The organism is Chthoniobacterales bacterium, assembly GCA_035274845.1.
In the GTDB taxonomy this organism is placed as follows: Bacteria; Verrucomicrobiota; Verrucomicrobiia; order Chthoniobacterales; family UBA10450; genus AV80.
Window position 1 is genome coordinate 56798 of the sequence record DATENU010000024.1, and the last position, 57671, is coordinate 114468.

At 59.1% G+C, this 57671-nt stretch carries 54 protein-coding genes (2 of these 54 running past the window's edge); 27 read left to right on the plus strand and 27 right to left on the minus strand.

Annotated features, from left to right (window positions below; all coding sequences use genetic code 11):
- On the plus strand, positions 1-1273 hold the 3' portion of the coding sequence (locus tag VJU77_18230) for an AarF/ABC1/UbiB kinase family protein (protein HKP05292.1). It extends 392 nt beyond the left edge of the window; 1273 of the gene's 1665 nt are visible here — the last part of the coding sequence; its start codon lies off the left edge, out of view; it ends in the stop codon at positions 1271-1273.
- Positions 1274-1395: 122 nt separating this feature from the next.
- Complete coding sequence (locus VJU77_18235; protein HKP05293.1) at positions 1396-1875, plus strand: VOC family protein; 480 nt, start codon at positions 1396-1398, stop codon at positions 1873-1875.
- A 56-nt stretch (positions 1876-1931) separates the two neighbouring features.
- Here VJU77_18235 and VJU77_18240 read toward each other — a convergent pair whose 3' ends face one another.
- Positions 1932-3536, minus strand: a complete 1605-nt coding sequence (locus VJU77_18240; protein ID HKP05294.1) for an amino acid permease — start codon at positions 3534-3536, stop codon at positions 1932-1934.
- 187 nt (positions 3537-3723) lie between these two features.
- Between VJU77_18240 and VJU77_18245 the strand changes: the two genes are divergently transcribed.
- The 3 genes from VJU77_18245 to VJU77_18255 all read left to right on the plus strand — a co-directional run bounded on the left by VJU77_18245 (position 3724) and on the right by VJU77_18255 (position 6445).
- Positions 3724-3936 (plus strand): hypothetical protein, encoded by a 213-nt coding sequence (locus tag VJU77_18245; protein HKP05295.1) that lies wholly within the window; start codon positions 3724-3726, stop codon positions 3934-3936.
- A gap of 426 nt (positions 3937-4362) precedes the next feature.
- Positions 4363-5097 carry a YebC/PmpR family DNA-binding transcriptional regulator gene (locus VJU77_18250; protein ID HKP05296.1) on the plus strand — a complete coding sequence of 245 codons (735 nt, stop codon included), beginning with the start codon at positions 4363-4365 and terminating at the stop codon, positions 5095-5097.
- 10 nt (positions 5098-5107) lie between these two features.
- On the plus strand, positions 5108-6445 hold the full coding sequence (locus tag VJU77_18255; GenBank protein HKP05297.1) for a DUF3667 domain-containing protein: 1338 nt from the start codon (positions 5108-5110) through the stop codon (positions 6443-6445).
- A gap of 138 nt (positions 6446-6583) precedes the next feature.
- Here the strand turns inward: VJU77_18255 and alaS are convergent, their stop codons facing one another.
- From alaS to VJU77_18280, 5 genes are all read right to left on the minus strand, one after another.
- Positions 6584-9439 carry an alanine--tRNA ligase gene (gene alaS, locus VJU77_18260; protein ID HKP05298.1) on the minus strand — a complete coding sequence of 952 codons (2856 nt, stop codon included), beginning with the start codon at positions 9437-9439 and terminating at the stop codon, positions 6584-6586.
- Positions 9440-9444: 5 nt separating this feature from the next.
- Positions 9445-10041: a hypothetical protein gene (locus VJU77_18265; protein HKP05299.1), complete on the minus strand. Its 597-nt coding sequence runs from the start codon at positions 10039-10041 to the stop codon at positions 9445-9447.
- A 197-nt stretch (positions 10042-10238) separates the two neighbouring features.
- On the minus strand, positions 10239-11276 hold the full coding sequence (gene recA, locus VJU77_18270) for a recombinase RecA (GenBank protein HKP05300.1): 1038 nt from the start codon (positions 11274-11276) through the stop codon (positions 10239-10241).
- A gap of 135 nt (positions 11277-11411) precedes the next feature.
- A complete protein-coding gene (locus tag VJU77_18275; GenBank protein ID HKP05301.1) occupies positions 11412-11792 on the minus strand; it encodes an Hsp20/alpha crystallin family protein in 381 nt (126 codons plus the stop codon).
- A 25-nt stretch (positions 11793-11817) separates the two neighbouring features.
- Positions 11818-12285: an Hsp20/alpha crystallin family protein gene (locus VJU77_18280; GenBank protein HKP05302.1), complete on the minus strand. Its 468-nt coding sequence runs from the start codon at positions 12283-12285 to the stop codon at positions 11818-11820.
- A 289-nt stretch (positions 12286-12574) separates the two neighbouring features.
- Between VJU77_18280 and ribD the strand changes: the two genes are divergently transcribed.
- Positions 12575-13606 (plus strand): bifunctional diaminohydroxyphosphoribosylaminopyrimidine deaminase/5-amino-6-(5-phosphoribosylamino)uracil reductase RibD, encoded by a 1032-nt coding sequence (ribD, locus tag VJU77_18285; GenBank protein HKP05303.1) that lies wholly within the window; start codon positions 12575-12577, stop codon positions 13604-13606.
- 64 nt (positions 13607-13670) lie between these two features.
- Positions 13671-13958 carry a hypothetical protein gene (locus VJU77_18290; protein ID HKP05304.1) on the plus strand — a complete coding sequence of 96 codons (288 nt, stop codon included), beginning with the start codon at positions 13671-13673 and terminating at the stop codon, positions 13956-13958.
- Positions 13959-14026: 68 nt separating this feature from the next.
- On the opposite strand, the gene VJU77_18295 is transcribed toward VJU77_18290, so the two are convergent.
- From VJU77_18295 to dnaG, 3 genes are all read right to left on the minus strand, one after another.
- A complete protein-coding gene (locus VJU77_18295) occupies positions 14027-14377 on the minus strand; it encodes a hypothetical protein (protein HKP05305.1) in 351 nt (116 codons plus the stop codon).
- Positions 14378-14415: 38 nt separating this feature from the next.
- A complete protein-coding gene (rpoD, locus tag VJU77_18300; protein ID HKP05306.1) occupies positions 14416-16074 on the minus strand; it encodes an RNA polymerase sigma factor RpoD in 1659 nt (552 codons plus the stop codon).
- 269 nt (positions 16075-16343) lie between these two features.
- The gene (gene dnaG, locus VJU77_18305; protein ID HKP05307.1) at positions 16344-18149 is read right to left on the minus strand and encodes a DNA primase; all 1806 of its coding nucleotides are present in this window, start codon (positions 18147-18149) and stop codon (positions 16344-16346) included.
- A 102-nt stretch (positions 18150-18251) separates the two neighbouring features.
- Here dnaG and VJU77_18310 point away from each other — a divergent pair, with 102 nt between their 5' ends.
- From VJU77_18310 to VJU77_18330, 5 genes are all read left to right on the plus strand, one after another.
- Complete coding sequence (locus VJU77_18310; protein HKP05308.1) at positions 18252-19652, plus strand: hypothetical protein; 1401 nt, start codon at positions 18252-18254, stop codon at positions 19650-19652.
- 650 nt (positions 19653-20302) lie between these two features.
- Positions 20303-20626 carry a hypothetical protein gene (locus tag VJU77_18315; GenBank protein ID HKP05309.1) on the plus strand — a complete coding sequence of 108 codons (324 nt, stop codon included), beginning with the start codon at positions 20303-20305 and terminating at the stop codon, positions 20624-20626.
- 248 nt (positions 20627-20874) lie between these two features.
- Positions 20875-21117 carry a hypothetical protein gene (locus VJU77_18320; GenBank protein HKP05310.1) on the plus strand — a complete coding sequence of 81 codons (243 nt, stop codon included), beginning with the start codon at positions 20875-20877 and terminating at the stop codon, positions 21115-21117.
- A 114-nt stretch (positions 21118-21231) separates the two neighbouring features.
- Entirely contained in the window at positions 21232-21489 is a 258-nt protein-coding gene (locus VJU77_18325) for a hypothetical protein (protein ID HKP05311.1), read from the plus strand.
- A gap of 545 nt (positions 21490-22034) precedes the next feature.
- Positions 22035-22667 (plus strand): LysE family translocator, encoded by a 633-nt coding sequence (locus VJU77_18330; GenBank protein HKP05312.1) that lies wholly within the window; start codon positions 22035-22037, stop codon positions 22665-22667.
- Positions 22668-22793: 126 nt separating this feature from the next.
- Here VJU77_18330 and thiS read toward each other — a convergent pair whose 3' ends face one another.
- From thiS to VJU77_18370, 8 genes are all read right to left on the minus strand, one after another.
- Positions 22794-22994 (minus strand): sulfur carrier protein ThiS, encoded by a 201-nt coding sequence (gene thiS / locus VJU77_18335; GenBank protein HKP05313.1) that lies wholly within the window; start codon positions 22992-22994, stop codon positions 22794-22796.
- Positions 22991-24115, minus strand: a complete 1125-nt coding sequence (gene thiH / locus VJU77_18340) for a 2-iminoacetate synthase ThiH (protein HKP05314.1) — start codon at positions 24113-24115, stop codon at positions 22991-22993. Before thiH ends, thiS begins: the two co-directional genes overlap by 4 nt.
- A gap of 129 nt (positions 24116-24244) precedes the next feature.
- Entirely contained in the window at positions 24245-24922 is a 678-nt protein-coding gene (locus tag VJU77_18345; GenBank protein ID HKP05315.1) for a hypothetical protein, read from the minus strand.
- 145 nt (positions 24923-25067) lie between these two features.
- On the minus strand, positions 25068-26642 hold the full coding sequence (locus VJU77_18350) for an Rne/Rng family ribonuclease (protein HKP05316.1): 1575 nt from the start codon (positions 26640-26642) through the stop codon (positions 25068-25070).
- A gap of 77 nt (positions 26643-26719) precedes the next feature.
- Positions 26720-28975: a penicillin-binding protein 2 gene (gene mrdA / locus VJU77_18355; protein HKP05317.1), complete on the minus strand. Its 2256-nt coding sequence runs from the start codon at positions 28973-28975 to the stop codon at positions 26720-26722.
- A complete protein-coding gene (locus VJU77_18360) occupies positions 28972-29514 on the minus strand; it encodes a hypothetical protein (GenBank protein ID HKP05318.1) in 543 nt (180 codons plus the stop codon). The genes mrdA and VJU77_18360 overlap by 4 nt, the downstream gene beginning before the upstream one ends.
- A 139-nt stretch (positions 29515-29653) precedes the next feature.
- The gene (gene mreC, locus VJU77_18365) at positions 29654-30457 is read right to left on the minus strand and encodes a rod shape-determining protein MreC (GenBank protein ID HKP05319.1); all 804 of its coding nucleotides are present in this window, start codon (positions 30455-30457) and stop codon (positions 29654-29656) included.
- Positions 30458-30550: 93 nt separating this feature from the next.
- Positions 30551-31588, minus strand: coding sequence for a rod shape-determining protein (locus tag VJU77_18370; protein ID HKP05320.1), 1038 nt, complete (start codon positions 31586-31588; stop codon positions 30551-30553).
- Positions 31589-31762: 174 nt separating this feature from the next.
- Here VJU77_18370 and rpe point away from each other — a divergent pair, with 174 nt between their 5' ends.
- Positions 31763-32431, plus strand: a complete 669-nt coding sequence (gene rpe / locus VJU77_18375; GenBank protein ID HKP05321.1) for a ribulose-phosphate 3-epimerase — start codon at positions 31763-31765, stop codon at positions 32429-32431.
- A 27-nt stretch (positions 32432-32458) separates the two neighbouring features.
- Here rpe and VJU77_18380 read toward each other — a convergent pair whose 3' ends face one another.
- Positions 32459-34219: a GspE/PulE family protein gene (locus VJU77_18380; protein HKP05322.1), complete on the minus strand. Its 1761-nt coding sequence runs from the start codon at positions 34217-34219 to the stop codon at positions 32459-32461.
- Between the two features lie 78 nt (positions 34220-34297).
- On the opposite strand from VJU77_18380, the gene VJU77_18385 reads away from it, so the two are divergent.
- Positions 34298-34660, plus strand: a complete 363-nt coding sequence (locus VJU77_18385) for a hypothetical protein (GenBank protein ID HKP05323.1) — start codon at positions 34298-34300, stop codon at positions 34658-34660.
- Positions 34661-34682: 22 nt separating this feature from the next.
- Here VJU77_18385 and VJU77_18390 read toward each other — a convergent pair whose 3' ends face one another.
- Positions 34683-36977, minus strand: a complete 2295-nt coding sequence (locus VJU77_18390) for a secretin N-terminal domain-containing protein (protein HKP05324.1) — start codon at positions 36975-36977, stop codon at positions 34683-34685.
- 277 nt (positions 36978-37254) lie between these two features.
- Positions 37255-38664, minus strand: a complete 1410-nt coding sequence (mpl, locus tag VJU77_18395; GenBank protein ID HKP05325.1) for a UDP-N-acetylmuramate:L-alanyl-gamma-D-glutamyl-meso-diaminopimelate ligase — start codon at positions 38662-38664, stop codon at positions 37255-37257.
- Positions 38665-38884: 220 nt separating this feature from the next.
- Between mpl and VJU77_18400 the strand changes: the two genes are divergently transcribed.
- From VJU77_18400 to VJU77_18415, 4 genes are read left to right on the plus strand one after another with little or no spacing between them, the layout of a single operon-like run.
- Positions 38885-40396 (plus strand): glycosyltransferase, encoded by a 1512-nt coding sequence (locus tag VJU77_18400; protein HKP05326.1) that lies wholly within the window; start codon positions 38885-38887, stop codon positions 40394-40396.
- Positions 40397-40441: 45 nt separating this feature from the next.
- Positions 40442-41248, plus strand: a complete 807-nt coding sequence (locus tag VJU77_18405; GenBank protein HKP05327.1) for an FkbM family methyltransferase — start codon at positions 40442-40444, stop codon at positions 41246-41248.
- Between the two features lie 12 nt (positions 41249-41260).
- Positions 41261-42826, plus strand: a complete 1566-nt coding sequence (locus VJU77_18410; protein HKP05328.1) for a phospholipid carrier-dependent glycosyltransferase — start codon at positions 41261-41263, stop codon at positions 42824-42826.
- 15 nt (positions 42827-42841) lie between these two features.
- On the plus strand, positions 42842-43618 hold the full coding sequence (locus VJU77_18415; protein ID HKP05329.1) for a glycosyltransferase family 2 protein: 777 nt from the start codon (positions 42842-42844) through the stop codon (positions 43616-43618).
- A 47-nt stretch (positions 43619-43665) separates the two neighbouring features.
- Here the strand turns inward: VJU77_18415 and VJU77_18420 are convergent, their stop codons facing one another.
- Entirely contained in the window at positions 43666-44994 is a 1329-nt protein-coding gene (locus VJU77_18420) for a glycosyltransferase family 39 protein (protein HKP05330.1), read from the minus strand.
- 229 nt (positions 44995-45223) lie between these two features.
- On the opposite strand from VJU77_18420, the gene VJU77_18425 reads away from it, so the two are divergent.
- Complete coding sequence (locus VJU77_18425; protein HKP05331.1) at positions 45224-46795, plus strand: hypothetical protein; 1572 nt, start codon at positions 45224-45226, stop codon at positions 46793-46795.
- Positions 46796-46819: 24 nt separating this feature from the next.
- Here VJU77_18425 and VJU77_18430 read toward each other — a convergent pair whose 3' ends face one another.
- Complete coding sequence (locus VJU77_18430) at positions 46820-48958, minus strand: adenylate/guanylate cyclase domain-containing protein (GenBank protein HKP05332.1); 2139 nt, start codon at positions 48956-48958, stop codon at positions 46820-46822.
- Positions 48959-49192: 234 nt separating this feature from the next.
- Between VJU77_18430 and rplT the strand changes: the two genes are divergently transcribed.
- On the plus strand, positions 49193-49579 hold the full coding sequence (rplT, locus tag VJU77_18435) for a 50S ribosomal protein L20 (protein ID HKP05333.1): 387 nt from the start codon (positions 49193-49195) through the stop codon (positions 49577-49579).
- A gap of 16 nt (positions 49580-49595) precedes the next feature.
- On the opposite strand, the gene VJU77_18440 is transcribed toward rplT, so the two are convergent.
- Complete coding sequence (locus tag VJU77_18440; protein HKP05334.1) at positions 49596-50741, minus strand: hypothetical protein; 1146 nt, start codon at positions 50739-50741, stop codon at positions 49596-49598.
- A 45-nt stretch (positions 50742-50786) separates the two neighbouring features.
- Between VJU77_18440 and VJU77_18445 the strand changes: the two genes are divergently transcribed.
- From VJU77_18445 to VJU77_18470, 6 genes are all read left to right on the plus strand, one after another.
- The gene (locus tag VJU77_18445; protein HKP05335.1) at positions 50787-51092 is read left to right on the plus strand and encodes a hypothetical protein; all 306 of its coding nucleotides are present in this window, start codon (positions 50787-50789) and stop codon (positions 51090-51092) included.
- Positions 51093-51323: 231 nt separating this feature from the next.
- A complete protein-coding gene (locus VJU77_18450) occupies positions 51324-51572 on the plus strand; it encodes an acyl carrier protein (protein ID HKP05336.1) in 249 nt (82 codons plus the stop codon).
- A gap of 170 nt (positions 51573-51742) precedes the next feature.
- Positions 51743-52831 (plus strand): mechanosensitive ion channel domain-containing protein, encoded by a 1089-nt coding sequence (locus tag VJU77_18455; protein HKP05337.1) that lies wholly within the window; start codon positions 51743-51745, stop codon positions 52829-52831.
- Positions 52832-52866: 35 nt separating this feature from the next.
- On the plus strand, positions 52867-54042 hold the full coding sequence (locus VJU77_18460) for a GNAT family N-acetyltransferase (GenBank protein HKP05338.1): 1176 nt from the start codon (positions 52867-52869) through the stop codon (positions 54040-54042).
- On the plus strand, positions 54026-54436 hold the full coding sequence (locus tag VJU77_18465) for a hypothetical protein (protein HKP05339.1): 411 nt from the start codon (positions 54026-54028) through the stop codon (positions 54434-54436). The genes VJU77_18460 and VJU77_18465 overlap by 17 nt, the downstream gene beginning before the upstream one ends.
- Entirely contained in the window at positions 54433-54780 is a 348-nt protein-coding gene (locus VJU77_18470) for a hypothetical protein (protein ID HKP05340.1), read from the plus strand. The genes VJU77_18465 and VJU77_18470 overlap by 4 nt, the downstream gene beginning before the upstream one ends.
- An 82-nt stretch (positions 54781-54862) precedes the next feature.
- Here the strand turns inward: VJU77_18470 and VJU77_18475 are convergent, their stop codons facing one another.
- Positions 54863-55690 carry a hypothetical protein gene (locus VJU77_18475; GenBank protein HKP05341.1) on the minus strand — a complete coding sequence of 276 codons (828 nt, stop codon included), beginning with the start codon at positions 55688-55690 and terminating at the stop codon, positions 54863-54865.
- A 53-nt stretch (positions 55691-55743) separates the two neighbouring features.
- On the opposite strand from VJU77_18475, the gene VJU77_18480 reads away from it, so the two are divergent.
- Positions 55744-56223, plus strand: a complete 480-nt coding sequence (locus tag VJU77_18480) for a low affinity iron permease family protein (protein HKP05342.1) — start codon at positions 55744-55746, stop codon at positions 56221-56223.
- Between the two features lie 5 nt (positions 56224-56228).
- Here the strand turns inward: VJU77_18480 and nth are convergent, their stop codons facing one another.
- The 3 genes from nth to hflX all read right to left on the minus strand — a co-directional run.
- Complete coding sequence (gene nth, locus VJU77_18485) at positions 56229-56897, minus strand: endonuclease III (protein HKP05343.1); 669 nt, start codon at positions 56895-56897, stop codon at positions 56229-56231.
- Positions 56894-57106 carry a PGPGW domain-containing protein gene (locus VJU77_18490; protein HKP05344.1) on the minus strand — a complete coding sequence of 71 codons (213 nt, stop codon included), beginning with the start codon at positions 57104-57106 and terminating at the stop codon, positions 56894-56896. The genes nth and VJU77_18490 overlap by 4 nt, the downstream gene beginning before the upstream one ends.
- Before the next feature lie 346 nt (positions 57107-57452).
- Positions 57453-57671 carry the final stretch of a GTPase HflX gene (hflX, locus tag VJU77_18495; protein HKP05345.1) on the minus strand. It continues 1050 nt past the right edge of the window, so only the last 219 of its 1269 coding nucleotides appear in the window; the start codon falls outside the window, past its right edge; the stop codon is at positions 57453-57455.

Sequence of the window (57671 nt, forward strand, 5' to 3'; positions counted from 1 at the left end):
GCTCGGCCAGGTCCATCGGGCCCGGCTGCGGGACGGCCGGCAGGTCGCGGTGAAAGTCCAGCGCCCCGGGATCCGCGACGCGATGTTTGAGGACCTCGACGCGCTCGATGAAATCGCGGAATTCCTGGATAACCACACCGCCGCGGGGAAGCGCTACGAGTTTTGCCAGATGCTCGATCAGTTCCGGAAAAGTCTCGTGCGCGAGCTCGATTACCGCCAGGAAGCCAACAACCTCACTGCGATTGGCGGCCACCTGACAGATTTTCCCAGGATCATCGTGCCGGAGCCGATCTCCGATTACAGCAGCTCCCGCGTCCTGACGATGGAGTATATCCACGGCAAAAAAATCACCGACCTCAGTCCGCTGGCCCGGATGGAATTCGATGGAAACGCGCTGGCCGACGAACTTTTCCGCGCCTACCTCCAGCAGATCCTGGTCGACGGCATCTTTCACGCCGACCCGCATCCGGGAAACGTTTTCATCACGGACGACTACCGGATCGCGCTCATCGATCTGGGCATGGTCGGCCGCATTATGCCGGGATTGCAGGAACAGCTTCTCCAGCTTCTCCTCGCGATAGCCGAGGGTCGCGGCGATGACGCGGCCGATATCGCGATCAAAATCGGCGACCGGAAGGAAGATTTCGCCGAGAAAGACTTCAAGCATCGAATCGCGGAGATCGTGGCCCAACAACAGGGCGCGACGGTTGCCCAAATGCAGGTCGGCCGCCTCGTCCTGGAAGTGACGCAGGCTTCCGCGGAGAACGGCATCCGGGTTCCTTCGGAGCTGACGATGCTCGGCAAAACGCTGCTGAATCTCGATCAGGTAGGGCGCGCGATCGAGCCGACCTTCGATCCCAACGCCTCCATTCGCCGCAACGCCGCCCAGATCATGCAGCAGCGCATGATGAAAAGCTTGTCGCCCGGCAATCTGTTCAGCGGCGTCCTGGAATTGAAGGACCTCCTGCAACGGCTCCCCGCGCGGCTGAACAAGATCATCGACGCAATCGCGAACAATGATTTGAAAGTTTCGGTGGACGCCATTGACGAAAAGACGCTGGTGGTCGGTTTCCAAAAAGTCGCGAACCGCATCACGGTGGGATTGATCATCGCCGCGTTGATCGTCGGGGCCGCGATGCTGATGCGGGTCGAGACTTCTTTCCGCATCTGGGGTTATCCCGGGCTGGCGATCCTGCTTTTCCTGGCCGCTGCTGGAGCAGGTGTGTTTCTGCTGATCAACATTCTCTTTTACGATAAGAGCGACGATGGGTAATCAGACGTCGCCTCAAAGCGGCGTTGTAGCGTGCGCTGTCTCAGCGCAGCTATTTGCTGATGACAGTCCGCTGATGACAGCGGACGCTACAACGCATTGCCAGCGAACGGGGGCATAGAAGAATGACAATTCCAATTGATCCGGGCGCGCGCATCGGCCACGTCCATTTGAAAGTCGCGGACATCGAGCGCTCCCTGGCCTTCTACTGCGGCGTGCTCGGCTTCGAATTACGTCAGCGTTATGGATCGCAGGCGGCTTTCATCTCGGCCGGCGGTTATCACCATCATATCGGCCTCAACACCTGGGAGAGCGAAGCTGGGTCGCCGCCTCCGCCGAATTGCACCGGCCTTTATCATCTCGCCATTCTCTACCCGAACCGCGCCGCTCTCGCCGACGCGTTACGCCGGTTAACCGCCGCGAACATCGCCCTCGATGGCGCGAGCGATCACGGCGTGAGCGAAGCGCTTTACCTGCGCGATCCCGACCAAAACGGCGTCGAACTTTATTGGGACCGGCCCAGGGAACAATGGCCCCATGGACCAAACGGCGAGCAAGCCATGTTCACCGTCCCGCTCGATCTCGACGATCTGCTGCGAGCGTAAGCGTGCCGCTGTGTCGGCGCGTCTTGGCACGGCGACAGAGCGCCGTGGTTACAGCGCTACGGCTTCACGATCGGCGGAACGATATCTTCCGTCGGGCCTTCGTCGACGCCTCCTCGCAACCGGCTGTGCCGGATGCTGTAGAGGAAATAAATGACCAGCCCAATCGCCAGCCAGACGAAGAACCGAATCCAGGTCAGCACCGGCAGACTAAGCATGAGCGCCACGCAAAAGATCACGCCAATGAACGGAAATATCGGCACCATCGGGACACGAAACGGCCGGGGACGAGTCGGATCGCTCTTCCGCAGGATAATCACGCCGAAACACACCAGGATGAAAGCGAACAGGGTTCCAATGTTCGTCAGGTCCGCGAGCGAGCCGATGTCTGAGACCATGGCGACGCCACCCACGACGATACCGGTCCAGATCGTTGTAATGTGCGGAGTGCGATAACGGGGATGAATCCGGGAAAAATATCCGGGCAGCAATCCGTCGCGCGCCATGGCCATGAAAATGCGCGGCTGGCCGAGTTGAAAGACAAGGAGCACCGACGACATGCCGGCCAGCGCGCCCGCGCTGACGAGCGCCTGCGCCCAGCGCGTCCCGCCAAACGCGGTCGCAACCGCGGCGGAATCGCCAGCGTAAACCGTGTACTTCTTGATCCCCGTCAGCACTGTCGACATCAGGACGTAGAGGATCGTGCAAATGATCAGGCTGGCGATGATGCCGATGGGCATGTCGCGTTGCGGCCGTTTCGTTTCCTCCGCCGTGGTCGAAACCGCATCGAATCCGATGAACGCGAAAAAGACAATGGCCGCGCCGCTCATTACGCCGGTGAAGCCATTGGGCATGTACGGATGCCAGTTGCCCGGGCTCACCATGAATCCACCGAATGCGATGACGAAAACCACCACGGCGACCTTCAGCACGACGATGGCCGTGTTCGCCCGCGCGCTTTCCCGAATGCCGTAAACCAGCAGCACGGTGACCAGGACGACAATGACCAGCGCCGGAAGATTGAAAGCGATGGTGTGGCCGCCGATGACCGGCAACGTGGTCGAGGAAAAATTCTGAAGCGCTTCGCTATTGTTCGCGATCAGATTCGTCGCGGTGGCGTGATCGTTCACGAGCCAGATGGGAAATTTCCAGCCGGCCAGGCTACTGCAGAGTTGAACGAAGTAACCGGACCAACCCACCGCCACCGACATGTTCCCAACCGCGTACTCGAGAATGAGGTCCCAGCCGATGATCCAGGCGATGATTTCACCCATGGTCGCGTAGGAATACGTGTAAGCCGAACCCGATACCGGAATCATCGACGCCAGCTCCGCGTAACAGAGCGCCGCAAAACCGCACGCGACGGCCGCCACTACGAATGAAACTGCGATGGCCGGCCCCGCGCCGGCGCGCCCGAGGACGACGTCAGCGCTGCTGAACCAGGCCTGGATGAAATTGAGCACCGGCGTTTCCAGGCGCGAGGAAAAGGTCTGCCCGGCCGCGGCCGTGCCGGTCATCGCGAAAATACCGGAGCCGATGATCGCGCCAATCCCAATGCAGGTAAGATCGAACGCGCCGAGAGTCCGCTTCATTTGGCGCTCGGGCGCCGCGGCTTCCTGCATCAGGTGATCGGGACTCTTGGTTCTGAACAGTTTTGAAGCCATTTCGTTCCTCGGTTGACGTTCTCGAGGAAGAATCGTGGCAGCCGCCTGCAATGAGGGTCAATCCTCAAGTTTCTGCTGGGAGGGATGGCGCGCTGCGCCGACCGCTGCCGCGGCGATTTGGCTGACACGCGGACGCCGCAGCCCGGCGTCCCTACCCTCTGGCGCGGAATTAGCTCGGAAATACGCCATGCCAGTCTTCAGCGGCGCAAATCTTATCGGCGGATTGCTCTTCGGCTCGATCGGTTTCGTCGCCTTCATTTACGGAAAGCGGATGCATGTCTGGAAGCCGATGTTCCTCGGGATCGCGCTGATGGCGTACCCGTACTTCGTCGAGAACGACGTGGTTATGTTCGCGATTGGCGTCGTCGGAACTGCGGCGCTGTTTTTGTTCCGGGATTGATCGGCCACCGACGTCTCCGGTCGCCGTCTATCGCACCTCTGTATCCGTCACCCCTTGTCAGGGGTTAGCGACATTATTGCAACTGCGTTTCCCGGAGTTCCGCTGCGCTCCACTCCGCGCTCTAATCCTGTGCGCCTCCGGCGCTGTGGGACGCGGGACGACGCGACGAAAGCGCCGGAAGGCGGCGGGCTAGACCCGGGAGTGAATCCATCGTGCCTCCGGCGCTGTGGAACGCGCGCGGTGGGCGAAGCGCCGAAAGGCGCGGCGGGCTAGAGCCGGGAGTGGAGCGCAGCGGAACTCCCGGTTTCGTTTCAACAACAGGTCAAGCCCCGCAGGGGCGGCGGAAAGCCGCCGGGATTTCGGAACCCCTTTCTGATCGCAGCGACCTCTCTTGCTCACTCCCCCGCCACCTGATAAACCCACCATATGGGTCGCCAATGGTTGCATGCCAAACGGGAAGTCGCCGGGCTCCGGAAAGGCCAGGTCGTCGGGAAGCTGGTCAAGGAAATCATCGTCGCGGCGAAATTGGGCGGCGCCGAGCCGGCAGGGAATGCGCGGCTGGCGGCGGTGGTCGACAAAGCCCGCAAAGCCAGCGTCTCACGCGACGTCATTGAGCGCGCGATCAAGAAAGGCGCCGGTATTGGCGACGACAAGCTGGTGATGGAGCATGTCGTTTTCGAAGGTTATGCGCCGAACAAGGTGCCGATCATTGTCGAAGTCCTCACCGACAACAACAACCGCACCGCCCCCGAGATTCGGGTCCTGTTCAAGAAAGGCGGCCAACTCGGCGCGCCGGGCAGCAATAAATTCCTCTTCGATCACGTAGGGCTCGTCGATGCCCACCACGCTGATCCCAGCGCGGACATCGAAGCCGCCGCGATCGAAGCCGGCGCCCAGGAAGTGGAGACGCTTTCGCCAGAGCAAAATGACGATATTCCCGAAGGAACGGCGGGCGCGCGTTTTACTACAGAACGCGGCGATTTGCATGCCGTCACCCAATGGCTGGCGAGCAACGGCTGGACGGTGGTGACCAGCGAACTGGGCTACGTCGCCAAGAGTTTTCCCGAGCTAACGGACGAAGAACGCGCTCACACCGGCGAATTTCTCCAGACCCTCGAGGATCACGACGATGTTCATCGCGTCTGGGCTGCGCTAAAATGATGCCGATCCGATGAGCGACGAGATAGAACAAATCGTCCTGGCCGATTCCGTTTCTGCCATGGCCGAGCAGCCGCCGAGACGGCGCGGAATCTTCGGCCTGCGTCGCCGGTCGAAATTGCCGGCGAAGCCCCTTACTCATTGTGAGAACTGCGGCGCGCCCCTGACCGGCGAGTTTTGCTCGCAGTGCGGCCAACATGCGATCGATTACCGCCGTTCGATTTTTCGCGTTCTCGTCGACGCCGCGGATTCGTTCCTGAACTGGGACACGAAATTTCTCCACAGCATGAACCAGTTGCTCATCCGGCCGTGGCAACTGACGAACGATTTTAATGCCGGGCGCCGTGCCCGCTACGTTCATCCACTCCGGCTTTACCTCATCGCCAGCATCGTTTTCTTTCTTCTCGCCCGCGCGATCGACTGGGAATCGCAAGGGCCCATTCAATTGACGGCAGAAGACCGCGCGGAGCTGGCGTCCAGCCTGGCCAGGATGGTTTCGACCGATTCGCCCCTTTCCCCCGAGGAACGGGCCCGCGTGGAGATCGCGCGGACGAAACTAGCCGAAGCCCAGGGGGCCCTCACCGAAGACGAGCGCGCCGAACTAAAGAAGGCGTTCCGCGCCTACATTAAATCAAGCGTCGTTCGCAAGCAGATGAGCGCCGAAGAGCGCGCGAAAATGGCTACGATGATGGCGCGCCTTCCGAAAATCCCCGACCCGGATATTGCCGCGGTCATGCCGCCAATCCCGGCGCCTCCATCGGACTCGGCCGCTCCCCCGCCTGACGTAGCGCAGCCACCAGTGCCGCCGGTTATCCCAACCCCGAAACCACACGCCAAGCCGCCGATTCATTTCAGCATGGGTCCTGAAGGCAAAACGAAGCCGCCATTCGCACTCTGGCTGGAAAAGCAGGTCAAGGATAAGATCGGGGAGGACGGCAGCCGGGCGAAGCTTTTCATGGAGACGCTGCGAAGCAATATCCCGGCGATGATGCTTTGCTGCATCCCGCTTTTCGCCTTCATCCTGAAAATCCTCTACATCGGGAGACCCAGATTCTATGTCGAGCACCTGGTCTACGCGCTTCACATCCACACGTTTCTCTACGTGTCAGTGATCATCACCTCGCTTGCCGTAATGGCCGCGAACCGGACTCTGCCCGCGCTCAGCGGCTGGATCACCGGGGTGATGGTGATCGCGATTGTGGTCCAGATTTTTCTCTCGATTCGCCGCGTCTATCGTCAAAACTGGTTCATGACGTTCATCAAATTCTGCTTCGGCGGACTCGTCTATTGCGTGATCCTGGTGTTCGCGGTGGCAGCGACGGCGTTTGTTACGCTTTTGCTGCCGAGCTAGCGACGCGCAACCGCGTCAAATCGCCTCTTCTGTAGCCGCCTCGCTGCCTGCCACGCCGAAGCCATGCGAAGGCGGGTGCGAAGCGCAGGGAGGAAGCGTCGCCTGCGAGGACTCGTTGAGCTGCCCACAGGGCAGCTGCTACAGAAGAAGCTCCCGCGCGCGAGTCAGCGCTTCGTCGATTTTACCGGCGTCCTTCCCGGCCCCTTGTGCGTTATCCGGCCGACCACCGCCTTTGCCGCCGACAATCGGCGCGATCTCCTGGATCAACTTATTCGCTTGGAACTGCGTCGTCAGCTCTTTTGGCACCGATGCGATCAAGGCAACGCGCCCGTCGAGCGCGCCCGCGAGAAAAATTGGCCCGCGAAAATTAGACTTCAGGGCGTCGACGACGCTTTGCAGCAGTTTGCCATCAGCGTCGGGGATTGAGGCAACGATCGCCTTTTCGTCCGAGTGAGTTGCTCGAAGTTCTTTTGCCACGGCCCCAGCCCGATTCTTCAGGTCCGCTTCGCCCGCCTTGGCCTGTTGCTTCTGCCATTCGTGAACTTCGCTCTCGATCTTCTCCAAATGCGCTGCCCGAACGTCGACCTGCTTGAGCGCGTTCTCCGTCTCGCTCGTTCCCGCGAACGCCGGTAACGCGGCGATATCGGATTTCTTTCGAGCGAGCGTCTCGAATTTCTGCTCCTGGCGCGCCGCTTCTTCCTTCGCCCATTCCTTCGCGGCGTCCCCCGACACCGCTTCGATGCGCCGAATGCCGGCGGCAATCGCTTCTTCCCTTACGATTCGAAACGACCCGATGTCGCCCGTCGCGCGGACATGCGTGCCGCCGCACAACTCCATGGAGTACCCGTTCAGCTTTCCGGCTTCGCCGCCGATCTGCACCACCCGCACTGTCTCGCCGTATTTGTCGCCAAAGAACTGCTGGATATCCGACCGCTTCTTCGCCTCCACGTACGGAATTTCCGTCCAAGAAACGACCGCGTTTTCCTTCACCTTTTCGTTCACCGATTCCTCGACCTCACGTTTCTGCTCCGCCGTCAGTGCCGCGCTCGAAAAATCGAACGTGAGTTTTTCCGGGCCGACGTAGCTCCCCTTCTGGACCGCATCCTTGCTCACCTTTTCGTGCAGCGCCCAATGCAACAAATGCGTCACGCTGTGATGCCGCTCGATCGCGCGACGACGAGGAGCATCAATCGTAACCGTGACATGCGCTCCGGGTTCGGGCGCATCTTCGCCTTCGAGCAAATGGACATACGCCGCGCCAGACTTTCGGGTATTTGCGATTTTCCAACGGCAATCCCCGGCCGCCATGTTCCCTTTGTCCCCTACCTGCCCGCCCATCTCCGCATAACAAACAGAATTGTTGAGCACGACGGCGGCCTGGCCTTTGGCCGGCATCACGGACATCACGTCGGCGCCGGTATGATCATGATCGTAACCAAGAAAATTCGTCGCCACATTCTCGTCAGACTGTGCCAGTTCGATAGCGGTCTTCTTCTGCGCGGAACGCGCGCGAGAACGTTGCTCTTCCATCAACTTTTCGAACCCGGCGTTGTCGACCGAGAGACCGCGCTCACGCGCCATCAGCTCGGTCAGGTCGAACGGGAACCCTTGCTCGTCGTAGAGCCGAAACGCGAACGCACCGGAGATTGTTCCTGTTCCTTTCGAAGTCTCGCGCTCGAACAACTCGATGCCTTTATCGAGCGTTTTGTTAAACCCTTCTTCCTCCCGGCGCAGCGTCTCCTTGATCTGATTTTGCTGCCGTTTCAGTTCGGGGAAAACATCACCCATGGTGCGGACGAGAACGTCCGTCAGGTTGTAGAAGAACGGTTCATGGAATCCGAGGGTTCGGCCGTAGCGAACGGCGCGGCGGAGGATCCGGCGGAGAACGTAGCCCCGGCCTTCGTTGCTCGGCTGGATGCCATCGGCGATGGCAAAGCTGAGCGTGCGGATGTGATCGGCGATGACGCGAAAGGCGATATCGATCGCGATTTGGTCGCGGGTAGGGTGGGCATCTTGCCCGCCGAGGGACGCATCTTGCGTCCCGGCCTTTTCCCTGGGATGAAAAGATCGTTCCGGCGAGACGCCCGAACCGGCGGGCGAGACGCCCACCCTACCCGGGAGTGATGGCAACGTACTTGAGTACCTCTTTCCGCTCAGCTTTTCGATTTCGTCGAAGATCGGACGGAAAACATCGGTCTCATAGTTCGAGACGAGGCCGCTGAAGTCGGTGAAGTTTTTCGTTCCCTGGATCATCGCGGTGATTCGTTCGAGACCCATCCCGGTATCGACGTGGCGCTGGGGCAAGGGCGAGAAGGTCCCGTCCGCGTTCGCGTTGAACTGGATGAAAACGAGGTTCCAAATCTCAATGCAGCGCGCGTCGCCGGCATTGACGAGCGAACCTTTCGTGTCGCCCGCCGGCGTGAGGTCGACGTGCAGCTCCGAGCAGGGACCGCACGGGCCGGTATCCCCCATCATCCAGAAATTGTCTTTCTTATTGCCGTTGACGATATGGACCGCGGGATCGAGTCCGGCCTTCGCGAACATCCGCGCCCAGTGGTCGTAGGCCTCCTGGTCGAACTCGCTCGGCTCGCTCGGCCCCGGTTTGTAAACCGTCGCGTAAAGTCGCGCCGCCGGCAGCTTCCAGCGCTCGACCACCAGTTCCCAGGCCCACTCGACCGCTTCCCTTTTGAAATAGTCGCCGAAGCTCCAGTTCCCGGTCATCTCGAAGAACGTGTGGTGATACGTGTCGAGCCCGACGTCATCGAGATCGTTGTGTTTGCCACCGGCGCGAATGCATTTCTGGGTGTCCGCCGTACGCGGCGGGTCCCAGGCTGGCTTTTGTTGCCCGAGAAAAATCGGGACGAACTGGTTCATCCCCGCGTTCGTGAACAGCAGGTTCGGCGAATCCGGCAGGAGCGACGCCGAGGGCACGATGGTGTGTCCTTTCTCGCGAAAGAAATCGAAAAAGGACTGGCGAATTTCAGCGGCGGTCATGGCGATTAATTGCGGATGGACCGATAGCGCAATGGCTGGTATCCGGCCGCGGTCATTTCGCTCACGTCGCGCTCGGAGGCGAGAGTCTTACTGAAAGGGGCCGCTTCATAAAAAACCGCGCGCTTCTTTTCCCCGTCGACCCATTTTACGAACAGAAGCACATGGCCGTTTGCCTGGTTCATGATGTCGGCTGGTTCCAGCGCGGCGGGCGACGAAAGTTTCTGGCAGATCGAGGCCAAAGAGTTCGTCGAATGCCGCGTGGTCAACTTCCAGCAATGATTGATGAAGCCCGAACAATCGATCCCGACCGCTTCGCCGCTGACCGCTTTGTCTCCGAGCCGGCGTTTTTCCGACGTGTAAACGTCACCGCCGGCTTTCCCTGCGCGAATTCCCGCGCTGAAACTCTTCGGACTATCGTTCCCTCCCCACTTGTAGGCGACTCCGATATTCTCCGCGTCCGGCACCCAGCACTCGCTCAGGGGGGTGCCGTGGCCGCTGTCTCGATCGGGGGTATGCACCTCAACTCCATCCGCATCTTTCCCATGCCGGACATTTTTCGGGGACGAATGCCAGCGATGCTGAACGAATGACTCGGCAATCATGAGCGCTTCCCCACGGGTTATGGATTGCCCTCGCGAAAGAACGGGGCACGCCGCCAGGATCAGCAGCGTAATGATCGCGAGTCGCGACCCTTTGCGCAGACGAGATTGGTGAGACCTCAACAAAGTCATAACCGCCGAATAAAGCGCGACATCCACCGCGGCGCGAGCACTACCCGGCGCGACCGATAAGCCGGACGCTACTTCTTATCCTCGTCGAGCTTGGCTTTGACGGCCGTCTCGATCTCCTCGTAGAGCGCCGGATCGTTCTTCAACGCCTCTTTGCCCGCATCGCGCCCCTGGGCAAGCTGCGTTCCCTTATAGCTCAGCCAGGAACCGCGCTTCTCGATGATCTGCTTTTCGAGAGCAAGATCGAGCAACGCGCCGGTCGAAGAAATGCCCTCGTTATACATGATGTCGAACTCAGCTTCCGTGAAGGGGGGCGCGACTTTGTTCTTCACCACTTTCACGCGCGTGCGATTTCCCGTGACGACGCCGTCGGTCTGCTTGATTGCGCCGATCCGGCGGATATCGATCCGCACGCTGGCGTAAAACTTGAGCGCCTTGCCGCCCGGGGTCGTCTCCGGGTTGCCGAACATGACGCCGATCTTTTCCCGAATCTGATTGGTGAAAATGCAGCACGTCCGCGCCTTGGAAATAAGCGACGTCAGCTTGCGCATCGCGGCGCTCATCAATCTCGCCTGCGCCCCCACCGTGGAATCGCCGATCTCTCCCTCCAACTCCTGCTTCGTGACCAGGGCGGCGACGGAATCGAGCACGATGACGTCGAGCGCGTTGGACCGCACGAGCGTCTCGACAATCCGAAGCGCTTCTTCACCGGAACTCGGTTGCGAGACGAGCAAGTCGTCCATGTTAACTCCGAGACGACGCGCGTATTGCGGGTCGAGCGCGTGCTCGACGTCGACAAACGCCGCCAGACCACCACGCTTTTGCGCCTGGGCAATGACGGTCAGAGTGAGCGTCGTCTTACCGGATGACTCCGGTCCGTAAACTTCGACGACCCGTCCCCGGGGAAATCCACCCACGCCGAGCGCGCGATCAATCAGGATGTTGCCGGTTGGGATGACATCGATATCGACAATCGTCGCGTCTCCGAGCCGCATGATGGCCCCGTCGCCGTAATCTTTGGCGATCTGTTGCAGCGCCAGATCCAGGTTTTTGTTGCGGGCGGCGGTAACTTTGTCTTCGGTCGGTTTTTCTTCGGTTTTGGTAGCCATAGGAGGGGGTCTCTTAAGTACGTGCGGTCGCGAAGTTCGCCAAGTAGAAAAGCTGCGCCGGGATGTCGCAAAATGCCGACAGGCCGCAAACCTCACGGCTCGCGGCCTGTGCCTAACCCAACAATCTTATTAACTTTACGCGACGGCGATCTTGCGCGGCTTCACTTGCTCTGCCTTGGGCAGGGTCAAAGTCACAACGCCCTGGTCGATCTTGGCGCTGATTTTTTCCGCGTTGATCGACGGGTCGAGCTCGAAGGCGCGCCGGAAATTTTCCGAGCGCGATTCGCGGTGGAGCAGGGTGCCTTCCACCGAAGGCATTGAACGCCGGCCCACAATGGTGAGCTCATTGTTCTCGACCCACATCTCGAGGTTTTCCTTGCTCACGCCCGGCATTTCGACCTCGAGGGTGTAACCATCCGCGTTTTCGAGAACGGTGGCTGCCGGCGCGATAAACTGCTCGGCCGCCCGCTCGCCGTTGCTCGAGCTGCTGCGATTTTCACGAACCAAAGTATTCATTCAGTTTTCCTTTCTTGAGATTTTCTTAGCTAACGTTGACCTGGATCTGCTTCGGCTTTGCCTCTTCCGCTTTCGGCAGCGTCACGGTGAGAAGGCCATCCTTGTAGGTGGCATTCACCTTGTTCGCATCGACGCGAGTCGGAAGGGTGACCGTGCGGCGGAATTTTCCGGTGAAACGCTCGGTGCGCGTGGCGCTGTCGCCTTCACCGCTTTCGGCCTTGCGCTCACCGCCGATAGTCAGCGTCCCGTCATGAAGCGAAATCTCGATGTCCTCCTTGCGCATGCCCGGGAGCTCGACAATCGCGACGACGTTGTCGTTGTTCTGGTAAAGGTCGAGCGCGGGAGTCCAACCGCTGAAAAGCTGCGCCTGGCGGCCGGAGCCCGTCAAAAAGGGCAATTCGAGAAGGGTATCGAGGTCATCCCGAAGATTTGCCCACCGATTGAGAGAGGGCCACATCACGGGACTTGGGGTTTGGTAACGAACTAGACTCATATTGATTTCCTTTCCTGGTTAGATTTTGTGATTCAAAAGTCGTCAAGTCAAAAGCGAGCGAAATGCCAACGTTCTCCAAGGATTTGTCGATTATATTTATATATCTAATTCTCAACATGTTATGATGGCTCATGCCCCGAGACGTGCGGCAAGACAATAGGCCACAATGTCCCATATGGTCATTAAACTAAAGGCGAGGAACGGTGCAATAGTGACTCAAAAAATGGGAGAAGACACTTTAGACGAACCAAGTGTTGCCCTCCGGGTTCGCCCGCGATATTCGTGGTCTGTGGCCATCGACAAAGACCAGAAATTCATGCGGCAGGCGCTTCGCGAAGCGCGTCGTGGGCTTGGACACACGAGCCCCAATCCCGCCGTTGGAGCGGTCCTGGTGATTGACGGTAAGGTTGTCGCCCGGGGCTACCACCGGCGGGCCGGGGCGCCCCACGCCGAAATCGAGTGCCTGCGCGGATTCGGAAAACGAGTACCGAAACGCGCCATTCTGTATGTGACCCTTGAGCCTTGCTCAACCGTAGGACGAACCGGCGCGTGCACCGCAGCGATCGGGGAGGCGGGTGTCCGGCAACTGGTTATCGGCGCGATCGACCCAAATCCGCGACACGCCGGACGCGGAATCGACCTGCTCACCAAAGCGGGGATCGCAGTGCGGACGGGCGTCCTGGCAAACGAATGTTCCGCGCTCAATGAAGCGTATGACAAATGGATCCAGACCGGACGACCGTTCGTGATCGCAAAGTGCGGAATGAGTCTAGACGGACGTTTGACCAGGCCGCCCGGCGAAGATCGCTGGCTCACCTCGACCGCTTCGCGCAAGGATGTCCACAAACTTCGCGCGCAGGTTGACGCGATCCTGGTAGGCGCCGAAACCGTGCGGGCAGACGATCCGCAGCTGACTGTGCGCGGCGTGCCCGGCGCCAGACAGCCGTGGCGGATTGTGCTTAGCCGCTCAGGGAAATTGCCGCGCGACGCAAAAATCTTTGTGGATCGATTCTCCGATCGGACGCTCGTTTATCGCCAAATCGCAATGGAAACTCTGTTGCAGGACTTGGGCGCCCGCGAAATTACGAGCGTTCTGATCGAGGGTGGCGGTGAAATCCTGAGCCAGGCGCTGGACGAACGCGTGATCGATCGCGTCCAAATCTACCTGGCGCCGCGATTCACCGGCGGTCCCAAGGTTGCGTTCGCCGGATCAGGTGCGGCCACGACGGCTGAGTCGTTGCGACTGCGCGACATCCGCTACGAAAAAACCGGGGCCGACATTTGCGTGACCGGTTATCCCGGTTTGGTGGCCGCTGAATAATTTAACCGAAGCGAGCGTCAAAATTCGTGGTAAGTTGCTATACATTTCAAACGGAGGATTGCGCATGAGCTGGAAAAAGATTCTTGTGATTGCAATTGGGGTGGGAGCGTTCGTTTTCGCGGGCGCGACCAAAAGTCAGGCAGGCGTATCGATCGGCATCGGTTTCGGTTTCCCGGTCGGATATGGTTACGGCTATGGCTATCCGTATGCCTACAGTGCCTACGGGTATCCGTACGGATACTATGGATATCCGCGTCCCGTCGTTTACGTCGGGCCGCGTTATTACCGGCACCACCGCTACTACCGCCATCATCGGTATTACCGGCCGTATCGCGCGTATCGGTATTACTAAGCGAGCGAAACAGAATCCTAAATTGAGCCGGCCGGGAGATCCCGCCCCGGCTCAGTTTATTTTGGGCTCTAGAGCAGGACGCTGTCTTCGAGGGCGAGGGTTTCGTCCGAACTGACTAAATCATCCAGGTCAGCCAGGAGATCGCTATCCTGACTGTCGGAGAGCGTTACCACGCCGGCCCGCGACGGCGGTTGATCGCGCTGGACGAGGTGACCCGGGAAGCTGAGCGCGGCGATGATTACGACCGCCACGCCCGCAGCAGGCACCAGCCATTGCGGGTTCCACCAGCGCCGGAACGGCGCTTCACCCTGAGCTTCGCGGATCTTTCTCAAGACGTTGCGCGCAAAGAACGGCGAAACCTCCCGCTCCGGCGAATGGCCAAGCAGGTCCCACAGTTTCTCGTCGTCTTCACGCTTCATGGCGTTAATTAAACTCCGTCGGACGGACAAAGTTCCGATTAAGTTTCGGCGGCTTCGAGGAAGCCTTCGAGCTGCCGGATTCGGGTTGGGTGCCGCATTTTGCGGAGGGCTTTCGCTTCGATCTGCCGGATCCGTTCCCGGGTGACGCGGAATTGCCGGCCCACTTCTTCCAGGGTCCGGCTATATCCATCCACCAGTCCAAAACGCTGCTCGAGGACCTGACGCTCCCGATCCGTCAACGTTTCCAGCACGTCCTTGATCTTCTCCTTCAAAAGGACAATCGCGGTCATATCGCTCGGGTTTTCCGCGCCCTTGTCCTCGATAAAATCGCCAAAATTTGTCTCTTCGCTTTCACCCACCGGCGATTGGAGCGAGATCGGTTGCTGCGCCATCTTCAGGACCGCGCGAACCCGGTCGACCGGCAGGAGGATTTCCTCGGCCACCTCTTCCGGGGTCGGTTCGCGGCCGTACTCCTGGACGAGCTGCTTCTGCACCCGCATCAGCTTGTTGATCGTCTCGATCATGTGGACCGGGATGCGAATCGTCCGGGCCTGATCGGCAATGGAACGCGTGATCGCCTGGCGAATCCACCAGGTCGCGTAAGTGGAAAATTTGTAACCGCGCCGGTACTCGAATTTCTCCACCGCCTTCATCAAACCCATGTTTCCCTCCTGGATCAGGTCGAGGAAGGAAAGGCCGCGGTTGGTGTATTTCTTGGCGATGGAAATCACGAGCCGGAGATTGGCTTCGACCATCTCCGTTTTGGCCCGCAACGCCTTGTGCAGCCAGTTCTTGAGCGCGCGATATTGCTCTGTGTACTCATCGAGCGAAAGCCAGAGCGTACTTTCCAGGTCGCGCATTTTGATCCCCAGCGGCGAGCGGGCCCCGTTGTCCTTCGGGTGTTTGCTTATTTCGATCTGCAAATGCGTCAGCACCTGGAACTGCTCGTCCGCCAGGTGCACGAATTCTTCGGTCACCTTTTGTTTGAAATAAAACTTCGGATAGAGCTTTTGCAGGGCGGTCACCGACTTCTGGAATGCTTTCGTCTTTCGGGCATCGCGCCGGGCCGGGCCGTGGAGAATTTGACCGTAGAGCTGGCGAATGGAGCCGCCAAGTTTGTCGACCTGTTTGCACAGGCGCGGGAGCAGCTTCATGTAGCGCTCGCGGCTTTCGATCTTCTTGTCGAGAATAACGCGGTCAAAACGTTCGCCCCCTTCGGTGAGCTTTTGCGCGAGATCGAGATGGGCCTGGGCGATGAAACCGAAACGATTGATGAGGCGCTGCACCATGATCTCGGCCTCTTCGATCCGCTTTGAGATCTCCACTTCCTGCTCCCGGGTCAGCAGCGGCACCTGGCCCATTTGTTTCAGGTACATCCGCACCGGGTCGTCGAGGATATCGAGCTTCGGTTCCGGTTTTTCTTCCTCCTCCTCTTCGCTGTCCTTCTTCCCATCCTTGTAACGATCGACCTCGGACGCTTCGATGATGTCGATCTCCATCCGGCGCAGGCGCGTGAGAATGGCGTCCAGCTCGTCGGCGTCGCTGATATCCGCCGGCAGCGCTTCGTTGAGATCGTCGAAGGTGAGATAGCCCTGCTCTTTGGCGAGTTTGATCAGCTCCCGGATGCGCGTTTGCACGTCTCCCGGTGCACTGGCCGCCAACATCTCATCGCCCTCCGAAATATCCGCGCCGTTCAACGGTTTCGCGGGGCGTGCGGGGGCCGACGTTTTCCCTTTTGCCGCGGAGGTTTTTCGAGAAACCGGGGCTAGCTTACGGCGAATCTTCTGCGCCTTGGCTTTCGAGGGCCGGGACTTGAGGCGCGTCGCTTTAGCGGGTTTCTTCCGCGACGTCGGGCCGACGCTTCGTGCGTGTTTTCTCGAATGAGTTGCCAAGGCTTTGTGCTGTAGAGGTATAGCTGTTTTCAAGCCGGCTCGCCGGCCTTTTCCACCCCCTCAACGGCAGCATTTCAGCTGTCGAGCACGCGGGCGGACGAAAACGCGGCAACGTCGCGGAGTTGCTCCGTAAGGTCAAGAATTTGTTTCTGCAAGGCGACGGCTTCTCCTGTGGTCAAACGAGGCAGTTTCATCCGGCCTTCCGCGATCTGAAGTTGCCGGCGTAAGATTGCCTGGCGGAGGCCATTCCACCAGCCCCTCGCGACTTCCAGGCCGTTCGGCGGCATTTTTTGCAGAAGCCAGGAAGAAACCAGCGCCTCTTCGCCTGGCGCGAGACTGGCCATGAAGGCGTTCAAAGAGGCCGGATCATCCGGCCGGAGGTCAGCCGCCAGAATGCGCCCGAGGATTTCCGCGTCCGGCGTGTGGGAAAGCATCTCCCGCCAATCCTGGGCCTGGAGAAATTCCCGCGCCTCTCCATCACGCAAAGCCAGGAGACAAAGCATCCCGATCTCGTGCCGCGGTGCGGGCGCCACCGGCGGGCGAGATGCGTCATCCGTCGAAAACCGTTCGCGATTTGGCCGGGCCAGCAGCCTTTCGAAATCGGAGCGGGGCACTCCGATTCTGGCGCTGGCTTTGTTGGCCACCTCCCCACGCATGAGCGGGTCCTGCACGCGCGCGATGGTCTCGGCGAGTTTGTTGGCCAGTTGCATTTTGGCGCCGATCGAATCCAAATCCGTCGCAGCGGTTTCGCGCTCGATCCAGGCGTCGAAAAAATCGCGGGCTGCGGCGATCCGTTTTTCGAATTCCTCCCGGCCACCTTTTCGCACCAGGGAATCGGGGTCTTCACCGGCTGGCATTTCCGCGACGCGAACCACGAGGTTATTTTGCAACAGAGCGTCGAGTGACCGTTCGGCTGCTTTTTGACCCGCCGCATCGGCATCGAAGCAGAGAACGACTTCGCTCACGAACCGCTTCAGAATTCGCGCCTGATTCTCGGTGAAGGCTGTCCCCTGCGGCGCGACCACATTGGTAATCCCCGCTTCAAACAGGGAAATGAGATCGAGCTGGCCTTCGCAGACGATCGCGCAATCGGCCTCGATCAAGCCGCGTTTCGCCTTGTGCAGCCCGAAAAGGACGCTGCCTTTGCGGAAAAGGGGCGTTTCCGGCGAGTTCACGTATTTCGCCACCTCGGCTTCCTTGTCCAAAATCCGGCCGCTGAACGCGATCACTTCGCCGACATCGTTGTGGATCGGGAACATGATCCGGTTCCGGAACCGGTCGTAAGCTTTGTTGTCGCCCTCCTCGCGGCGCGTGATCAGTCCGCTTTCCAGAAGCAACCGCTGCTGATAACCGCGCTCCAACGCCCAGCTCATAAAGGCATCCCAGCTTTCGGGTGCGAACCCGATCTGCCAGTCTTTCGCGATCCGCTTGTCGATCCCCCGCCCTTTCAAATATTCGCGCGCTGGTTCGCCGGATTTTTTCTTCACCAGGTTTTCGTAAAACCATTCGGCTGCTTCCGCGTGGAGCTGGAGTAACGCGTGCCGCGTCTCCTGCTGGCGATCGTCCTCACCGCCGGCGCTTCGTTCCTCGATGACGGGAATTCCCACCCGGGTCGCCAGCTTCCGCACCGCCGCGGGAAAATCGAGATGCTCGTAATCCATCACAAAACGAAAAACGCTCCCGCCCGCGCCACAGCCAAAGCAGTGAAAAGTCTGTCGCTGCGGGCTCACCGTGAACGAGGGCGTCTTTTCCTGGTGAAAAGGACAGAGCGCCTTGAACGCGGAGCCCGCCCGTTTCAGCGGAAAATAGGTGCCAATCACTTCCACGATGTCGTTCGCGGCGGCGATCTGCTCGATGGTCTGTGTCGGGATCGTCCCCATCTGCCTTTACTTTTCGCTCGTTTGCGGCCCGGAGCGATGGCAAATTTAAGCCGGAGCGAAAACCCTTCCACAAATTGCCATGCCCCTGACGTGTATTCCGTAATGAGAACATTGTTTCGTCTCTTTTTCCCGGTGTTTTGCCTGGCGGCTTTCGCAATGCCGGCCCAGGCGCGCGAAGCGGTCGTGCAAAAGGGAGATACGGTCGTGATTCAACTGGACGGCGAGATCTCACCCTCGCTCTTTTTGTTTATTCGGCGCGCCGTAAAAGCCGCCGAGACGGCGGGCGCCAGCGCCATCATTATTGAGATGAACACTTACGGCGGCCGGCTCGACGCCGCGGCGGACATCACCGGCGTGCTTAACCGCACCACGATTCCCACCTACACTTTCATCAACACCAACGCCGGTTCGGCCGGCTCGCTGATCGCCCTCGCCACCCGGTACATCTACATGTCGCCGGTGAGCGCGATCGGCGCCGCGGCCCCGGTCCTCTCCACCGGCGCCGATCTTCCGCCGACCGAAAAGGACAAGGTTATCTCGTATTGGTCGGCCATGGTCCGGAGCTCGGCGATTAAGAACGGTCACAACCCCGACCTCGGCGACGCCTTCATGGACAAGGAAAAGGAAGTGAAAATTGGCGATCGCGTGGTGCACGCAAAAGGATCGCTCCTGACCCTGACCGCGCAGGAGGCCGTCGAGCGGATCAACGGCAAACCGCTGCTCGCCGAAGGCCTCGCCGATTCCGTGGCTGATCTCGTGAAAAAAGCCGGCTTGAAAGGCAACGTCGTGGCCGTCGAGCCAAGCGGATTCGAGCGGCTCGCGTTTTGGGTCACCGCCCTGGCGCCTTTGCTTCTCCTCTTGGGAATCATCTGCGCTTATCTTGAGTTCAAGATCCCGGGCGTCAGTTTGCCGGGAATCATTGCCGCGATTTGTTTTGCGCTCTTTTTCGCCGGGCACTACCTGGCCGGTTTGGCCGGTTGGGAGGTTGTGGCGCTCTTCGTTCTCGGGCTCATTCTCGTCCTCGTCGAAGTTCTCTTCTTTGCCCACTCGACGATCGTCTTCGGCGTCGTCGGCGTCTTTCTCATGCTGGGCGCCCTGCTCTGGGCGATGATCGACCGCTATCCGGGCGAGACATTTTTCCCGACTAGCGACATGCTCGCGATCCCCTTGCGCAATCTCTTTTTCACCCTTATCGCGGCCGCGCTGGCCATTGCGATTCTGGCCCGTTACCTCCCGAAAACGAGCCTCTATCGCCGGTTCGCTCTTATGACAACAAATCCGCCCGGCCCTTCCCTGGCTGGCGTCCCCCGGGAATTCGCCACCGCCCTCGACCTCACCCCCGGCATGCAAGGCACCGCCCAGACCATGTTACGCCCCAGCGGCAAAGCCCGCTTCGCTGATCACGTCGTCGACGTCGTGACCGAAGGCGAATTCATCGCCGCCGAAACGCCCATCACCGTTACCCAAAAAGACGGGATGCGCGTAGTGGTGAAGGCGCACTAGCCGACACTAAGGTGGGGCAGGGCCTTTTCGCGAAAGATGAAACGAGTAGTCCTCATTGCCCTGACGGTGATCCCGGTCCTTGCGACGACTCTGGTGGTCGCCGGTTTTGTGAGTCGCGATCGCTATTCTTGGGCAACTTCGCGCAGCTTTTCGGCGGCTCTTCAAAACTGCCGTAGCGTTGAGCTTGTCGAGCATTCCGGTGGTGTTGAGCTAGCTCGAAAGATGGCGACGCCGGATGAAATATCGCGACTGCAAAAGGCAATCACTGCATGGCCTCGCCCTTTTTTTCCAGAGGCATATGCCTGTTATATCCCACATCACAACATCAAAATAGTCCGAGCGGATGGCTCCCAGGTTAGCGTCGACATTTGCTTCACTTGCGGGAAGTTTGGGATTGAGGACCTATGGTTTGTGGCTGCGCTCCCACCGTACTTGGCAAAGTCGCTTACCTCGTTTTTCACTTCAGTAGGAATGGCGCCCAGAACTGACGAAGAGTACCATCGGATAGACGCTTCCCTGTCGCGCCTCCCGAACGAGCAGTCAGAGAATTAGCGTGAATGAACCGGAAAACACCTAACCAAACGATGGAGCGAATCCCGCGGCCGCGGGATCGCTCATCTTGTTCTCGTTAGGCTTAACGAGCGCACCTTATGCACACGCTGTTCGTGGTCCTCGCAATCAACTTCGCGACGTTTGGATTTGCGTTTGCCTTCGCGGGTTTTTTGGGACTCGCACCGCCAAACGCGACAGAAGCGAAGGCGCAGCGAGAGGCCTACCAGCGCGAGCGAGCCAAGGGTTTCTGGTATGGGGAGCTGCATTCATGGCGCGAGCAGCAGCGTTTGAAATCGCGTCTGTTCAGCATTCTGGCATCCCATTGGCCGGAGCGCCCAGACAGCCGCTGGCTCATTTGCCTCGGTGTCATATTTCTCGCGAACGCGATCCTCATCGGGTTTTTCCTCGGAGCTTTTTCATGACGCACACCAAACGATTCAGCGAACGCCTGCCCGGCGTTCGCCCACATTTTGCATGACTAAACCATCCCATCCCCGATCAGCGCTCCCCCCGGCAGGCGTCGCTGATCTCTTTCTCGTTAGACGTAAGCACCGCATCCATGCCCAACGGAAAAGGAAATCTTGAGTGTTGCTACTGTCGGCACTTCACCGGCCCGCATGGTTACGGTTGGGGCGCGTATGAGGCTGCCCGATGTCAGTTTCATGGCGTCATGCTGCCGGCCTCTGATGATGGCCTCCAGCGCGTTTGCTGTCACTTCGAGCCGCACGACACGTATTGGCAGGACAACCCTGGAGGTTTCTTTCCACCCGCACTGCGATTTGCCCGGTTCGGGAGAGAATTGCAGCCGGGGGTTCTCTATTTCTTCGGATACAACCCCCCTGAACGAATCGAGCGCGAGGTCGTGCTACGAGAACCGAATTATCAATCCGAGACATGGCGCCCCAACGTCTAACCAGACGATCGAGCGAACGGCGGACCGCTGTGCGATTCATTTGAGATGACTTCCACGCTTCCACTCCGAGCGACACGCGCCCTCGTCCGCCGTCGCTCATCTTGTTCTCGTTAGATGGTTTCGCCCTCGCACGGATCCGAAGCGCGCTCGCAGCCGGGATGGCTTCCGCCATTGCGAGCACTGTGGTCGCTGTGTTGGCGGCTCTCCATCATGCTGGTCTTTGTCGGTGGCGCGCTATGGACGCTGCTCATTGGCCGGTGGTGGATAGCACTCGGCTCGGTGATCGGCTTCGTCGTTGCCGCGCTCGTCATTCGCCGCGTCTCTCCAGTCGAGCGTCAGGAGTCTTCCGGAGATAGCATTGTCTTTTTATGACATCTTCTTCCACGTGTGAGATGCCGCGCTGTCCACCACTAACCAGGCGATGGGAGCGAACGGCGGACCGCTGTGCGCTCCACTTTTGAAATGACTTCCACCCAATCACTCCGAGCGGCGCGCGCCGGCGTCCGTTGTCGCTCATCTTTTCTCGTTAGGTGAACACGCACCCGGCGTCAAAGACACGGTGGAAGGCGAAGATTATCATCGTCTCATCAACGATCGTGCTTTGCGTTTCCGCCGTCGCGGCGGCTTTTGCCCTTTGGTATATCCCGTCTACACCATGGGGCCTCCGCAGACTCATCGTCGCCGGCTGCCTTGTTGGCGTATTCACATCTGCCATTCTTCTGGTCCGCGGTGAGAAAAAGCTTGGTCGAATGCGCCGTGAATAGTTATCGCTCGAACAATTCTCCGAATTAGGCGATGCAACGAACCGCGAGCAAGACTTCTCCTGATCTCTTCCATGTTTGCCATCCACGCTATGACCACGTAGCACGTTACCCAGTGCTCGCGGTCGCTGATCTTTTGTCCCATTAAGCGCGGCCATGTTTGGGATTCACGATTTCGCATTATTTATCACCACGGGGATCCTGCTGAATCTGACACCCGGGCCAGATACGCTTTACATTCTCGGGCGCAGCATCGCCCATGGGCGTCGGGCCGGGGTTGCTTCCGCGCTCGGGATTTCGGTCGGAAGTATCTTTCACACGGGCGCCGCGGCGCTGGGGCTGTCGGCGGTGCTGGCCACTTCGGCGTGGGCGTTCACGTTCGTGAAACTGGCCGGGGCGGCATATCTGATCTTCCTCGGGGTGCGCGCGCTGTTCGAAAAGCAGCACGAGCTTTCAATGCCCGGACATTTCAGAAGGCGCGGCGCCGCCGCGGCGTTTCGCCAGGGAATCGTGACCAACATCTTGAACCCGAAGGTCGCGCTGTTTTTCCTCGCGTTCCTGCCGCAATTCATCGAGGCAAATGCCCCGTCGAAAACAATCGCGTTTGTTGTTCTCGGGCTCAGCTTCGTCATGACCGGAACGATCTGGTGCCTGATCCTGGCGTGGTTCGCGAGCGCGTTCAGTGGGCGTTTGCGGGAAAGTCCGGCGGTGACGGCGTTGCTCAATCGGGCGGTGGGATCGCTGTTTATTTTTCTTGGGATTCGGCTGGCGGTGGCGGCGAGAAGGTAGGTGGATCGGCCGCTATGCGGGCGATGAGTGCGATGCCATTTCGTCTAGCGAGAGCGATAAAGGCAGCGTCGTCGCCCTCATCGCGTCGTAGCGCTCGATTCACCTGGCCGCCGGAGCGCTCAGTCTCTAGCCGCCGGCGACGACGCGGATGAACTCGATCCGATCGCCTTCCCCAAGCGGACGCGTCGACCATTCGCGCTGATGGAGCGCAACGGCGTTGTGCTCGATCAGGACGGTGTTGGGCTGAAGACCATAACGCGCGGCGAGCTCGGCCACATTCGTCGCGCCATTTGTCTCGGCCGGTTCACCGTTGATCCAAACTTTCATGTCACCATCAGCCCGGCATCCCAGTCCTTCCAGACCGGTTCGAACCCCCGCCGGCGCAGAACGTCGGCCACCTCCGCCGGTGGGCGTTCGTCACTGATCTCGAATTGGCCCGTCGCCAGCTTGTCCTCGCCGTTTTGGAACTCCGGCGCCACAATTCGTCCCCGGACTGTTCGATGCAGGCCCTCCGCGCCCTGACCGGTATATCCGCCCGGCTCGGTATGGCTGCCGGCACTCATCATGGTGACACCGAGCGGTGCAAGAGCATCGCGCAGGGCGGCCCGCTCCCGCGTGCTGAGGACAATACCCACTTCCGGAAAGGTAATGCGAAAGGCGCAGATCAATTGCGCCAATTCACGGTCCGTCATCGAAAACGGCGGATGAAATTCGCCCGCGGCCGGCCGCAGGCGCGGAAGGCTGACCGTGATCTGCGCCTGCCAGCAATGTTTCAGCAAATACTCGACATGCGCCGCCAGGCTCAGCGCCTCCTCCTGCCAGCGACACAATCCGAACAGGGCTCCGATTCCCAACCGCCGAAATCCCGCCGCATAACCCCGCTCCGCGCAATCGAGGCGCCAGTTGAAATCCCGCTTGGGACCGGACGTATGCATCTCGGCGTACGTTTTCCGGTCGTAGGTTTCCTGATAAACCACGAGACCTTCGGCGCCGGCCTGCACGATTGGGACGTAATCCGCTGTTTCCATGGGGCCGACTTCGATTGAGATGGAGGAAAAATCCGGGGAGAGTGCCCGAACGCAGCCAGCCAGATAATCCTGGCTGACAAATTTCGGGTGTTCTCCCGCCACGACCAGAATCTGGCGAAACCCTTCGCGGGCGAGGTGCCGCCCCTCCGCCACCACTTGCTCGAGGTCGAGGGTCACACGGAGGATGGGGTTGTCCCGGGAAAACCCGCAATAGCGGCAGTTATTGATGCATTCGTTCGAAAGATAAAGCGGAGCGAAGAGACGCATGGTGCGTCCGAAATTCTTCAAGCTCAGGCGATGGGATTGCTGTGCCAGCGATTCGAGTTCTTCGTCCGACTTCGGTGAAATCAAATCCTGGAACCGCCGCAGAAGCGGCGATTTCTGCAGCGGCAGGTTGTCCAAAATCTGGGCGAACGCCATGGAAGCAATTTCGTTCGGGCTTTTCGTTTCGCAATCCGCCGTCACGCCTGCCGAAGACGATTAGGTACAAAAAAAACGCCGGGAACACATACAGTGTTCCCGGCGTCTTGTTGAATTATACGGCGTTGTTTAGAACGCGAAGTTAATGCCGGTGCGGGCCATGCCGAAGTTGTTGTTCGAGCCCGAAACGATGTTCCAGCTGAAGTCGTTGGTCCAGCCGCAGTGCGGGGTGAAGCGAACTTCAAACCCGCCGCCGACCTGGCCCATGAACTTGGTCTCATCCGAATTGGTGGTCACTCGCTCGATCCCGAATGGCTGCGCGGGGTTGAGCCGGAAGAAATGATCCCGGCCACCGCCGAAGATTCCACCGCCGCCACCCCAGACATAGGGGGCAAACCGGGAGCAGCTGATCGGGAAACGCAGCGTGAACGTGCCCAAAACCGTGCCGACGAGATCATTGTCGTCACCGTCCACGCGAACCCGCGTGAAACCGTTCTCGATGACATCGTGGTCGTTGGGCACCAACAGCGTCCCTTGAACACCGAAACCAAAGTAACGATGGACAAAGTACTTCGCGTCGATTGAACCACCCCAGGCGTGATCCACGCCCAGATATTGGTCGTCGCGCCATTCGTTGCCGGTGAAGGCGTAAGCGCCACTCAGGGTCAGGTTAAATTCGTTATCCGCATACCATTGCGGGCAAGGCGGCGGAGCGACGCTTTTCGATTCCTTCGTGTAGGTTTCCCCGGCGAAGGCGATAGAGGTCATCGCGACTACCGCGCTCAAGCTCAGTATTAGTTTTTTCATTTGTTTTCTCCTTGTTTCGGTTAAGTGCTCCCGTGCATTTACCATGCGCATCCTAAAGAACGCATTTGGGGGTTCCCTTGGACGTCCGCGATTCTGGCACAGGTAAACTAATTTGCAAGAACGAAACGGGCGTTTTCTCCCGGTGTCAAGGCTTTAGTTCGACCCCGGAATTGGCGTCCGCCACCAGGAATTTCTCGTGGTGGTAGGTCGGGTCCCCTCGCAGGGCCAGCCGGGCGGCATAACGCCTCTGGAGATCGATCAGGATCTCCTCGTCTTCTTCCTTTAAACGCTTCAATACGTCCGGGTTCAGGATGATCAGGAAATCATGGACGCTGTCCTGGTATTTGCGCATGACGGTGTTGAGGGTGCGGTGCAGCTCCACGCTGGTCGTCATCGAGGTCTTGACCACGCCACGCCCCTGGCAGTACGGGCAATTCTCGTAGATTGAATCGCTCAGGCTTTCCTGCGCCCGCTGCCGCGTCATCTCCATCAAACCGAGGGCCGAGAGCGGCAGAACGTGGGTCTTGGCCTTGTCGCGCTTCAGCCGTTCCTTCATCAGATTGTAAACGGCCTGCTGGTCTTTCCGGCTCTTCATGTCGATGAAGTCGCCGATGATCAGGCCCCCGATATTGCGCAGGCGCAATTGCCGCGCGATTTCATCCGCCGCTTCCAGGTTGGTTTGCAAAATTGTTTTTTCGACGTCGCGGCCGCCCTTGTTGCGACCGGTGTTCACGTCCACGGCCACCAGGGCTTCCGTCTCGTCAATGACGATATAGCCGCCGCATTTCAGCCAAACCTGACGATGAAAGGCGTCGTCGATTTGCTTTTGGATGCCGAAGTTTTCGAAGATCGGCGAGTTCCCATCGTAGAACTTGATCCGGCTGCGGGCGCGCCGCGAAATCTGTCCCACCATCGCATTCATGCGATCGATCGCAGTCCGGTCGTCGCACATGACTTCGTCGATGTCCTCGGTGAGGAAATCGCGCACGGTGCGTTCCACCAGGTCCGGTTCCTCGAAAACACGGCAGGGCGCGGGCTCGTCCCTGATCAACTGTTCAACCCGCGCCCATTGCTCGACCAAAAAGCTCAGGTCGCGCACAAAATAACGGGCCCGCTGGCCCTCCCCCACCGTCCGAATGATGACGCCAACGCCCTCGGGAATCTCGAGGCCGCGCAGGATCTTGCGCAATCGTTCCCGTTCCTTCGGGTCCTCGATCTTGCGCGAAATGCCGCTCCGATCGCTGTAGGGCATGAAAACGAGATAGCGCCCGGCGAAGCTGAGGTTGGTCGAAACGCGCGGTCCTTTTGTTCCGATCGGGCCTTTCGTGACCTGCACGATCACATCCGAGCCCACGGGATAGATGCTCGGGATATCTTTCGCGGTGATCCGCTTTTTCGGCCGGCGATCTTTCGGCCGGTCTATTTCCTCGATGCCGCTGTCGAGCGCGGCCGGGATCGCGTCCCAGAAATGGAGGAACGCATTTTTCTCGAAGCCGATGTCGACGAACATCGCCTTGAGCCCCATCTCGATGTTCTTAACTTTTCCCTTATAAACGCTGCCGACGATGTTCCGGGAGCTGTTGCGCTCGACGTTATATTCTTCCAGCCGGCCATTTTCGAGAAGGGCGACGCGGCGCTCCAACTTCTCGACACTGACGATCAATTTGTTGCCGGTCTTGGGCGAACCAAGACCTAAAATACGTTTTACCTGGTCTATCATAATCGGGGAGAGGGTTTGCGATCATAAGCGAAGCGGGGCGTTGGGTTGGCGGCGCTAGGTTTCCGATCAAGAGGTTTTCATCTGCGCACCGGCCGTTGCTGTGGTTTCGGCGGTGGCGTGGGTGCTGGCGCCGGCTTCGGGCGGACGCCAAAAAGTCTTTCAAAAAAGTTAAGTTTGCGCGGCGGCGGGGTAGCCACCACGACCGGTCGCATGACCTTTTTCACTTTGCCGGCCGCATCCGCTTCCGGTTCGACGGAAGGATCGGCAGTCGTGTTGGCCATATCGCTGTTGCTATTTCCGTCGAGGTTCTCTTCGTCGCTCGCGTTAATCTTCGGACCGGAATCGTTGAAGGTGACGGCAGGAATCATCTGGAACGGATTCGCCTTGTGGGCGGGTGCAATCCACGCGACTTGCTGCTGAAAATTTCCCTGATCCATCGCCAGCGCCCGCTCCAGAATCCGGGTTGCGATCGGCGCGGCAACCGATCCGCCATGTTCGCCGCCCTGGACCATCACGACGATCGTGTACTTCGGGTTGTCGAACGGCGCGAAGCACGCAAACCACGCGATCGTGTCCTTTTTCCCTTCCGTCATCGCCTGGGCTGTTCCCGTCTTGCCCGCGACCTGCACGTTATTCAATCGCGCCACCCGGCCGGTGCCGCCGTCTTCGTTTACGACTTTCCAAAGGCCGCGACGCGCGAGCTGGATTTGTTGCGCCGGAAAATCGAAGCGCAGATCATGATGCACTTTCGGCGCGGGATTCACCACCGGCTCGCCTTTTTCGTTCAGCAACGGTTTCCCATCCAGATTCGTCACGCTTTGGACCAGCTTCGGATAATAGGAGACTCCGCCGTTGGCGACAGTGGAGTAAACCATCGCCAGCTGAAGCGGCGTGACCAAATCGTAACCCTGGCCAATCGAGACGTTGGCCGTGTAAGCCTGCGACCAGCGCTCGCGCGGATAATGAATCCGCATCCAGTCGGGACCTGGCAACACCCCCGGCGATTCGCTTGTGATCTCGATGCCGGAGGTCTTTCCCAGGCCGAGATCGTCGCCCGTCTCATCGATCGCATCGATTCCGGCCGCGTTTCCTAACTGGTAGAAGAACGAGTTGCACGAAACTTTAATTGCGTCCGCGATTCCGATCGTGCCATGGCTGCCGCCCTTCTCTCCGATCCAGCAGTGAAAAAAGTGGTCGCCGTAACTGACGCCGCCGCCGCAGTTAAACGTCTTCGACGCCAGCCCTTTTCGAAGTCCCGCCAACGTCGTCACCAACTTGAAGGTGGAACCCGGTGGGAACCCGCTCACGGCCCGGTTCACCATCGGCGTCGCTTCATCTTTGCGAAGCGTTTCCCAATCTTTCGCCTTAATGCTCGGGATAAAGGTGTTCGGATCGAATGACGGCACCGATGCCATCGCCAGAATGTTGCCGGTGTTCGGATCCACCACCACCGCCGCCGCGCGACCGACGGCCCGGAGCGCTTCCTCCGCGATCATCTGGATGCGCGCGTCGATGGTTAGATTCACGTTCGCGCCCGCGGTCGGCGGTACTTCGCGGAGAACGCCGTCGATCTGCCCTTTCGCGTTCCGCCGCATGTAACGGACGCCGGGTTTACCCTTCAAATACTCATCCATCGCCTTCTCGACGTTGGATTTCCCTTCCACGTCTGATTGATAGAACGTGAACTTCTTCGCCTCCTCCTTGTTCGTGTCGTCCGGCGGACCGACGTAACCGAGGAGGTGCGCGGCGAGCGCACCGTAAACGTAGGAACGCACCGGCTTGATCGTGATGTCCACGCCGGGCAAGCCCACGTCGTGCTCGGAAAATTTCGCCATCGTGTCGAAATCGATGTCCTTAAGATAGGAATACGGGACCTCCGTGTTGGTGCGGAAATGGCGCTGGAGCTGAACAGAATTGTAGTCGCGCGCCAGATCGAGATCGTCGAGGCGGGGAACGACGCCGGTGTTCACGATCTTGACGATGTCCGGCTCCTTCAGGTCTTTCGGCATGCCGTTGATCGTGCTGCGATATTCGGTCAGGGGTGGAGGACCCACGCGCTCGCGGTATCCTTTCACCATCTCCGGGAGATAAAAATCGACCTCATAGCTGGCCCGGTTTTGGACCAGGATGGTGCCGTTACGATCGCGAATCTCCCCGCGCACGGATGGGATACGCACCGTCGCTTCCGAACTGCCGCGAATCTTGTCCGTCCACTCCTTGCCGTGCGCTACCTGAACGTACCAAAGCTTACCCAGAAGCGCGGCCAGGCCCGCCAGCATAAGCAAAGCGAGGAATTGCAGGCGCCAACGGGAACTGAAACGGCTCTGGTTCATTCGTACGCCTCCGGATCGGGAACATAAGGATTACGGGTGGCCCGGGCAAGAGTATGCAGAATCCAGAAGGCCAGCGGGGCCATGATCATGGCAATCACTCCGGGCCCGCCGATTTGCCACCAGGCCTCGCGGGTGAAAACGAGCGAGCCGCGCCGGAAAGCAATCATAAGATATTGAGACAGCAGAATCGCGGAGGTGCAAAGACCGCTCATTACGCAATGCACTTCCCAGCGTCCCCTAATAAACAAAGGCCTCAGGCCATGCATAACGGCCGCCAGCACGGCGTAGAGGAGTATTGACCATCCGAACGAAATTTCAACCCGCGGTCCCAGCACCTGGACGGTGAGGGCGTCGAGCAAAAACCCGGCGAAGAAAGCCAGGGCCATGACCAGCGGAAACGGCAGCGCAATGGCGCCATAAAAGACAATGACCGGGACGATGTAGATGTGGGCGTTGTACATCCAATCGAGCGGCGGAATGAAAATCTCCACGATCTGGGCGAGGAAAGTAAGAACGAGGAGGATGACGAAGAAGATCATCGAGAGAAATTTCGAAATTCGAATCTCGAAATCCGAAACAAATTCAAATTCGAAATGGGAAAAAACTCGAAACCGGACCCGATCATTTGAATTTTCCGCATCGTTTCGAGCTTCGAAATTCGGATTTCGGATTTGTTCATTATTTCCGCCCGGTGACCACAAACACGTCTTCCAGGTGTGACAAGTCCACGGCCGGTATGATCCGCGCCTGGCCGTCCAGTTCCCGAACCTTAAAACTTTGCACCGAGCCCACGAGCAGACCCGATGGAAAAACTCCGCCGACGCCGGAGGTATAAACCTTCGCGCCCGTTCTCACGTCGGCTTGCTTCGAGAGAAAGTTCAGGTCGAGCAACGGTGAGACCGAACCGGTAACTCGCTCGCCTGAAACAATTCCCTGCTCGCGCGTGCCTTCGACGGAACAGGCCACCCGGCAATTCTCATCAGACACCAGGAGAACGATCGAAATGTTGTCGGCGACGGTGGTCGTCTTGCCGACCAGACCCTCATCGGTCACGACCGGCATGTCGGGTTCGATCTGGTCAACCTTCCCGCGGTTGATGGTCACCGTCCGCCACCAGGTCGAGGAATCGCGGGTGACGATTTCGGCCGGCACGAGGCGGAAATCCGAGCGTTCGCGGTAAGCGAGGGCGCGGCGGAGGCGGTTCACCTCATGCTCAATGTCGCGCAGGGCCTGGTTCGTCGCCTTGAGCGCCCGATTTTCGACCTTGAGATTATTATTATCGCGCTCCAGGTCTTCCAGGGTTTGCAAGCCTGTGCTCACCGAAGTTATTTGCTTTTTCAATCCCGAGCCGCTCGAGAGAAACGGCGAAATCACTTTGTAAAATCCCGCCTGCAGTTTGCGGGTGCTTTCCGCGCCGAAGCTGAGAAAATAGGCCAGGACCGCGGCGACGATGACCAGCGCGATGATGCTCGAGCGGTTCATCCGATTGCCGATTTCAGATTTGCGACTTCAGACTTCAGGAAGGGCGCGGCGAACCGCGCAATCTGAAATCGGCAATCGGCAATCTGCAATCTCCTAGCGCCAATTGCGATCGGTTGAAGCCACCTGACGCAAAAATTTAAGTTCATTGAGGCATTTGCCGGTTCCCTCCGCGACGGCGCTCAGCGGATCTTCGGCTACATGGACAGGAAGACCTGTTTCCTCGCTCAAAAGTTTATCAAACCCGCGAAGCAACGCGCCGCCGCCTGCCAGGACGAGCCCCCGGTCCACCAGATCCGCCGACAACTCCGGCGGGCAACGCTCGAGAGTGATGCGGACGGAATCGACGATGGTCGAGATCGGTTCGAGCAACGCTTCCCGCACTTCCTGCGAGGTAATTTGCAGCGTCTTCGGCAGACCCGCGACCAGATCGCGGCCCTTCACTTCCACGCTCGTCTCTTTCTCGCTCGGATAGGCCGAGCCGATTTTGATTTTAATCTCTTCCGCGGTGCGTTCGCCGATCATCAGGTTGTAGGCGCGCTTCATGTATTGCACGATGGCTTCATCGAGCTCGTCGCCCGCCACCCGCACGCTTCGGCTGAAGACGATCCCGGAAAGCGAAATCAACGCCACTTCCGTCGTGCCGCCGCCGATGTCGATGATCATGTTCCCCGCCGGATCCTGCACCGGCAGGCCGACCCCGATCGCCGCCGCCATCGGTTCTTCAATCAAATAAACTTCCCGCGCGCCGGCGTGGGTGGCGGATTCGCGCACCGCCCGTTTTTCCACTTCGGTGATTCCCGACGGCACGGCGATAACGACCCGGGGCTTCGCCCGGACCCGGCGCCCGTGCACTTTTTGAATGAAATGACGCAGCATCGCTTCGGTCACTTCGAAGTCAGCGATAACGCCGTCTTTCAGCGGGCGCACGGCCACGATGTTCGCCGGGGTGCGGCCGAGCATTCGTTTGGCTTCGTCGCCAACCGCAAGAACCTTGTTGGTGCCGGCTTGCACGGCAACGACCGACGGTTCGCGGAGCACGATACCCTGATCCTTTACATAAACGAGCGTGTTGGCCGTCCCGAGGTCGATGCCGATGTCGCTGGATAACCAGCCGAAAAGTCCGTTAAACATGAAATCTAAATTGGTCGAGCATTCCAGGCGAGCCTACGGCGCCTGCGAGCGCGATAACATGAAACGCCCCCCTGCATCGTCAAGGACGAATGCGGGTTGGAGTATTGGAGTAGTGGATTGATGGGAAAGCGGCGATTCGACATTACCCCATTACTCCATTACTCCATTACTCCAATGCCCCGCGTTCTCGTCTCTCCGTCCATCCTCGCCGCGGACTTTTCCGATCTGGCCACCGAGATTCATCGCGCCGAAGCCGCGGGCGCGGACTGGCTCCATCTCGACATCATGGATGGCCACTTCGTGGATAACATTTCCTTCGGTCCGGCGATGGTGGCCGCCGTCCGCAAGCAAACCCGGCTTCCGCTGGATGTTCATCTCATGATCGAGCATCCGGATCATTATCTGCCGCGCTTCGTGGAAGCCGGGGCGAATTCCATCACGGTCCACGTCGAACCGGAATCGAAACATGATGTGGAGAAAACGCTCCTGGCCATCCGCGACGCCGGCTGCGGCGCCGGGCTGACTCTGAATCCGGCAACGCCGTTTGCAGCAATCGAGCCCTATCTGGACAGGATCGACCTGCTGCTCATCATGACGGTGCACCCGGGATTTGGCGGCCAGGCGTTCCGGCCTGAGATGATGGAAAAAGTGGGCCGCGCGAAAGCCTGGCGCGATGATCGCGGCGCGAAACTCGACCTCGAAGTCGATGGCGGCATCAATGCCGAAACCGCGAAGCTCTCCATCGAGAGCGGCGCGAACGTGCTCGTGGCGGGCACCTCAATTTTCCGCGCGCCGGATTATCGGGAAGCGATCGAAAAGCTTCGGGGCGAACCAAAAGAATAGCGTCGCGGAGTCATCCCGAGAGCGCGACTACGCGAGCACCATCGGCGTTTCGCCCACCGTGGCCGGCACGCTGTGCAGCTCGGTCTCGGCCATCATTTCGTCCGTCTGGGTCACGCGCAAAACTTCTTCAATCGTGGTTTTGCCTTCGAGCACGCGGCGCCATCCGTCCTGGCGCAAGGTGATCATTCCTTCGCGAATAGCGCACTGTTTGAGTTCGCCGCCGTCGCGTTTCTGCATGATAAGGCGCTTGAGCGGCTCGGTGATAACGCAGATTTCGTAGATGGCCATGCGACCCTGGTAGCCGGTTTGGCGGCAGTTTTCGCAGCCGGCCCCGCGATATAACCTCGTCCCCGACGCAATGGTCGCGCCGATTTCGTTGAGATATTCCGAAGGATATTCGACCGCCTCCCTGCAGTCCGGACAGATGGTTCGGACGAGCCGTTGAGCGAGAAAGGCTTTGACGACCGAGGCAAGGAGGAACGGCTCCACGTCCATGTCGATGAGACGAGTGATGCCGCCCACGGCGTCGTTTGTGTGGAGCGTACTGAAGACAAGGTGACCCGTCATCGCCGCCCGGATCGCGATGTCGGCGGTTTCGACGTCGCGAATTTCTCCCACCATCACGACATTCGGGTCCTGGCGGAGAATGTGACGGAGACCCTTCGCGAACGTGAGATCGATTTCCGGTTTCACGTCGATCTGGGAGACGCCCGGCAACCGGTATTCGACCGGTTCCTCGATGGTAATGATGCGCCGCTGCACGGAGTTGATGCTGCTGAGGAAACAATAGAGCGAGGTCGATTTTCCGGAACCGGTCGGCCCGGTCACGAGAATGATCCCGTTCGGCTGGTTGAGGAGCGCTTTCATGATGCGCGTTTGCGCCGGGCTAAGATCGAGACGCTCGAAACCGAAGGACTGCTGTTGGTCCCGGCTGAGCAAACGCAAGCTGATGGACTCGCCGTTCACGGTCGGAATCGTCGAGACGCGGACGTCGATCTTCTGTTCGTGGGCCTCCAAATTGATCCGGCCATCCTGCGGCAGACGACGCTCGGCGATATCCATGTGCGCCATGACTTTCAGGCGCGAAATAATGGCCGATTGGAGGAGGCGCAGCTGCGGCGGGACCGCGACTTCATGGAGAATTCCGTCGATCCGATAACGGATCCGAAGGTCCCCCTCGAGCGGCTCCACGTGAATATCGGTCGCGCGCTCCAGGATGGCTTCACGGATGATCTGGTTCACGAACTTCACCACCGACGCTTCCGGATCGTCCGCGTTCAGGTCGGTTGCGCTTTCAATATCCTGTGAGTTTTCGAACGACCGGTTCGTCTTGAGAATTTCATCGAACGTTTCCGCGCCCACGCCGTAAACGGTTTTCATAGCGCGCAAAATCTGCGCGCGCGGCACCAGCACCCATTCGACCGGCCGTTTCAAAAGCTGGGAGGCAAGCTGACGCCCAACGGAATTAAACAAATCGTAGGTCGCGAGCACGACCGTTTTGTCCCTGGTTTCGATCGGCAGGATGTGGTGCTGAAAAACAAAGCGGCTCGGGAGGAGCGACAACACCGGGCGCTCGATTCGTTTCGTGTCGATCGAGATCACCGGGACCTGGAAATAGTTTCCGATCGCCTCAAGGAAACGCTGTTCGTCCACCTTGCCGGAATCGAGTACCTGGTTGGTCCACGATCCGCCGTTGAGGTTCGAGGAAAGCTCGATGGCCTCTTCGCGCGAGGGGACGCCGCTCGCCAGGAGAAGGTTTACGAGAGAATTACTGACCGCTGTGTTCACTGGTTAATCTTACGCGCAAGAGGTGCAATTGTCATCAGGATCGACATCTTGCTGCTTTTCCGGTTAAATCGGCGGCCTATGAAAACCCTCATTGTTTCCTTGGCAATCTTCGCTCTCTCCCTAACCACTCTTCCCGCCAAAGATGGCGAGTTTAAGAGCATGATCATTCCCGATAACGGTGCCGACGTGCGAATCAGTCTTGCCTCCAAGGAATGGATGAAGATCACAAATTTTACTCAGAATGATACGGGCTCTTCCCCTGCCCGGTCTGCCGGGGTCGCCGTCTTCAATGGAACGGACGGCATGTGGGTCCTTTTCGCCACAAATCCCACGGCGTTTACGCCCCACGAAGATATGTTCATCGCGGGTCCGGCGACAGTTGTTGTAGTACCCCAGCCGGGCGCGATCGTTTTCATGACGTATCAACGCGGATCAGATTAGCGCAGCGGATTAGCCGCCGGCGCTATTTCATCCCTGGCATATCGGGTCCCGGGAGCACGATCTCCTTATCCTCGCTGGGGGCCGGACAATCCGGACAATCCTGGTCGATCTCCGGACCAAAATGCATTTTGTCTTCGTGTTTCTGCCGCAGCCGATGAAGATCGAGTTTCGTCAGGGCGACTTCCGGTTGCATGAGAATAATGAGCTCGGTCCGATCTTTTGTCTCCCTCGTGTTCCTAAAAATGCCCCCGATGACTGGAATTCGGCTCAGCACTGGAATGCCGGTTTTGTCTTTACGCTTATTCTCTTGAATTAACCCGCCAAGGACAATGCAGGAGCCATTTGCCGCCGCCACGGTCGTCTTGATATAACGCGTTGCGATGTTCGGAATTGGGTTTCCATCGATGGAGGTAGAGCCCTGGAGGTTGTCCAGTTTCTGAAGGATATCGAGCGAGACTTCCTTCTCGGAGTTGATCAAGGGCACTACTTCGAGTTGGAGGGCAACCTTCTTGAATTGAACGCTGGAGAAAGTCTGGCCAACGTTAAACGAGGAATTTACCGGCACCGGAACTTCGGTCCCGGAAGCGATAATCGCCTTCTTGTTGTTGCTCGTGAAAACCATCGGGCGTGAGATCACCTTGAAACGCCCGGTCGCATCGAGCATTTTAACGATCATTTTCAGACCAAAGCCGGTCGAAAGGAAAACATTAGTCCCGCCCGTGGCCGCAGCTTCGGCCAGCTGGGTAAAGTTCTGCAGCGTGCCCGGCTCGGAAATCGGTGCATTCAGAAGAGTGCCGCGAGAGAAGCCGGCGACGCCACCGTCATGGTTGGGCCCCGGAATGCCGACTTTCTGCTGGAAATAATCGACCCCAAACTGTTGATCGGAATTCAGGGTCAGCTCGCCAATGACCGTGCTTAGGGCCACCTGCGGCGCCTTGATGTCCATCTCGTCGAGAATTTTCATTATCTTGACCACAACCTCGCGATTTCCGAGGACGATGATGGAATTCGCCCTTTGGTCGGCGATAATCTTGGAGTTGCCAATCGTGACAGCCTTGGGCGTGGTATCGACCGCCTGGGTGGAAAGTTCTTCCGAGAAACCCTGGCTTCCTCCGCCGCTACTGCCAAAGCCGGAGTCGAACCCGCTACTGCTGTTGCTGGTGTTCCGCGGTACATTGCGCTGGGCTTGCTGCTGCGGCGCCGCCGGGTTGGAAGCATCCGCTCCCTGGCCCTGATTGGCGCCCGGCTCAGTCAGTGCTTGAACCAGCACCGGCAGGATGTCGGCCGCGCTGATGTAGCGCAGAGGCCGCGTCACCGGTTTGCCGAACTCAACGTTGGCATCGAACTCCGCAATCAATTTTCGGATAAATGGCATGTTGACCGGCCGGGTGATGACATGAATTCGGTTTGTCCGCACGTCCGCCGCAATCTTGATCTTGCCGACCACGATTGAATCCTCCGAGAGCCCGGCGAGCCCGCCCAGATCCCCTTCAATGGTCACCTGGGGCGGCACCCCGGGGATGTTCGCCCGTCCCGGTGGCCGTACTCCTGGCTGGGCAGGGTTTGCTGCGGGCGCGGTTGCGGGCGTGTTCCCCTTGTCGAAAACATCTTTGAGCGCCTCAACCACTTTGGTGGCATCGGCCCGTTCGAGTTTGATGAATTCACTCACGACCTGGGCAGGTGGGACGTCGATCTGGTCGATGATGTGAGTGAGCATCCGGATCACGCTCGAGTTTTCCGTGATGAGAATGGCGCCGGATTTTGGCAGGGCCAAAAATGAGGTGTAGGTCTGCGGCGGCGAAAGATACTGCCCGAGCACCTGCTGGAGCTCGACCGGATCGGCGTAATGGAGCCGGAAAAGATAACTCACGACGTGGTCGCCCGACGGAATGTCGGATTCGTCGGAAATGATCGGGACGCCGGCATTGCGCGGGCTGCGTCCAGTACCGATTACCTTCACAATTTCATCCCCGGCCGGCACGAGGGAATAGCCGTTCATGAGCAAATTCATCTCGATGATCTTGATGGCCTCATCTTTGGGGACCGGTTTGGCCAGGAAGATGTTGACCTTGCCCTGGACGAAGTTGTCCATGATGAGCTTTTTGCCAGTGAGCGTTTCGTACAGCCGAAGCACGTCGGCGACATCGCTATTCGGATATTGAAGAGTAACCGTCTTCTCCACGGGGACGGTGGCTGGCGGCGGAGGTTGGGGCGCCAGGTTTGGCGCCGGAGCGGGCGCTGTGTTCGGAGGCGCGGCTGGCTTTTGCGGGTTGGACGCCGGCGCCTGCGCGACAGTCTGCGGGGCGGCGGTAGGCAAGGGGCGCGAAGCTACGGATGACGCCGGTGGCTTAACCTCTGCAAATCCGGAACTTAGCGCTGCGACCGACAGCGCTACGAGACATAAGGGCCGTAACACGCGCTGTATGTAATAGGTCGGCCTCTCCGGGTCAAGATTATAAGAGGGGAATCGTGGCTGAAGTTACAAAGTTTTACAGCCGTTTTACAACTGTTTTACAACGCTTCCATGGCCACCATGGAAGCAGAGGTTGCTTCGAGCGCGTCGCGGCCAGGCACTTTTTAACTTTGTAACCCTCCTAACGTTTCACCGCGGCCAGTGCGGCGAGCAGCTTTTCATGGATGCCATCAAATCCGCCGTTGCTGAAAACCGCAACCACGTCCTTCTCTTTCACGAGCGGAACCAGTTTCTCGATAATGTGGGCCGCATCCGGTTCGTAGAAAGCCGGACGGCCCGCGGCGGCAATCGATTTCATCACCGCCTGAGGATCGAGCCGTTCTTTGGCAGGGATCTGTTCAAGGCGCGCGATCTGAGAAATGAAAACGCCATCGGCCAGCTTTAGCGCATCGGGCAGCTCCTCCTGAAAAATTGCGCGCCGCGTCGTGTTCGATCGGGGCTCGAACACCGCCCAGATTCGGGAGCCGGGATAACGATGCTGGAGCGCACGGATGGTCTCGCGGATCGCAGTGGGATGGTGCGCGAAATCGTCGATTACCTTGATCCCGCGCACTTCGCCGCGCAGCTCCTGCCGGCGCGCGATCCCCTTGAAGCTCTTGAGCGCCTTCCGGATGTTCGCCAGCGACACGCCGTAAAAGCGCGCGGCCGAGACGGCCATGGCCGCATTCCGCACATTAAACTCGCCGACGAGCGGCAGCTCGAATTTGTCTTCGCCGAGGATGAAGCTCGAGCCGTTCGCCGAATAAGAGGCTTCGCGGATTCGGCGGGCGCAATTGGCGGAGAACCCCACCTCCTCGATCTGCGCCAGCAAGGGCTGCAACTGGCGAGCCACGTCCACGCAGTTCGCGTCGTCGCCGTTCAACAGGATCATGCCGTTTTGCGGGACGATGTTGAAGAGGCGGCGGAAACTGAGCTTGATTTCGTCGAGGTTGTTAAAGATGTCCGCGTGATCGAACTCGATGTTGTTTACGATCAGTAATTCGGGCAGGTAGTGGACGAACTTCGAGCGCTTATCGAAGAAGGCCGTGTCGTATTCGTCGCCTTCGATCACGTAATATTTCGAGTCGTTGAGATGCGCGCCTTTCCCGAGATTTTTCGGGATGCCCCCGATGATGAAACCGGGATCGAGCTTCGCCACGCTGAGGATCCAGGCGAGGAGCGCGGTCGTGGTGGTCTTTCCGTGGGTGCCGGTGACGACAAGATTGTGCCGGCTCCGCAGGAACAGTTCTTTCAGGATCTCGGGAAGCGAGACGTAATAAAGCTTCCGATTCAGGACCGCTTCCACCTCCGGGTTGCCGCGTTTCATCGCGTTTCCGATGACGATCACTTCGGCGCCTTCCGGGATATTTTCCGGGCGAAACCCGGCGAACAAGGCGATGCCCTGACTCTCAAGAAAGGTCGACATCGGCGGGTAAACGTTCTCGTCGGAGCCGGTGACGATGAAGCCGCGTTCGCGCAAGGCCGCCGCCACAGCTCCCATCGCCGTGCCGCAAATCCCGATGAAATGAAAATTTCGTGCCCCTGAAATCACGCAAAGTCCTTTACGATGCGAGTGAGCGTTTGGCTACTGTTGATGCGTGGCCGCGGTAAGGCGTTCTGGCGTTGAAGCGTTTGAACCATTGCAGACTGTCGTCTGCTTCATCGCTTCAACCCTTCAACCTCCTCTCCATGAAATGCTTTTGTTGGCGAGGAAAAAGAAGAAGCGGTGAGGCTTGTCGGTGTTCGTGGGACTAGCTAGGGTTGCCCCCCGAATGGAACCCGACAGAAATCCTCCTCTTGAGCAGGGAGAAAACGATGTTTTCGCTTCCGACGATCCTGCCCTGCCGCCAGGTTCGCCACCTTTGTCGGTTCCATTTCGTCCCACCCTCCTGGAGCGGCAGCTGGATAAGTTGCGGGCCTTCTATAACGCGGCGCCGACGGAACCAACGGCGAGCGGGCGCTATTACCGAAAATTGCTGGCCACTTATTACCGCAACCTCGTTCCGCCCGGCGCGAGCGTCCTCGAAATCGGATGCGGCGCCGGAGACCTTCTTGCCTTGCTGCCGAATCAGGATCTCACGGGGATCGATCTGTCCGGCAATCAAATCAGGGCCGCACGCGCGAAAGTGCCCCAGGCAAAATTCCACGTCATGGCCGGCGAGAACCTGGAGCTCAACCGCACATTCGACTTCATCATTCTCTCGGAGACGCTCAACTTCGCGGCCGACGTCCAGAAGATTCTCGAAAAGGCTCACTGCGTGTCACACGGCCGAACACGTCTGATCCTGAATTTTCACAGCTTGCTCTGGTGGCCCTTCATTAGTTTGGGGACGGTGCTCGGCCTCCGCGCGGCCCACCCTCCCTGCAATTGGCTGAGCTCGACCGATATGCGAAACCTGCTTTCGCTCGCGGGTTGGGACGTGATCAAACAACAAGGCCGGTTGCTCATGACGTTCCCGCTTCTTGGCCTGGAAAAGTTCGTCAATCGCTTCATCGCCCCGCTGGTGTCGCCCCTGGCTCTGACTGTCTTTCAGGTCGCCCGGCCTTTGCCCCGTCCGCATGGCCCTAAGACAGTTTCAGTCGTGATTCCGGCACGGAACGAGGCTGGAAACATAGAAAACGCCGTGCGGCGCGTGCCAGCGCTCGGGAGCAAGACCGAGATCATTTTCATCGAGGGAAATTCCACGGATCACACCTGGGCGGAGATTGAGCGGGTCAAGAGGGAATACCCTGATCTCCAAATCAAGACGATGCGGCAGACCGGAAAGGGCAAGGGTAACGCCGTCCGCGAAGCTTTCGACGCTGCCAGCGGGGAGCTCCTGATGATCCTTGATGCGGATCTCACCGTGCCGCCGGAGGAGCTCGGGAAGTTCTACAATGTTGTCATCTCCGGGCGAGCCGATTTCGCGAATGGCGTCAGGCTGGTCTATCCGATGGAAGACAAGGCCATGAAATTCTTCAATCTCTGCGCGAACAAATTTTTTGGAATCGCTTTCAGTTGGGCGCTCAACCAGCCGTTAAAAGATACGCTCTGCGGGACCAAGGTCCTTTTCCGGGAAGATTATGCGCGCATCGCGGCGAATCGGGCGCACTTCGGCGACTTCGACCCCTTTGGGGATTTCGATCTAATTTTCGGCGCGAATCATCTGCATCTGAAAATCGGCGACATCCCGATCCGTTATCGTGAGCGCACCTACGGCGAGACCAACATCCAGCGGTGGCGTCACGGCCTCCTGCTCTTCCGGATGCTTTTACTTGCCATCATGAAAATTAAGTTGATCTAGCGGAGCGCAAATCGCTACGCGTTGCCTCCCCGGACGGGAAACGAGATGATAGGGTCCTTACTTTACGATCTTAACCACGCTTCGATCTGGCATCATGAATTGAAAGTGTGGAACCAGCGCCTCCGCGCCACCTCGCTCGACCGGCTCGTCTTTCTCGGACTTCATCGCCTGGGATTAATGGGAAAGGAGGAGGCGAGGCTGCTGGAAAAATTGGTCGAGCCTGGCATGCTGACCGTGGACATCGGCGCCAATATAGGACTTTACGCTCTGTTGCTGGCCCGACTCGTGGGGATGGACGGCCGCGTTTTCGCTTTCGAGCCGGAACCAGAACTCTTTGCGATGCTGTGCGAAAACTGCGCAGCCAATGGCGCCGTGAACGTCACTCCATTCCAATGTGCCGCCGGCGAAACAAATGGACGCGGGACCTTCCAACGGGCTATTTTTAATTCGGGCGATAATCGCCTCGGCCCGACCAGAGCTGATGCCCAACCGATCGAGGTCCAAGTGGCGCGCCTGGATGACGTCTTGCCTGTGCGAGCGGTCCAATTCATCAAAATCGACGTTCAGGGTCACGAACTGGCCGCGTTGTCCGGCATGACAGAACTGCTTTCCGCCAGCCCAGATGTTCGGGTGCTTTTCGAATTTATGCCGTTTGCTTTGCGGGCGGCAAACGCGCCTCCGGAAAGTTTGCTCGATTTTTTCCGCGACCGTGGCTTTGAACTCTACGAGATGAAAGCCGGGTGCTTGCAGCATGTAGCCAATCCGTCCCGACTTTTGACCGAGGTCCAAGGCAAACAATACATCAACCTTCTGGCCAGTCGGACTCCCCTTAACAATCTCGCGAAGAGCTAACCCTCCCTGGATATGTTTTCCGGACCGAAATGGCGCTTGAAAGCTGATTGGCTGCGGTTGTGGCTGCCGCCGGTGCTGCTGGTCGCGCTCTTCGTAGGCACCGGGCTTCGCGGTATCGATTTCGGCCATCACTGGGACGAGCGCGAGTTTACCCTGGACGCCGCGCGCACCATGCTCGCCAACGGACTCTTCCTCTCGCGCCCGTACATCTACCCCGGTTTTGCCAAGCTGCTGGCCCTGGTCCCGTCACTCGATGACGGGTTGCGGGCGCTGGGACAAGGTGGCGGTGTCCGCCAGGTCCTCGGGGCGATGGTCGCGGCCTTCAATGCGCCGAACTATCTGCTCCAGGCGCGGGCTGTCTTCGTAATGGTTTGCGCGCTCGGGATTCTCTGGGTCTACCTGGCGGTCTGGGTGACCACCCGCCGGTGGTGGCAGGCGACGCTGGCGGCCGCGATCCTTGGCACGTCCTGGGAACTGGCGTATCACTCGCGCTTTCTGGTCGGCGACTGCCTCCTGGCACAGTTCTCCGCCCTCTGCCTTCTGCTGCTGGCGCTCTATCACCGCCGTGGGCACTCTGGCTGGTTGTGGGCAGCGTCGATCGTCGTAGGTCTTGCCGTCGGCACCAAGTACCCAGGCGTCCTCCTGCTCGCCCCGGTGATGTTTTGCGCCGCTCTGCAGACGCCAGCCACTTTATCGCAGCGGACCGCCCGCGTAGTGATAGTGGGTGTGCTTTCGGTGGCCAGCTACCTTGTTACTACGCCCGGCACTGTCATCGACCCCATCGTCTTCGCAGACGCGCTCGCCAAGGTCAAAGCAACCTACACCGGGGGTTGGTTCGGTTACTCCGTCGCACCGGGGTATCCGCACCTCTGGATGTTGGTGCGGTATTTTGCGCTCAATGTCTTCTCACCTTACGCCCCCATCGCAGCCGTCTTCTTTGTTTCAGCCATCGCCGGCGCGGTTCTGTGTTGGCGGGACGACCGAAAGTTCGCCGCGGTCTTGATCGGCTTTCCCATTCTCTTCGCCACGTTCTTCTGCTGGAAGTACACCGTCTTCATCGTCCGCAACTTCCTTCTCCTGGCGCCATTCCTCGCCGTGCTGAGCGCGCGGGGGCTGGCCGAAGCGCTCGTGCGCCTCCGCTGGCCCGCGGCACGCATCACCCTGGCGGTCGTGATCGGCGGCGCTCTGGCCGCCAACGCTGCGTGGTTGATCTCCGCAGGCGAAAGTATCCGCCACCGCGATGACGGAGTCGCAGCCTCGGAGGCCATGGCCTATGTCCGCGATCACCCGGGCACTCGGTTCCGGGTCTCGCCTAAGGTAACCTCGATGGCAGCCGGGCGGGGCCTGGCGCTCCCATCCAACGCCGTCCAGGCCAACCCCGATGAAGTTGTTTTCTTCGCCAAGACCGAGGGCGCCGCAGCCTACGCATGGAGCGCGAACGATCCCTGGCTCACTCGCGCCGTATTCGGCCCTCGAGAGATTAACTTCAACTACTACTCGACTTGGGAAGGCTCCGACCGGGTCGTGGTGATGACTCTCGTGAAAGCCAAGGCCGCCGGAATCCCGTTGGCGCAATAGGGCCGGCGCCTGACTATGGCTGCTGACAAAAAAGTAGTGGTCATCATGCCGGCTTACAATGCCGGCAAGACCTTGGAGAGAACGTATCGCGAGATTCCATTGGACTCGGTCCAGGAATGCATCGTCGTCGATGACGTTTCGGCCGATGCGACGGTGGAGATCGCGCGCGCGCTTGGGCTGCGCGTTTTCCTGCATGAGGAAAATAAGGGATACGGCGGAAACCAGAAGACCTGTTACGTCGAGGCCCTCAAGACCGGCGCTGACATTGTGGTGATGTTACATCCCGATTACCAATACGACCCGAAAAAAATCCCGGACCTCATTCGGCCAATTATCGAGGGCCGCGCGGACCTCGTCCTGGGTTCGCGAATGGCCCACGCGGTCGCGGGCGGGATGCCGCTTTACAAGCGGATTTCGAATCGCTTTCTCACCTGGTGCGAGAACAAGGTCTTCGGGCTCGAGCTCTCGGAATATCACACCGGCTTTCGCGCCTTTCGCCGAAGCGTGCTCGAAACCGCGCCCTTTCTCCTGAACTCGAACGATTTCATTTTCGACCAGGAGATCGTGGCGCAGGCCGTCTGGTTTGGGGCCCGCATTGCAGAAATCTCGGTGCCACACCGCTATTTTCCCGAAGCGAGCACCATCGGTTTCGGGCGCTCGGTCCGTTACGGCCTGGGTGTTCTTAAATTACTGGCAGCTTTCCTCCTGAATCGAAAAGGCGTAATTGCCTCCCCGAGATACCGTCCTCTGCACCACGCTTACACTGAGGTCCGCACCCGCTCCCCGCAGTGATCAATCGCAACGGTCTCTTGCCGTCAGCGATCTATTGGTTTGTTCGCCTACGACAGCATCACAATCTCAATCCCGCACTGGATGACGACGAGAGTGAGAACGACGAACGCGCTCTTTGGCCATTTCGCTCCGACGGTTCGGTCGAGCAAAAGAAATCCGGCCCAGAAAAAACAGAGGAGCGGCACCAGGATCAGGCGTGGCGTCCAACCCCCGCCGAGAGCGCCCGAATAGACGAAAGGGAGCGCAAGAAACAAGAGCAAAAAGTAGGGTATTCCCATAAACAGGGCGGCATCCTCGCGCTCCATTTTATCTCGCCAAAGACGCCACACCGCGGCGAAAAAAAGCCAGGCCGTGCCGAGTAAGGCCAGGACAGTCCAGAGAGCTCCCAGGCACACCGACGCCGCCATCACCGGGGTCTTCCATGGCCGGCGCGTTTTCAAATCGGGGATAAGAATCCGGTCGATACTGTGAGATCCAGGCAAATCCTGAAAGATGTTCATCGTATCGGCAAAAGTGCCCAGATGAACCAGACCCAGGTAGCTGTGTTTGTGCGCCGCCAGAATCTCCTTCTTAAAGTACTCAGGAGCTTTGAAAAGTTGGAGGTCAGCGGTCTTCACCCAAAAGAGCTCCCTCCAACTCATGTCCGGTTGCCCCGGCGCTCCGCCTTTCGGGAGCCAAACCGTAGTGGCCACAGAGTTCTTCGCCCGTGCGCTCGCCCAATAAGAATGGTACACCAGCGCGGTAGGAAGGATCAAACTCAGCGCGCAGATTGCGACGAATCGTTGCAGGCTCCACCGACGCTTCCACCAGAGGAACCCAAAAATAACAAAGATCGCCGGGATCACAGCCATAAAACTGTACTTACTCCAAATTCCAAGCCCCAGAACCAACCCGAGGAGGGCCGCGTTTTTCGGAGTAGACGTTTCCGCAGACCGAAACCGCTCGAAAACAAAAAGCAGTAGAACAAACACCGGAATTGTCAGCCAATCGGCGCCGCTCGTAACGGAGTGGATCATTCGGACCGGGAGAAATGTTACAAAAAAAACAAAGGCCAAATGAAGGAGGGGCGATTTAAAGCGGCGCTCCGTGTAGAGGAAAAACCACCACAGCGCCACGGTGTTAACGGCGGCCTGAATGATCGCGAGGGTGATGGGAAATGCGGTCTTGGGTCCGACGATCCTGTAAATCGCGTGGCCCACGAAATCATAAATGGGAGGGGACGAATGGGAGAAATCGAAAAATCTTGTCGGGTCGCGGAGGCGCGCCACATGCACATTGTAATCGGGGCCGACGTAACCGCCGCGATAGGCCGCGGCCGCGCAGAGAAGAAACGAAACGACCAGCGCGGCCGCCCAGAGAACCCTGCGCCAGGGCATTTCTCCCGCTGATGTTCGCCAAAGCTTCATGGTCGGCGGGCAATTGATAATGGCACCCGAGGGCGAGACAAGCTATTTTTGAGATATGTCTGAAAAGTGGAGGCGATCGGCTCAATCCTGTTGCGCCTCCGTCCCGGCATCGGCGGATATCTGCTGGTCACGGCGACATCCTTCCTGTAAGTCGACGAGCTCCGCTGGATGAGTATCGTCCTCGGCTCATAACAAGCGCGTGAAACTCAAGATATCATCCGATACGGTCATAGCCCTCGTTCTGGGCACCGCCGCCGGGTTTCTTTTCTATTATTCGACCAAGCCGCTCCACGGCCATTTTGATTACACCGTCCGGATCGCGGGCGCGCTTTTGCGAGGACACGTTGGGCTCAGCGAGAATCCCGGCTCCTGGCTGAATGAGCTGGTCCCTTGGAAGGGGAAATTCTATTCGGTCTTCCCCCTTGGAGCGGTTCTCGCCCAAATTCCGTCCGCGCTGCTGCTCAAAATGGGCCTTATTCGCTACTGGCCGGCGCAAGTGACGGCCTCCGTCGTGGCGGCCGGGTGCGTTTATTTTTGCTACCGCCTGACGTTTGTCATGCGCATGACGCGGGCGCGTCGCATCCTGCTCGCGTTGTTTCCGGTGTTTGCGACTTTCACCTGGACGAACCTCGGCTTCGCCGGCGCGTGGCAAATTGCTCTCGGCTTCGCTGTTCTCGGGCAATCCGCAGCCCTCTATTTTACTCTGGTCCGCCCGAATCCGTATCTGGCCGGCGCGTTTCTCGCCCTCGCTTTTGGGAACCGGGTCGAGTTGGTCCTCACCGTGCCGATCTTTCTCTATTTTTGGTTTTTCCGAGTGGGCCAAACTCAACCCATTTTTCAGCAAGCAGATGCGAGCCCACTTTCGGATTCGGCACCTCTTCCGGATTCAGCCCCGGCTGCTCCCTTGCCTCACGATTCGCCTCAAGCAGAGGCAATACCCGAGGAATTGGTCGAACCTGCTCCCGCTTCGGCCGATTTAACAACCACCTCTTCGGCCGAGGTGACTTCTCCCAATCCCATCGAGCCTGAGCCGACACCTGCCGAATTCATCTCCGACACGCCGATATCTGCGGCTGCCGATTCAACACCCGAAGCTCCAGCTGCTACGGAGACCCCAATGGTTACCGAGGCTCCAGTGACTACCGAGGCGACACCTCCCGAGCCCGCGCCTGCGGTCCCGGCGCCCGCGCCCGCCTGGCACAAGAAATATCACCCGGCCTTAATCCGGACGGCCAAGTTCATCGCCATTCCCGCCCTCATGCTCCTCGCGATGGCCGCCTACAATTACTCGCGTTTTCATTCGGTCGCTGATTTCGGTTACGCCCGAATTCCCGGCGTCTTGAACGAACCGTGGTACCGGCACGGCCTGTTTTCCTTTTATTCCATCCCGTGGAACATCCACAAAATGCTGTTCGAGGGCGCAGGGGACATGCCGGTCTTCCCTTACATCCGGTTTTATCCGTTTGGATGCGGGATCTTTTTCTCGACCCCGTTTCTGTTCATGCTCTTTCGGGAAGGCGGAAAATATCGGCTGCCGTGCTGGCTCGCCATCGCTGGACTAACCCTGGTGCTGTGGCTCCACGGGAATCCAGGTGGCTGGCAATTCTCCTATCGCTACGCCATGATCATGCTCCCGTGGATGTTCCTGCTCATCGTTGGCAACGGCCCGCGCCGGTTAACCGCAACCGAAACGACGCTCTTTCTTGTCTCCGTGGGCCTGAACTGGCTCGCGAATTACGAATTTCTCTTCAAGAACCTCGTTCATCCATAAACCGCTCCGCTGATTCGCAGCGGGCTATTTTTTCTTAAATACCTCGACCGCATTCCACGCTTCGTCCGGCGGCTGGGCCTCGTATTCCAGGGAACGCTCGAGATACATTTTCGCCAGGGCGTCATCAGGATAAAACTCGAGGAACTGTGAGAAAAGGATCTTTGCTCCGCTAAAATCGCGGGCCCGGAATTTCCGAAAGCCCGCTTCATAAGTTTCCAGCCGCTGAATAAACTCCGCGTCTCCATCGCCGCCCTTCGCCCCGATGAGGGTGAACAACTCGACCGGTTTTGTTTTCCCTTTCACCTGCACCAGCGCGACGCTGCGGAGATGAAACTCGTCGCGGATTAATTCGCTCGCCCGCGCGCCGACCAGAATGTCGACCGCGTAGGTCCGCGTCAGGGCTTCGAGCCGCGAGGCCAAATTGACGGCGTCGCCGATGACAGTCGGATCGGCCTTTTCCTGGGAGCCGATGTTGCCCACCAGGACGTCGCCATGATTAATGCCGATGCCGATATGGAACGGCGCGGTCCCTTCCCCTTCCCATCTTCTATTTAGTGCCGCGAGTTCGCGTCGCATGGCTACCGCAGCCCGGGCGCAGGCTTTCGCATCTTCCGCCACGCCCCGGCTGCCAACATTTCCCCACACCGCCATCACAGCGTCGCCGATAAACTTATCGAGGGTGCCGTTGTGCTGGAAAACGGCGCTAGTCATCCGGCTCAGATATTCGTTGAGTTGCTTCACCAGCTTCTCGGGATCGGCGCTTTCCGTCATGGAGGTGAACCCGACAATGTCGGAAAACAAGATCGTGGCCGGCACCCGCACTCCGCGCAGACTGCTGTAAAAGCTATCGGGGTTATCGAGGATTTCCTTCACGAGATTCTTCGAGACGTAACGCTCGAGCGTGCGGCGGGTGCGGAGCTTCTCCAGGCGCTCCAGAGTAAAATCGTAGCCGAGGGAGAACAGTCCGCTCAGGCTGAAGGAGCCAAGGACAGGGAGGGTAAGCAGAAAAACATTCTGCGTGTTATAGAGTCCCACCACGGCGGCGAGATAGCCGGCACTGAGCCCGATGAGAAGGAGAAGCGCGACCAGCGTCTGCCGGACAAAGGCAACCACCACCCAGGCGCAGAAGCCCGCGCCGAGCAACAGAGCGAGGTTTGTCCAGGGCCCGGTTTCGTTTAAAAACTCGCCATCCAGCGCGGCGGCGATCGAATGGAAATGGGTGATCGGCCCTGAAGTCACATCGCTGATAGGAGTGGGATGGACATCGTGCGCAATGGCCGAGGCCGCACCGATGAGCACGACCTTGTTCTGGAAAAAACTGCCGTTGCCATAGTTCCTCTCCCAATAGGCAGGAACGAAAATCTCGAAAAGAGAACGCGGCTGATAGGCATCGTTCGGTCCGAAACGGATCATGGCGGATAAGCCCGGGGGAGGAATGCGATTGCGGAAGCCAAGCTTGCGGAGTGACCGCGCGTCGAGGGACTCGTAGATCGTCTCACCGCTTCGGGCGCGTCCCGGTTCGATGCCATTCATCTTGGCAATGATCTGCGAATCGGTCATGGCGTAGTTAATCCGGCGAATCCGGCTGTCCGCGTCCGGCCAGATACTCACGAAACCGACGCGGTCGTCGGTGAAACCATCCGGAATCAGCGCCTTGTTTGGCGGCACAAAAATGATGCCCATTTTGTCAGTCTGGGAACTTGCGCTTGCTTCGATGTCCGCACCAATGACAACCCGGTCGCGGTGACGATCGAGCGCCGCGCGGAATTCTTCATCGCCAGCGCGGCCCGGATCGAAGGTCAGATCGAAGATAATCAGGCGCGCGCCGGCATCGCAGAGTTTGTCGATGAGCTCGGCATAAACCGCCCGGGACCACGGGAACTCTTCACGCATTTTTTGCAGGGCGGGCGAACCAGCGACTTCCTCTTCGCTCACCTGGTCCAATTGCTTGGACGCTTCATCGATCCCCAGGAAGACAAATTCGTCATGAACTTTGGTGCGAAGACCCTTCCGTTCGAGGGCATCGCGAAACGCGGTTTCGTTTGCCCAAATGCTGTTGGCAAACGCAACCTGCCGAAGCAGGGCCAGGCCGATAATTATGCCCGTGCAGAGCGCGCAAATAAGCGCCAGCGCCACGCGGCGATGACGTCCGAGCCAGTGCATGCCGGATTTTAGGAGCCTTGTCCCAGACGGCCAATGCAATAATACGCCTGTTGGATTCCGAGGTTGCATCCGCCTGCTCGCTCGCTACTGTTCCGGCCCGCCCCGCCGGATGGCGCGCGGCGATCTGCTCACCTGGTTCCTATTCGGGACCAAATCAGCGAATGAGGTCGCGCAGATCATAATTAAAGAACAATTCGCTGAAAGAGGAATCCCGCCTCGGCGGGGTAAAACAAAATGCCAAGAGCAACTAACGCCCCGGCCAGCCGGGAGCGACGCAAACGCGTTCTCGACCAAGCCAAGGGATATCGCGGTCGCCGTTCCAAACTTTTCCGTTACGCGAAAGACGCGACGATGAAAGGAAAGTATTGGGCCTATCGCGACCGTAAAACCCGCAAGCGCACTTTCCGCTATCTCTGGATCCAGCGTTTGAACGCCGCCGTCCGGGCCCAGGGTCTCACTTACAGCCGTTTCGCCGAGGGCTTGAAAGCAGCCAACATCGGCCTCGATCGAAAGATCTTGTCCGACCTGGCCATCACGGATGAAGCCGCCTTCAAAGGCATCGTCGAGCAGGTAAAGACCGCGCTCGAAGAAAAGGCGAAATCAAAGAAGAAAGCGGCGTAAGCCGTTCTTCGCCGCTTTAGAGCGCGGGCGAGTCCGCGCCGGTCGTGACGGCTTCCGGTACTTCTGCCGGGGCCGGTGTTTCCACCTGGCTGGCGACGTCGCCGGCTTCGCCTTGAGATCCTTCGACCGAAGGCGTCTCCGTGGAAGGGGCGTTGACTTCAGTTTCAGCGGGTTGTTCGGCAGTCGCCGCCGGTGGCGCTTTTGCCCGGGGCAAATCAAGGGAGCCATCGTTGAATTCGATGACGTAACCTTCGCCGATCAACCAGTGCAGGTCGGAGGCCAGCGTCATTTTCGCCTTCTCGAGCTCGGCGGCTTCCGTGCCGGCCGGACTCAATTGCTCCGCCAATAATTTTCGGTTAATCCCAGGCGCGGCCGCTACTTTTTCCAAAATCGCGTTGATCGATGGGGAAACCCCGGCGCGTTCGTGGCCGAAAATTCGGGTCCGAACGGGCGAGACGAAAAGCATTCCGCGGCGATGCCGAAAAATATTCAGCCCCGCCTGGCGCAGGCCTGCCGCCAGCTCCTGCATCATTTTCGAAGGCGACCGGGTTTCCTGCGACCACGCCTCCTCAATCGCGCGGCCCAACCCACGATCCGGAAGGCGCCGGCTCAAAACGCCGCTCACGGTGAGTTCTTTTGCGCTGCGCAACAACGTTGGAAGATGCGTCTGCCGAAAGTGGCGTTCCGCTTCCGCTACGCTGGTAAATGTCAGCGGCGGCTCGACGGCCTTGGTTTGGTAGGTCGTGACATTCCGAGCCTGCTCCTTCCATTCCTCCACCACCGCGGGATCGCTGACAATCTCGATCTGCCTTTGGTAATCGGCAAAGCTCATGCGCCGGCTGAAGCGCGTTTCATACAGATTCCGCAGCTGCGGTTGATAGGCATGATGGTTCGTGGGGCCAAGCAGAGTCCCGCTCAGTCGGCAACGCGCCACGTTCGAGAAATTTCCCTTCAACGGCTCGCTTTGCGTGACTTCGATCGTATAAAAATCGTCGCGGGCGTTGGCAAAGGCGGCCCCTTCGAGAATGCGTCGATCTGAAGCGACCGCACCGTTTTCGCCGATCTGGTGCAGGTCGGCGCCTTCCGCCGCGGTGAGGCGAACATCGTAGCGCTCCGGCTTCTCCAGGAAAAGCCGGGCCAGGGCAAAAACAGAGTACGCCACCGGCCCCGACTTGAGCTGAGCGACAACACTCTCGAAAGCGCGCGGATGAGGAAGAAACCTGACGGTTACGGCGACCGGCGGGGCGGTTTCGACAGGCCGGTGCTCACGGTGATTTTCCGGCCGGCGCGGGCCTCTCCCGCGGTCCTGACGAGGTCCCCCGGAACGCTGGTCTCGCGGCTGGCTCGGGCGTCGCTCCCGGGTTTTGGGGCCGCGCCGGTCCCGATCGCGGCCGCGGTCGGACCGCCCGGGGCCCCGCTCGAAGGCCCGCGGATCCTCGCCTTCAAAGTCGGCGTAATGATTCGGGCGCGCCGGTTCGTTTACCCACGACGGCAGCAATTTGAGGTCGAGTAAATCTTCCGGTGTGGACGGCGGAGGCATCTCTTTTCATTTACGCCAAGCGAAGGGGAAGTAAACTGCTCATGCCGTTGGGAGAGCCGAATTCTCGCCTGTTTGGCGGGCAGGAGGCGCGATCCGATCCTTCGACCTGAAATTGATTGACAAGATCGCTAATTCATTTAGTTGCCATCCTTACCAAGAATGATAAAGAGCTGCCCCCTTAGATAACGCCCAAAGGAAATTTTTATGACGGACAAATCAATCGAAGAGAAGGTAAAGGACATCATCGTCGAACAGCTCGGCGTTAATCCGGAACAGGTCACGCCCACGGCGTCGTTCATTGAAGATTTGGGTGCGGATTCGCTCGATATCGTTGAGCTCGTCATGGCGTTCGAAGAGGAATTTTCCGTCGAAGTGCCGGATGAAGATGCCGAGAAACTTCAGACCGTCGGCGACGTCGTGAAGTACATCGAAGAGAAATCTTCGAAGCAATAGTCTTCCTGGCGTCGGCACGCCTCTCTTGGAGCCGGCACGCCATCGTGCCGGAGGGAACCAGCCCCCGACGCGCCCATCCCAAACGGCTCGAAGGCGAGCCGTCTCCATTCGAGCCGTCTCGCGCCACGGTTTCGGGTTGCAGACGAAGTTAACCGTCCCACACTGAACCGGTGAGCTTTGCCCTCTTCGAAAAACCCCTTTTTTACATGGGGGAACATTACGTTTCTTTCCTGGGATTGATGGCCTTCGGCGGCCTTTTCGCGGCCGGTCTCCTCATGGCCCGGGGACTCCAGAGCGAGCTCGTTCGGCGCTTCCTGGCCCGGTTTAAACTCGATACCAATTTTATCGCGATCGTCACCACGATCCTGAGCGCGACCTCGCTGGTTTTTTTCACAGTCAACGCGGTGAACGCCGCCGGCATCCCGCTGCTTTGGACCGCGCCCCTGCCGGGAATCGCTCTGAGCCTGCTCCAGGTCTTTCTCCTAATTACAATGCTGGTCTCCGTTTTCTGGGTCTCCTCGCGAACGAAGCGTTTTCTCTTCAACCGCTACCTGGTCAGAAGCGGGCTCGACCGCTCACTCCAGTACGCCATCGCTCAAATCGTCAGCAACCTGGTCCTCGTCATCGGCATCTTCCTGGTTCTTGAAAACACCGGAATCCATCTCGGCGCCCTCACCGTTTTTGCCGGTGCGGTCGGCGTCGGCGTCGGCTTCGGTTTGCAGAACATCGCCAGCAATTTCATCAGCGGCCTCGTCATCCTGGCGGAGCGCCCGATCACCATTGGCGACCGGGTGGAAGTCGCGGGCGTGGTCGGCCAGGTTCAGCAGATTCGCGCCCGGAGTACCGTGATTCTGACCAACGACAATATCTCGATGATCGTGCCGAACACGAAATTCATCGATTCGCCCGTCACCAACTGGACCTACGGCGATCCCCGGGTGCGGTTTCGCATTCCGATCGGGGTGGCTTACGGGAGTGACGTCAACAAAGTGCGGGAAGCGCTCATCGCCGCCGGCAGCAGCAACGCTCATGTCCTGACCGATCCCGCTCCGAGCGTGTTCCTCAAGCAGTTCGGGGAAAGCTCGATCGACTTCGAACTGGTGGTCTGGAGCAGCGAAATGAGCCATCGGCCCAGCCGTTTCAAGAGCGACCTGAATTTCGCCATCGAAGAAAAGCTGCGCGAGGCCGGGATCGAGATTCCCTTCCCGCAACGCGATCTGCATATCCGGAGCGGCGGCCCGAAGGCAGATCTTCTGTAGCCGGTCGCCGCGGCGACCGATCAATGCTAACCGCGATGCTCACTGATCAAACGATCCCCTTCAGCAGTGGCGTCGCCCGTATCCTATCGCGCCGTGACCTCGCCCAGCACGAAGCCTGGACGCGCGCGTTCGAAGGCAAATCGAAGGACCACCGTTTCTACGAAATCGTGGCCGATACCCTCGGTTCGAATTTCGAGCACCATTATCTTCTGCTCGAAGACAGCGCCGGAAAGGTTCGGGGCATTCAGCCGGTCTTCTTCGTGCAGCAAAACCTGGTGGAAGGAATTCCGGGGCTTCGCGCTGCGGTCGAAAAAATTCGGCGCCGGTTTCCGCGGTTTCTGACCATGCGCCTGCTCATGATCGGAAACGCGGCGGGCGAAGGACACCTGTCGGGGTGCGCGGCTGGCGACGAAGCCTGGGTGGCGCGGGCTCTTCGCGAGGTTCTGCCCATTTTCGCGCGGCAATCGAAAGCGTCGCTCATCGTCTTCAAGGATTTTCCGGCGACTTACCGCGACGCGCTGACCGATCTCGCGCAGGCCGGGTTCACCCGCGTTCCAAGCATGCCGATGACGGAGCTGACGCTCGATTACCGCGACTTCGATCATTACGTGACGACGCTCGGCGCTTCGACTCGAAAAGATCTGCGGCGAAAATTCCGGCGGATCGCGCAGGCCGAACCGATCAGAGTGGAAGTGACGGCCGATCTCACCCCGTACGTCGACGAAGTTTATCCGCTCTATCTCCAGGTCCATGAGCGTTCGCCCATGAAGTTCGAGCGCCTGACGAAGCAGTATCTCTCCGAGCTCGGCCGCCGAATGCCGGACCGCGTCCGTTTTTTTATCTGGCGCCAGCATGAAAAGGCGATTGCGTTTAGTGTCGCGCTCGTGCATGAGGGCACGATCTACGACGATTACCTGGGCTTGGATTACCGCGTGGCGCTTGATCTTCATCTCTACTTTTACACGTTGCGCGACATTCTGAGCTGGTCGCTCGAGCAGGGACTAAAACGTTATCGAAGCAGTCCGCTGAATTATCAGCCGAAGCTGCATCTCGGGTGCACGCTCTACCCCCTCGATCTCTATGTCCGCCACGCTAATCCCGCCTTGAACAAGGCTTTTCGGCCCTTCTTGAAATTGCTTCAACCGACGCGGCACGACCCGGTGTTGCAACGTTTCCCAAACGCGCCCGAACTCCATGGCGAGCGAAAGTAGACCGACTGGCTTCCGCAATCCGTGGCTGTATCTCGTGATCAGCGTGAGCTGCGTGACGATCTACGAGCTGCTCCTTAAACGCGGCGCCCGTGAGACGGCCAACCCAAATTCGAGCTGGTCCTGGACCGGCCTTTCCGGGCTCGGGTCGATCTATGTCTGGATCGCGATCGTATTCGTGATCATAAGCCTCCTCACCTGGCTGTATGTGCTCCGGTATCTTCCGCTCTCGATCGCGTTTCCGATTTCGCAGGCGGTCCATGTCCTGGTGCCGCTCGGAAGCTGGCTCATCCTGGGAGAGAATATCATCACCTTGCGCTGGGTCGGGATCGCCTTTGTGTCGTTAGGCCTGGCCGTGGTGGCGAGGCCGGTGGCGAGCATTGAGGAGGAGTTATGACCGCCGTCGCTCTCGCCATTGTCCTGGTCGCTCTGATCGCCCACACCGCGGGGCAGGTCTTCCTGAAACACGCCATGGCTTCTTCGCATACCGACGCGGGGTTTCGCTCGCGAAAGGTCGTCCTTCCGTTTGCCATCGGGATCGCGCTCATGACCACGCAATTTTTCCTAAACCTGGGACTTCTGCAGCGTTACGACCTCAGCTTCATCTACCCTTTCCAGGGATTGGGAGTGCTCATCATCACGTTCATTGCCGGGGTGACTTTGCGGGAAAAGCTCTCTCTCCAGCTCGTTTTCGGCTCGGCCCTGATCAGCCTCGGGGTGGTGCTGGTCTCAATGACCTAGGTAGGGACACGGCGCGCTGCGGCGTCCGCTTTGTCGCATCTACGCCACCAAGGACGCACGCGGACGCCGCAGCGCGGCGTCCCTACCCACCCAGGAGCGGCCACAATCGGCTAAACGCTCGCAAATTCACTTCACGCGCCGCGTCGAGGTTTTGCCCCTGCAGCTTCGGATGGTCGATCTCGGCGGCGAACCGCTGTTTCGCTCGCGCATATTTCGGCGGCGAGAACGCGCCACAGATGTCGCCGGCCACGATCTTTGCTTTCGCGCGCAGCTGGTTGAGCGCCCAGGCCACATCGTCGAGGGCGAAGCGTCCGCTCTCCCAATTGGTCATCGCATCTTCGGCTCGCAGGCAATCGAGATCGATCGTCACGTACAAATTTGCCTCGCTTAAGCCTTGCGCGAACTGGGTGAACTTCGCCCGCCAGTTCGAACTCAGGATCGCACCCCGGCGGTCGTGGTCCCTGACTGGGTGCCCATCCGCCCAGGGGTGGACCTCCAACTCGCCAGTTCGTTCTGCGCGCCGATTCCCGAATAAGTTTCGCGGCCACCAACATTCGAAATTGCCGCAACCCCAAACGCAGACCTTTTGCACCTGCGGGAGCTCGAGCGCGCGATTGACCCACCCACCGCAACCCCACCGCGGCGGCCGCACGTCCCAGTCCGGATGATTATCAAACGAAACGAGCACAAACGGCTCAGTCAGCCGCCGAATCCAGAGCCCGCTCAGGTGATGAAAATCGCCCGAGCCATAAACGAGAAATGGCGCCACCCGCGGGCCGTATGCATGGAAGAACTCTTCGACCAACCGGCTCGGGGCCGAGAATCGGAGGCGCGGCCCCCATTCCCGCGCATCCACCGTCGGCAGATCGCTGGGCAAACCGGCCCAGGCGTCATCAAGGTTGAGGTGCAAAGTTCGAAATCCCTATGCGCGCAGTTCCCCGGGCGCAAGCGAAGTTAAGGTGCATGGCGAACCACAAAACCAACGGTCCCGGGAAAAATGGCGGGAACAGCGGTAACGACCGCGATCTCTTCTGCCGAATCCGCGATGCCTTCGGGGTCTTCGCGCGAAAGACCTCGAATATTCTGGGAAGCGCATGGGCGTTCGTCATCGCGCTCCTGATCATCGTCGTCTGGGCGATTACCGGTCCGACCTTTCATTACTCGGATACCTGGCAGCTCATTATCAACACGGGGACAACCATCGTGACCTTCTTGATGGTGTTCCTGATCCAGAATACCCAGAACCGCGACGCGAAAGCGGTGCATTTGAAACTCGACGAGCTCATCCGCGCTCTGGGCCCTGCCCGGAACAAGCTGGTCGATTTGGAAAAACTGTCTGACGACGAACTCAAAGCGCTGGAGGGCGAATTCGAAAGGCTCCGCCAGAAGGCAGAAGGCGCTAAAGAGGAAGTCGAAGAGCTGGAGGAGACAGCCAAAAAGTAGTTTCGCTAATCTGGCGGAGCCAGCGCTTCGCCGGAGCGGACGAAAGCTTTGCCGCTCGGACAAAGCTTGAAGATCTCGCAGCGGTGACAATCCGGCTTGCGGGCGAAGCAACGCCGCCGGCCGTGCCAGATCAGCCAGTGGCTCCAGTTCGTCCAATGCTCCTTCGGGACGAGCTTCATCAGGTCCTGCTCGATTTTTTCCGGGTCGGTCTGGCGCGTGATCTTGAAGCGATGCGACAGCCGCATCACGTGAGTGTCGACGACGATTCCTTCGTCCTTATGAAAGGCATTGCCGAGCACGACGTTGGCCGTCTTTCGGCCGACGCCCGGCAGACCATGCAACTGCTCCATCGTATCGGGAACCTGGCCCCCGTGCTTTGCGACAACTGCCGCCGCCATGCCGCGAAGACTCTTCGTTTTGCTCCGGAAAAAGCCGGTAGTCCGAATCATTTTCTCGAGGGTAGCCGGCGGAGCTTTTGCGTAATCGGCGGCTGATTTGTACTTCGCAAACAAGGCGGGGGTGACGGCGTTCACCCGCTTGTCGGTGCACTGCGCCGACAAAATTGTCGCGACCAGCAGCTCGAGCGGATTCCGAAAATCGAGCTCACAATGCGCGTTCGGATAAACCTTCGGCAGCGCTTTGACCAGCGCCGCCACGCGTTCGCGCACCGTCATCGCGACGCCCCTCCTTTGCCTACCACCGCTTTCGCCCTGTTAACGGCGCTCCGCGCCCAGGCAAACTCCGTGGCCAGGATCGCGAGACCGATCGGAATCACAATGAAGGCGGGACCGGGTAAAACGATCAGCGCGATCCCGATCGCGAGCACGGTGCCGCCGATAATTCCGATGACGAGTTTGCGGAGGGAGGTAACCAGGAATCTCATCACGCGTTAGTCGCCGCGCTTCGATAATGCGTCAATGATTCTGTAGCCGTCGCCCTGCGGGCGATGCCGGGATCGCAGCCACGCTTAGCCACAGCTGCCCAGGCGAGAAGAGGCCAAAGGCGTCACTCAACTTAGCCTGGGGCAACGCCCCAGGATCCTGAACGTATCAGGAACCAGCGCTGAAAGCGCGATTCACGCCGTCGCCGGACACTCCCGGACTGAATCGCGCCTTCAGCGCTAGGCCCAATCCAATAATTCGAATTCCTGGGGCGATGCCCCAGGCTATCATTCACGTCGCGCCGATGGCGCTCTACGCTTCGCTTAGCGAAGCGCCCACGGAAGACCGCTACGCAACGAATGGAGCGAGCTTTTGCTGCAGCTGCGGCGGGGTGTGCGCGACGATCAACGCAAATTCCCCTTCGTAGCGCAACTCCAGCACGTGGCCGACGCGATGGATTTCCGCGATCAATCCCGGTTCGGAAAGCGGCACCCGAAAGCGCGAGCGCAGCCGCCAGGCGCCAAGTTGATCCTGCAGCGCCTGAACCAAACCGGACACCCCAATTCC

Bases quoted from the DNA above. Each gene is read 5' to 3' on its own strand.
- nth (HKP05343.1), bottom strand. From the start codon at position 56,897: ATGACGGTGCGCGAACGCGTGGCGGCGCTGGTCAAAGCGCTGCCGAAG.
- VJU77_18345 (HKP05315.1), bottom strand. From the start codon at position 24,922: ATGAAAAAACTAATACTGAGCTTGAGCGCGGTAGTCGCGATGACCTCT.
- VJU77_18315 (HKP05309.1), top strand. From the start codon at position 20,303: ATGCACACGCTGTTCGTGGTCCTCGCAATCAACTTCGCGACGTTTGGA.
- VJU77_18245 (HKP05295.1), top strand. From the start codon at position 3,724: ATGCCAGTCTTCAGCGGCGCAAATCTTATCGGCGGATTGCTCTTCGGC.
- VJU77_18445 (HKP05335.1), top strand. From the start codon at position 50,787: ATGAGGAAGAAACCTGACGGTTACGGCGACCGGCGGGGCGGTTTCGAC.
- VJU77_18325 (HKP05311.1), top strand. From the start codon at position 21,232: ATGGTTTCGCCCTCGCACGGATCCGAAGCGCGCTCGCAGCCGGGATGG.
- mreC (HKP05319.1), bottom strand. From the start codon at position 30,457: ATGAACCGCTCGAGCATCATCGCGCTGGTCATCGTCGCCGCGGTCCTG.
- recA (HKP05300.1), bottom strand. From the start codon at position 11,276: ATGGCTACCAAAACCGAAGAAAAACCGACCGAAGACAAAGTTACCGCC.
- VJU77_18470 (HKP05340.1), top strand. From the start codon at position 54,433: ATGACCGCCGTCGCTCTCGCCATTGTCCTGGTCGCTCTGATCGCCCAC.
- VJU77_18415 (HKP05329.1), top strand. From the start codon at position 42,842: ATGGCTGCTGACAAAAAAGTAGTGGTCATCATGCCGGCTTACAATGCC.
- VJU77_18320 (HKP05310.1), top strand. From the start codon at position 20,875: ATGCTGCCGGCCTCTGATGATGGCCTCCAGCGCGTTTGCTGTCACTTC.
- VJU77_18265 (HKP05299.1), bottom strand. From the start codon at position 10,041: ATGATTGCCGAGTCATTCGTTCAGCATCGCTGGCATTCGTCCCCGAAA.
- VJU77_18420 (HKP05330.1), bottom strand. From the start codon at position 44,994: ATGCCCTGGCGCAGGGTTCTCTGGGCGGCCGCGCTGGTCGTTTCGTTT.
- VJU77_18405 (HKP05327.1), top strand. From the start codon at position 40,442: ATGATAGGGTCCTTACTTTACGATCTTAACCACGCTTCGATCTGGCAT.
- VJU77_18350 (HKP05316.1), bottom strand. From the start codon at position 26,642: ATGATAGACCAGGTAAAACGTATTTTAGGTCTTGGTTCGCCCAAGACC.
- VJU77_18310 (HKP05308.1), top strand. From the start codon at position 18,252: ATGAGAACATTGTTTCGTCTCTTTTTCCCGGTGTTTTGCCTGGCGGCT.
- VJU77_18250 (HKP05296.1), top strand. From the start codon at position 4,363: ATGGGTCGCCAATGGTTGCATGCCAAACGGGAAGTCGCCGGGCTCCGG.
- VJU77_18410 (HKP05328.1), top strand. From the start codon at position 41,261: ATGTTTTCCGGACCGAAATGGCGCTTGAAAGCTGATTGGCTGCGGTTG.
- VJU77_18430 (HKP05332.1), bottom strand. From the start codon at position 48,958: ATGCACTGGCTCGGACGTCATCGCCGCGTGGCGCTGGCGCTTATTTGC.
- VJU77_18275 (HKP05301.1), bottom strand. From the start codon at position 11,792: ATGAATACTTTGGTTCGTGAAAATCGCAGCAGCTCGAGCAACGGCGAG.
- rpe (HKP05321.1), top strand. From the start codon at position 31,763: ATGCCCCGCGTTCTCGTCTCTCCGTCCATCCTCGCCGCGGACTTTTCC.
- VJU77_18330 (HKP05312.1), top strand. From the start codon at position 22,035: ATGTTTGGGATTCACGATTTCGCATTATTTATCACCACGGGGATCCTG.
- VJU77_18290 (HKP05304.1), top strand. From the start codon at position 13,671: ATGAGCTGGAAAAAGATTCTTGTGATTGCAATTGGGGTGGGAGCGTTC.
- VJU77_18255 (HKP05297.1), top strand. From the start codon at position 5,108: ATGAGCGACGAGATAGAACAAATCGTCCTGGCCGATTCCGTTTCTGCC.
- VJU77_18235 (HKP05293.1), top strand. From the start codon at position 1,396: ATGACAATTCCAATTGATCCGGGCGCGCGCATCGGCCACGTCCATTTG.
- VJU77_18280 (HKP05302.1), bottom strand. From the start codon at position 12,285: ATGAGTCTAGTTCGTTACCAAACCCCAAGTCCCGTGATGTGGCCCTCT.
- VJU77_18460 (HKP05338.1), top strand. From the start codon at position 52,867: ATGCTCACTGATCAAACGATCCCCTTCAGCAGTGGCGTCGCCCGTATC.
- mrdA (HKP05317.1), bottom strand. From the start codon at position 28,975: ATGAACCAGAGCCGTTTCAGTTCCCGTTGGCGCCTGCAATTCCTCGCT.
- VJU77_18360 (HKP05318.1), bottom strand. From the start codon at position 29,514: ATGATCTTCTTCGTCATCCTCCTCGTTCTTACTTTCCTCGCCCAGATC.
- dnaG (HKP05307.1), bottom strand. From the start codon at position 18,149: ATGGGGACGATCCCGACACAGACCATCGAGCAGATCGCCGCCGCGAAC.
- VJU77_18385 (HKP05323.1), top strand. From the start codon at position 34,298: ATGAAAACCCTCATTGTTTCCTTGGCAATCTTCGCTCTCTCCCTAACC.
- thiH (HKP05314.1), bottom strand. From the start codon at position 24,115: ATGGCGTTCGCCCAGATTTTGGACAACCTGCCGCTGCAGAAATCGCCG.
- rplT (HKP05333.1), top strand. From the start codon at position 49,193: ATGCCAAGAGCAACTAACGCCCCGGCCAGCCGGGAGCGACGCAAACGC.
- VJU77_18480 (HKP05342.1), top strand. From the start codon at position 55,744: ATGGCGAACCACAAAACCAACGGTCCCGGGAAAAATGGCGGGAACAGC.
- VJU77_18465 (HKP05339.1), top strand. From the start codon at position 54,026: ATGGCGAGCGAAAGTAGACCGACTGGCTTCCGCAATCCGTGGCTGTAT.
- alaS (HKP05298.1), bottom strand. From the start codon at position 9,439: ATGACCGCCGCTGAAATTCGCCAGTCCTTTTTCGATTTCTTTCGCGAG.
- VJU77_18240 (HKP05294.1), bottom strand. From the start codon at position 3,536: ATGGCTTCAAAACTGTTCAGAACCAAGAGTCCCGATCACCTGATGCAG.
- thiS (HKP05313.1), bottom strand. From the start codon at position 22,994: ATGAAAGTTTGGATCAACGGTGAACCGGCCGAGACAAATGGCGCGACG.
- VJU77_18295 (HKP05305.1), bottom strand. From the start codon at position 14,377: ATGAAGCGTGAAGACGACGAGAAACTGTGGGACCTGCTTGGCCATTCG.
- VJU77_18490 (HKP05344.1), bottom strand. From the start codon at position 57,106: ATGAGATTCCTGGTTACCTCCCTCCGCAAACTCGTCATCGGAATTATC.
- VJU77_18400 (HKP05326.1), top strand. From the start codon at position 38,885: ATGGAACCCGACAGAAATCCTCCTCTTGAGCAGGGAGAAAACGATGTT.
- VJU77_18370 (HKP05320.1), bottom strand. From the start codon at position 31,588: ATGTTTAACGGACTTTTCGGCTGGTTATCCAGCGACATCGGCATCGAC.
- VJU77_18450 (HKP05336.1), top strand. From the start codon at position 51,324: ATGACGGACAAATCAATCGAAGAGAAGGTAAAGGACATCATCGTCGAA.